We start from the raw sequence: 57,671 nt of genomic DNA, 5'->3' as shown, positions 1-57,671 counted from the left end.
CTTTTAATTCTAAAGAAAGATCTGCAACCTTCTCCTCTGCTACCCCTTCAAAATACTTAGCTTTGTAATTAAAAAATTCTTCCTTTGTTTTTATAGATAATATAGGAAGTGGCTTGCCATCTAACATACAACAGGTAATCTCTTCTCCTTTTATATATTCCTCTATTAAAATTTCTTCATCAAATTTAAAAGCTTCTTCTATAGCTTTTATTAATTCTTGTTCTTTTTTAACTATAGTTATACCAATACTGGATCCACCACTATTTGGCTTTACTACTAGGGGGTAACCTATATTTTTAATACTCTCAAAGTCTATATCTTCATTTTTATATAGCATTATCCACCTTGGAGTTTTAATCCCCTCTCCTTGCAGTATTTTTTTGCTCATATTTTTGTCCATACAAAGAGAACTTGCCAATACTCCTGATCCTGAATAAGGTACTCCCATGGTTTCTAAAAGGGCTTGAACTTTTCCATCTTCTCCAAAATTACCATGCAATGCAATAAAAGCAAATTCTAAACACTTTATTTTATCTATTAATTCAAACTTTGTATTTATGGGTATAGGGAGTATTTCATATTTACTTTTATCTAAGTTCTCTATTATATATTTACCCGTAAGATTTGATATCTCTTTTTCTGTAGATACTCCTCCCATAACTACTCCTATTTGCATAAAAATCCTCCTAAAAAAATACTAATACAATATATATTGTATTAGTATTATTCCATTACGGAAAGAACCACCATGATCTATTTTTTTATAACATGTGGATTTTATAACAGTTTGTTATCTCTTAAAAATAATACATTTTTATAAAGTCTAAGACTATTTATAGAAAAAATCACTACACTACATATTAAAATGAACCGTCCTAACCCCTCTATACTATTTATATAATTTCTATTTACCATTATAAAGGCGATTACCAATATACTTAAAATATTTTTTAATACATAATAATAATATACTTTTTGTTCTTTAAAATATTTCTCTTTTATACAACTTTCTAAAAAAATAAATATGCATAATGCCAAAATTAAAACTACTAAAATCTTTCCCATAATTCCCTCCACATAATACTATTATTACATATTATTATAAGAAATATTTCTTTCTCAGTTATTACTAAAACCTTAAATTTTACTTAACTTTAATTTTTATTTTTGTTTCATTCACCTCTTTAATAATATTTCATAATATAATAGTGTAGTTTTATAAAAGGAGAGATTTAATGTATTCTAACGAATTTAATTACCCTTTAATGTCTGAATTCTATCGCCAAAGACCAGGAGGTCCCGGTCGTCCGCCACAAGGACCTGGAGGTGTTAATAGACCACCCACAGGACCACCTCCATCTTTTACTCCACAACGACCTCAAGCTGCTTCTAATGCACAAATACTAGCTGTTGATCCTGGTTCTATAAGACCTTGCAGGTTTAGATTTGTTTACATTTGGCCTGAAAGAGGACGTCCATTTTGGATGTTTATAACCTTCGTTGGTCCAAGATCCATTGCAGGATGGAGATGGACTGGATTTTCTTGGTCCTATTTCGGTATAGATTTAAATAGAATCGACTCCTTTGTATGTTTTTAAATTAATAAAGAAAGGATAGAAAATCTATCCTTTCTTTATTTTATACTTACTTATTTTTATTTAACATTTCACCAATAGCCGCTATACTTCCTAAACTAGATACAGTTTCATTTGGAAGTATAAGTTTATTTGCTGGGTTTTTAGCCATTTCTTGAAGGGCTTCTACTTGTTTTAATGCTATTACTGTCTCATTAGTTCCTGATTCTAATATAGAAGCATTTACTAATCTAACAGCTTTAGCCTGTGCTTGTGCTACAGATTCGATAGCTTGTGCTTTACCTTCTGCTTCTAATATTTGAGATTGTCTAAAACCTTCTGCCCTTCTTATATTAGCTTCTTTTTCGGCCTCTGCTTGAAGAATTTTAGATTGCTTCTCACCTTGTGCTCTTTCAATTTCACTTTGCTTTTGACCTTCTGCTTGAAGAATTGTGGCTCTCTTATCTCTTTCTGCCTTCATTTGCTTTTCCATAGCTTGTTGTATTTCTGCTGGCGGAATTATATTTTTTATTTCTACTGACAAAATCTTTATTCCGTAAGCATCGGTAATTTCATCAACTACTCTTAAAAGATCATTGTTTATTTTATCTCTTCCTGATAAAACTTCATCTAAAGTCATATTACCTACTATATTTCTCATATTAGTTATAGTTGAGTAAACAATACCTGATTTATAATTTTCTATATTATATACAGCATCTTTTGCATTCATAACTCTGTAAAATATAACATTATCTATAGATATTCTAACATTATCCTGAGTTATAACATTTTGAGGCTCTATATCAAGTATTTGTTGTTTTGTAGAAACTTTCTTTCTAACAAAATCTGCAAATGGAATTGTAAAATGCCATCCTGGTTCTAATATCTTGTAGAATTGTCCAAATCTCTCCACTACATAAAGACTACCTGTATTTACAATCTTTATTGTTGATAAAACTGCTGATAATATTATTAATAGTAATATTATTAGTATTATTTTTCCAATCATTTCGCATCCTCCTCATATTTTTTTAATATAAACTTATTTCCATTTAAGGCTATTATTTTAGCCTTTTCCCCTTTTTTTATTAATTTACCTTCGTTTAGTACTGTCCAATATATCCCATCTATCTTTATAAGTTCCTCTTCTTTAATATCCTTTTCTACAGTTATAATTCTGTTTATATAGTTTTGTCCCATAGGCAAAGTTTTAGGTACACTTTTCTTTATGGTTTTCCTAACTATAGGGTATCCCACTGCTAAAAGAACAACACTGGTAAATATAAAAGCTATAAACTGTACTGAAAATGAATATCCTAAACTACTAATTATTAAAGCTACTATAGAACCTATAGTAAACCATACAAATAAAAAACTACTAGTAAATATATCTACAGTTATTGCAGTTGCCCCTATAACTATCCAAAGTAAAATTTGACTATACATACTTTTTCCTCCTTTCTATAGAAAGAGAAGTTTTAAAATTATAATAAATATATTTGAATTAATCTCTTAATTATTTATAATTAAGTTAAATGTCTTTATACAAATTATACACTAAATAGAATGTTTTTTATAGTGTTAATATTATATAATAATACTTTTAAGGATATATTAAGATATATATAAAAACTGGAGGTAAATTTATGAATTTTATAGAAAAACAATATATTCCCTGGAAAGATTTTTTAAATGTGGCATCTGCCTGCCCTATAACAAACGTAATGGATATAGAATTTAATTTGACTAATATTAAAAAATGTATAAATGAAGCCCTGAATAAAAAAGTTAAATATATAATTTTTCCTGAATTATCTATAACATCTTATAGCTGTGGTGATTTGTTTTTAAATAACCAGTTATTAAATTCTTCATTGAATGCAATAGAAGAGCTTTGTTCATTTCTAAAGGACAAAGATATTTTAGTATCAGTAGGCTCTCCTTTTTTATATAGAAACTCTCTTTATAATTGTGCATTCATTATACATTATGGAAAAATTTTAGGAATAGTTCCTAAATCCAATATATGTTCTAGTGAACAAAGATGGTTTTCTTCTGGTTTTAAAATCAGAAATGAATATGTAAGTACTTATTTCCAAGAAAATATACCTTTTGGAATAGACTTAATTTTTCAAAGTGGAAATTTTAAATTCTCCTTTGTATTAGGAGATGAATTCAATAGTCCTATTCCATTAAGTAGTTATCTTTCGTTAAAAGGAGCTAATATAATAGGAAATTTATCTGCCTCCAATGAATTAGTAGGTAAAAGCCAAAAAAGAAGGGATTTTCTTAAAACTACAACTCAAAGACTTTCCTGTGGATATATTTATTCTTCCTGTGGAGTATATGAATCTACCACTGACTTAGTTTATAGTGGTCATTTATTAATTGGAGAAAAAGGAAATCTATTAAAAGAAAATAAAAGATTCAAAAGAGAGAATGAAATAATAGTATCTTCTATAGATGTGGATAGCTTAATGTTAAATAGGCTAAGAAATACTTATTTAGAGGAATATTCAAACTTATGTCCTTTTAATGCTAGAACTATAAACTTTAATTTTGACAATTTACAAGACTTTATTTTACAAAGAGATATTAAGAAATATCCTTTTATCCCCTATGATAAAGAAGATAATAGACTAGAAGAAATATTTAATATACAGGTTTCTGCCTTAGCTAAAAGATTAGAACATACCAATCTTAAATCTACAGTTATTGGTATATCTGGAGGACTGGACTCCACTTTAGCACTATTAGTAACAGTTAAAACCTTTAAACTCTTAAACCTAGATCTTAAAAATATAATTGCTATAACCATGCCAGGCTTTGGAACAACAGATAGAACTTACAATAATGCCATAAACCTTTGTAAAAAACTAGGGGTATCCTTAAGAGAAATACATATTGTAAAATCTTGCCTTCAACACTTTGAAGATATAGGACATAATCCTAATATACATGATGTAACCTATGAAAATGTTCAAGCAAGAGAAAGAACTCAGATACTTATGGACATAGCAAATAAGGAAGGTGGATTAGTTATTGGAACTGGCGATCTATCAGAAATGGCTTTAGGTTGGTGTACCTTTAATGGTGATCATATGTCTATGTATGGAGTTAATGCATCTGTGCCTAAAACTTTAATAAGATATTTAGTAAAACATGTTGCCCTTGAAGAAAAAGATAAAGAAACTTCTTCTATATTATTAGATATATTAGATACTCCTGTAAGTCCAGAACTTCTTCCTAAAGATAATGAAGGAAATATAACTCAAAAAACTGAAAATATAGTAGGGCCCTATGAACTACATGATTTTTTCCTTTACTATTTTATAAAAGGTTTTGAAGTGAGAAAAATTTATTATTTAACTTGTGAAGCTTTCAAAGAAGATTATAAAGAAGATATTATAAAAAGATGGCTAGAATTCTTTATAAAAAGATTTTTCACTCAACAATTTAAACGTTCCACTGTGCCTGATGGTCCTAAAGTAGGAACCGTTAGCCTTTCTCCAAGAGGAGATTTTATAATGCCTTCTGATGGAAGTTACAATTCTTTTTTTAAATAAATTATAGGACTGTATCTAACATATATAAGATACAGTCCTATTTTTATATTATGCTTCCTCAGGTTCTTCGTATTTTTCTCCAAAGGTATCTACAGTTATTTCCTTTATTTTTTGATCTTCTAAAGGTTTATCCATAAAATCTGTTGGTTGTTCTACTATTTTAAATGCTACGTCCAATCCTTCTGTTATCTTTCCAAAACCAGCATATTGTCCATCTAAATGAGGTGATTCTCCCACCATTATAAAAAATTGGCTTCCTGCTGAATCAGGACTCATAGCTCTTGCCATGGATAAAACTCCTTCTTCATGTTTAAGTGAATTTGGAAATCCGTTAGCTGAAAATTCTCCTTTAATAGAGTATCCAGGTCCTCCAACTCCTGTTCCTTCTGGGCATCCACCTTGTATTACAAATCCAGGTATTACCCTGTGAAAAATTAACCCATCATAAAAGCCTTTATCTATTAAGCTTATAAAGTTTCTAACAGTATTTGGAGCTATTTCAGGATATAGTTCTCCTTTCATAACATCTCCATTTTCCATTGTTATAGTAATTATAGGATTTTTCATTTAAACCTCTCCTTTGTCATCAGTTATCTTGTTAATTATAGCATTTTTTATTATTTTTTAGTACTTTCTTTTTTTGCAGTATTTAAAAAAACTTCTATATCTTCTTCCTCTTTTTTTATTTTATCTTCATTCATATCTCCTCTACCCAATCTATCACATTTTGACAAAAGAGCTATTTCCTCTGGGGAACATTCTTTTTTCATGCCATCTATATCAGCAAAACTCATTTTTTTAGCTACAAATAAAGGTTGCATATGCCATCTTACTAAAGCTGCTACTTTTTTTATAAAATCTTTATCATTTATAAATTCTTCTAAAAATTTTATAGATAAAAATTCTCCTTCTTTATCATGATTATAGGAAGTTATCTTTCCCCTTCTTATTTTAGTAGTAGTACCTTTTCCTATATCATGTAATAGTGCTGCCCACATAAAAGCTTTACTATCCTCACTAAATTCTTTATTTTTCGCTGCTCTATCTAGCACCATCATAGTATGATTCCAAACACTTCCTTCTGGGTGATGGGTTAAATTTTGTTCGGTCTTTTTTAAATTTTCTAAAAGGTTAAAAGGATATTCTTTTAAAAACCCCTCTTCACTTAATTTATTCAAATATTCGGAAGGATTTTCATCTTGTAGTAAGTGTTTTTCTATATTTTTAAATATGGTGTGTTTTTCTTCCATAAAATCTCCTTTCTCATCTTCTCTATTTATCTATATTTTTATCCATATGTACTATTTTTATTATACTATTTTTACTATACTTAATAAATAAATCCCATAAAACCTAAAAATATCCCATAAAGTAAACCTTTTAATTGTATACTCTACAGGATATTTTTTATCTTAACTCATTACATAAAATTGAGAAATTATCTTTATGCCATTTAGGAATTTTTAAACCTTTTGGTATGTTATATTTTTTCTTTTTACCATTAACCTTCATGGTAAGTTTATTATATAGGAACCTTTTATATAAAGTAATATTTTCTACTTCTGACATTGGAATGGTCTTTACCTTATTTAACATAACACCTTTGAAGCAACTAATGGCAATTATTAAAATTTCATCCTTCCCAAAATACATAATTTCTAATGTTGGATAAGTATAGTGAAGGTTTAAGAATTTAGATTTTATTACATATAAACTCCTATTTTCCTCTGTAACTGAATATCCATTTCTACTAAGGTGTTCTAAAATGTCTTTTTCTATTTTTGCTTTCTTCAATTTAAACAAAATGTATTCTCTCCTTTAACTTTTGATGCTATTATAATATCGTAGCATTGAAAGTTAAATTAACTCTTATAATAAAAATAATCGTAAAAACATTTATTTTTTAAGTTTTTCCTTATAGAACTTAATAGCATTATTTACTCCACCAGTAACTCCTTCTGTACTTATAGTAGCTCCTGACACAGCCTCTATCTCATAATCTTTTGATGGTGGATTTTTAACTACTTCTAGTTTTTTATCCACAGATTTATTTAAAAATTTATTTATAAAATCTTTTTCGTGTATTACGTCTCCAATTCCTTCTGTTTCACTATCTGCCACTACTTTTACAAATACAACTTTGCCTTCATTAGATATACCTACCATAGTTTGAATTTCTTCCATTCCTGTACCTAAACCAGTTATAGCATATCCTAAAAGTTGTTCCCCTTTGTATATACCTTTAACTTCTTTAACATTTTCAGTTAATTCTACTGCTACATCTTTCATACTATCCGCTTCAGGTATTATATCCTTAGCTTCTAATGGCTTTTCTTTTTCTTCCTTAACTTCTTCTCCTAATACATTTTCCTTATAGAATTTTATAGCTTCGTTTACAGCTTTAGTTACACCTGTAGATGTAATTGTAGCTCCTGTTATTCCTTCTACTTCATTATCCGCTGATGGGGACGTTTTTACTGTTTTTAATTCCTCTTTTACTGATTTTTCTTTATATCTTCCCATAAAACTTTCTTTTTCTACTATATCTCCAATACCTGGTGTTTCTGCATGGGAAACTATTTTAAGACCACCTATTTTTCCATCTTTAGTTATTCCAACAGTCATTTTTAAAGGTCCCATACCCTTGGAATTTGCTATAATAGCATGTCCAACTAACTCACCTGCTGCATAAACTTCATATGCTGAACTTATTGGTCCTTCTTCTTCTATTTTAACATCCATTTCTTTTGGTTCATCTGCATTTAATCCTGGCAATATTACATCTAATTGCAAGCTTTCTTTCTTCTCAATGGCTGCTATGGTATCTTTAGTTGCATCATATGTAATGCCTAAGATTCCTCCACAAATGGCTGCTATTAAACATAATGTTATTATTCCTTTTAAACTATTTTTCATTTTTTTAATTACCTCCTAACTACTTATTTAATATAATTATGCTTAAGAATAATAATTCTAAAAATTCACTTTATTATATATCATTCAATTATTTTTTATAGTAAGTTTATTAATAATATAGTTCAAATTAACATAAATAATAAACCTATTCTATCTTTACATAGCTAACCTCCTCAAAATCTTCATAATATATATGTTAATATATACATATGTTAATATATTAGCAATTTGCTTGTCAACCTGATTTTAAGATTTGTTATGCATTGTATAAAAAAAGAATAGGTTTGTTCAAATTTTATATTTTTATAATTTTTTGATTTATATTATATTTATAATATTTGCCATTTCTATTGCAGTACAAGCTGCCTCATATCCTTTATTACCAGCTTTTGTTCCTGCCCTTTCTATGGCTTGTTCTATATTTTCTGTAGTTAAAACTCCAAATATTACTGGCACTTCTTCATCTAAAGTAATTTTAGCTATACCCTTAGATACTTCACTTGCCACATAGTCATAATGAGTAGTGGCTCCTCTTATAACAGCACCTAAGCATATTATCCCATCATATTTTTTACTTTTTGCCATCTTTTTAGCTATTAATGGTATTTCAAAAGCTCCTGGCACCCAAGCTATTTCTATGTCTTTTTCATCTACACCATGTCTTATAAGTGCATCCACAGCTCCATCTAAAAGTTTACCTCCTATAAATTCATTAAATCTTCCTATAGTTATACCAAACTTCAAACTCTGTCCTATTAATTTTCCTTCTATTATATTCATTTTATATTCCTCCCAATTTTATATATTAAAAATGTAATAAATGACCCATTTTTTCTTTTTTAGTTTTTAGGTAAAATTCACTTTCCTCATTTTCATGAATTTCTAGTGGAACTCTTTTTACTATTTTTATTCCATAACCAGATAATGAAGTTATTTTTTTAGGATTGTTTGTCATAAGATTTATCTTTTTAATTCCTAAATCATTTAATATTTGAGCTCCTATTCCATAATCTCTTAAATCAGGTGGAAAACCTAAGGCAATATTAGCTTCCACAGTATCCATGCCCTTGTCTTGAAGATTATAAGCCTTTAATTTGTTAATAAGCCCTATACCTCTTCCTTCTTGGCGCATGTATACTAGTACTCCTCTTCTCTCTTCACTTATAGCTTTCATAGCTGCTTCATATTGATACCCACAATCACATCTTACAGAGCCTAGAGCATCTCCTGTAAGACATTCTGAATGCATTCTAACTAATACATCTTCTCCATTTTCTATATCTCCCATTACAAGGGCTACATGGTGCTCACCATTTATTTTGTTTTCATAGCCTATTATTTTAAATTCTCCCCATCTTGTTGGCATTTTAGCTTCTACAACTCTTTTTACTAGAGTTTCTTTCTTTCTTCTATAAGCTATTAAATCTGCTATATTTATAATTTTTAAATTATGTTCCTTAGAATACTCCATTAATTGAGGGAGTCTTGCCATCTTTCCATCTTCCCCTACAATCTCACAAATTACTCCTGCTGGATAAAATCCTGCAAGCCTTGCTAGATCTACAGAAGCTTCAGTATGTCCTGCTCTTTTTAATACCCCACCTTCTTTTGCTTCTAATGGAAAAACATGTCCTGGTCTTTTAAAGTCCTCTCCCTTTACACTGCTATCTAATACTTTTGATATGGTATGAGCCCTTTCATAAGCTGAAATACCTGTAGTAGTATCTATGAAGTCTATGGAGACTGTAAAAGCTGTTCCATTTGTATCTGTATTTATATCTACCATTTGATTAAGGTTTAATTCCTTTAATCTTTCTCCAATTATAGGCATGCACACTAATCCTCTTCCATATTTAATCATAAAATTAATATTTTCAGGAGTTACTTTTTCTGCTGCCATTAAAAGATCCCCCTCATTTTCCCTATCCTCATCATCTACCACAATAACCATTTTTCCTTCTTTTATATCAGCAATAGCCTCTTCAATACTATTAAACTTAAACATTTTTACCACCCCTTTATTTAATGAATAATGAACAATGAAGAATGAACAATTGTGGTTATTTTTTCTCCATTATCATTACAAAAAAATTTTAATTGTATGATTTATATATTAAGTGCTTCTTAACTAAAACAACGATGTTTAGCGAAGCAAACGAGCTCTTTATTTAATGAAGAATGAAGAATGAATAATTGCGGTTAGCTAATGCTAAACCTTTATAAATGAACTAAACCTAAAATATCTTCGATGTTCAGCAAAGCTGAAGGAGTTTTCCATAGTATAACTACCTTTAAATTAAAGATTTTCTGTAGCAAAGCGGAAGAAAATCCTCCTTAGTTATTCACTATTCACTATTAGTTATTAGCTAAACAAATCCGTTGTTTTTCAAAAAGTCCATGTCTATTTTACTTTGCTCTTCTTTATGATTTTTGAAATTTAAGATTTTCTCTACATATTTTCCTATTAAATCGCATTCTATGTTTAAAATGTCCCCTACTCCTTTTTTTAATAGGGTAGTTTTTTCACTGGTATTAGGGATTACAGAAACTTTAAATAGCTTTTCATCTACATAAGCTACGGTTAGGCTTACACCATCTAAGGCTATAGAACCTCTTTCTATTACATACTTTAGAAGTCCTTTTTCAGGTTCTACTGAAATCCACCAAGCATTTCCTTCTTTTTTATATTCCTTTATAATCCCTTCTCCATCTATGTGTCCGCTAACTATATGTCCACCTAATCTTCCTGTAGCCTTTAGAGCCCTTTCTAAATTTACTAAACTGCCTTTTTTAATATTTTTTAGATTACTTTGTCTTATAGTTTCTGGCATTACATCCACAGTAAAACTATCCTTTGAAAAGTTAGTAACTGTAAGACAAACTCCATTAGTGCATATACTATCTCCTAGATTTACATCCTCCAAAACCTTTTTAGCCTTTATTTTTATGCTATAGGCGTTTCCCTTTTTTTCTATATTCTCTATACTTCCTAATTCCTCTACTATACCCGTAAACAATAAAACACCACCTTTTATTAGTTATTATCTAAATAAAGCCTTCTATCAAAATATCTTCTTTAAAATTTTTAATAGATAAATCCTTTAGTTCTATGCAATCTTTAATATACTTTATTCCCTCCCCTTCTATAGGTGTTTTGCTATTTTCTCCACCTAATATTTTAGGAGCTAGGAACATGAGAACTTTATCTACAATGCCTTCTTTTAAGGCTGAGTAATTTAATGTTCCACCGCCTTCTAAAAGTATGCTATCTATATTAAGTTTTGTTAAATAGTTAACAAGATATTGCAAATCCACTTTTCTACCTTTTTCTGGTATGATAATTATTTTAGCCCCTACTTTTTCAAATTCTTTTATTTTCTTATCTTCAATTTGAGAAGTAGTTGCTATAAAAGTGTCCCCTTCTTCTTTAAAAATCCTTGCATCTAAGGGTGTTCTTCCTTTGCTATCTACAATAATTCTTGTAGGATTTACACCTTTTCTATCTTTTAATCTTGTGGTTAAAGAAGGATTATCTCTTAGAATTGTATTTACTCCAACCATTATAGAGCTTACTTTATTTCTAATTAAATGCACATATTCTCTTGAATCTTCTCCTGTTATCCATCTAGAATCTCCTATGGACGAACATATCTTTCCATCTAATGTTGATGCCCATTTTAATATACAAAATGGTTTTTTATAAGTTATATATTTTATAAATATTTCATTTAAATTTCTACATTCATCTTCTAAAGTTCCAACCCTTACTTCTATGTTAGCTTTTTTTAATATTTCTAAACCTCTTCCTGCTACTAAAGGATTAGGATCTTTCATACCTATTATTACTTTTTTTATACCCTTTTTAATTATGACATCTACACAAGGAGGAGTCTTTCCATAGTGGGAACAAGGTTCTAAATTAACATATAAAGTACCACCTTTTGGATCCTCTTTACAGCTTTTGAAGGCTTCTATTTCAGCATGAGCTTCTCCAAATTTTTTATGATATCCTTCTCCTATTATCCTTCCATCCTTTACTATAACTGCTCCTACTAAAGGATTAGGATTTACATATCCCTCACCCAAATGAGCTAATTCAATTGCTCTTTTCATATAAATTTCATCCAAATTCATCATCTCCTTTTTGTTCCATCCTTCAAAGATAACGAAAACATTGTGAAAATTCATGTCGCTAAAAAACCCTGAAAGAATTAATTCTTTCAGGGTAAAGTATTCTTACCTAATACATTCTAAAATAAATAATATAACTTAAATTAGCTACATAAGTATAAAACTATACAAGTGTATACTGATTAGAATGTATATGTAATTTCCTTCTTTCATCCAGACTTTAACTGTCGGCCCTGGAATTTCACCAGATCTGCCTTGCGGCTCGTGGGCTTTACCACCGGTATGGAATCTCACCAAACCCTGAAGGATGTATAAATATTCAATTTATTTTCTATTTTTAGCATATCATCTTTTTATTTTTGTGTCAACGTTTAAATAGACTTAAAAGCTTTTGTTTAATAAACAACTAAAATAAATCCAAGTCAGGCTATCGCCTTAGAATCTTTCATAATTCAAGACAGCCTAGCGGCTTGCCACACATTCGCTAGATATACCATTTTCTCCATCCCTTTCAAAGGTAACTTTCCCCCTACTAGGGTTAATTATTTATTAAATAAAATATTACTTTCTGTTTCCTGTTGACATACACTTGTATAAGTTATAAAATATTACTCATAGATTTAGCACATCTGTATTTATGTGGAACACATATATATAGACTGGGAGGGATAATTTAAATGAATGTAAATGAGTTAAAAGAACTAGTTTGCAAAGTTATTGATGATAACTTTGACAAATTATTTAATCTAGCAGGAGATATTGAAAATAATCCTGAGTTGGGTTTTAAGGAAATAAAAACAGCAGAAAAAGTATGTAAATTATTTGATGAATTGAATATTTCATACAAAGACAAGCTTGCTTTGACTGGTGTAAAAGGAAAATTAAAAGAAAAAAGTGAAGGTCCTAATGTAGCTATTTTAGGAGAATTAGATGGTGTTATTTGTTTTGATAGTGCCAATGCTAATAAAGAAACTGGAGCTTCTCATACCTGTGGTCACAATTTACAAATAACTGCCATGGCAGCAGCAGCATTGGGTCTTAAACTTTCTAATATAGAAGATAAACTTCATGGTAATGTAAGTTTTATGGCGGTACCTGCTGAAGAATTTATAGAAATTGAATACAGACAAAAACTTAAAGAAGAAGGAAAAATACATTTCCTTGCAGGTAAGCAAGAACTTATTTATAGAGGAGCATTTGACGATGTAGATATGGCTATGATGATACATTCTCTAAAAGATGCTCCAAAACCCACTGTTGCTCTTGGAAGCTCTAGTAATGGATTCATAGGAAAAACTATTCAATATATTGGTAAAACAGCTCATGCAGCAGAAGCTCCTCATACAGGTGTTAATGCTTTAAATGCAGCTATGTTAGGTCTTATGGGAGTTAATGCTTTAAGGGAAACTTTTAGAGACGAAGATTCCATAAGAGTTCATCCTATAATAACTAAAGGTGGCGACACCGTAAATAGCGTACCTGCTGATGTTAGAATGGAAACCTATGTACGTGCTAATAATGTAGATGCCATGAAAATAACTAACAAAAAAGTGGACAAGGCATTAATTGCTGGGGGATATGCTATAGGTGCTGAAACTATAATAAATACTATTCCTGGACATCTTCCATTAAAATCTTCATTACCTTTAAATGAGATTTTTAAAGAAAATAGTCTATCCTTATTACCTGAAGATAGCGTTATAGATGCTGGTCACTTTGCAGCTTCTACAGATATGGGTGATGTATCAAATTTAATTCCTGCTATACATCCTTTTATAGGTGGAGTTTCCGGTGCATTACACACTAAAGATTTTAAAGTAGAAGATTTTTATTCCGCTTGTATATTGCCTGGGAAAATAATGGCTATGTCCGTTATAGATTTATTATTTAATAATGCTGAAAAGGCAGAGGAAATTATAAATTCTTACACCCCTACCTTTGAAAGTAAGGAAAAGTATATAGAATTCTTAGAAGAATGTTTTGAAAGGAAGGTTGAAAAATGAAGAATTGGAAAAATCATATATTAGTTCTTTTGTTAGTAGTAATAGCAGAAGCAATTGGTGTTATAAAATTTAAATTTGGACCTGGAACTATAGTACTACTACCAATGCTTTATGCCTTAATTATTGGAATATTTTTATCTCCTAAATTTTTAAAAGTAGTAAATGAAAAAGATATGAAGGATGCTGGTACATTAATAACTGTATCTCTTATGTTATTAATGGCTAGATATGGTACATTAATAGGTCCAACATTACCAACTATAATTAAATCAAGTCCAGCACTTATATTACAAGAGTTTGGTAATATTGGAACAGTATTTTTAGGTGTTCCACTTGCAGTATTCCTTGGATTAAAAAGAGAAACTATAGGAGCTGCACATTCTATTGCTCGTGAACCTAATATAGCTTTAATAAGTGATATATATGGCCTTGATGGTGAAGAAGGTAAAGGAGTTATGGGAATATATATATGTGGTACTGTTTTTGGAACAGTTTTCTTTGGACTTTTAGCAAGTTTTTGTGCAGCATATATTCCTTTCTTCCATCCCTATGCATTAGCTATGGCATCTGGAGTTGGAAGTGCTAGTATGATGACAGCTGCAGTAGGTTCCCTAAGTGCTATGTACCCTCAAATGGCTGATACTTTGGCAGCTTTTGGTGCAGCAAGTAATATGCTTTCAGGATTAGATGGACTTTATATGTCTTTATGGGTAGCACTACCTTTAACAGAATGGCTATATAGAAAAAGTTATAAATTAAAATATGGAGTTGAACTTCCAAAAGTTAAAATCTCCGAAGTAAACTCTTCTAAAAAGGAGGAAGCTTAATATGAAGTTAAAAGATAATCTTTTTATACTGTTAATAGTAGGTGCACTATCCTTAGTTGGAAATATGATAGGTCCTAAACATAATATAATAGAAGCTATTCCTGGTATGATTATACTTATAGGTATATCTATTGGTGGTATAGCTCTTGCAAAGTTTATGCCTGGTAAAATTCCTGCTGTAGCTTATATAGTTACTTTAGGATGTATTCTAACTTACCCTACAATGCCAGGTGCAACAATGATTTCTCAATATATATCAAAAGTGGATTTTCTTGCTCTAACTACTCCAATACTAGCTTATGTTGGTATTTCTATTGGTAAAGATTTAGAAGCCTTTAAGAAATCTGGTTGGAGAATTGTTATTCTTTCCTGTGTTATATTTACTGGAACTTATTTAGGATCAGCATTAATTGCACAATTAATTTTAAAATTCATAGGACAAATATAAAATAAAAAACAAGAAATGAAATTCAAGACTTCATTTCTTGTTTTTTTATTTATAAATATCCACTAACAACCCTGTTATTTCATCTATGCTACTTGCTATATCTAAATTTTCTTTTTGATCATTCAATAAAGCTTGAGTTAATTCTTCTAACTTTTCATCTATAGTTTCAACGGTGATAAAGTATTGAGTTTGCCAAAAGCTAATATCCTTTTTAACTCCATACATAAAACTTAAAACAGATTCTAAGTATTCTTTTATCATTTTTTTATAGCGAATAACATCTACATAACTCTTAGTTGTTACTAATCTTTCTCCTTTTTTCTTTATATCTTCTAGCATTTTATCAAGCTGTTCTTGAGATCTTCTTTCTCTTGCAAAATTAAAACTTTGAGAAAAACTTTTTTTGCTACTAATAGCTTTAGTATCTTCTTTAGAACTTACATGGGTTCTATTGCCTATTCTCGATATCTCCAAAGAAATTTCCTCCCTTGTAAAAAAATCCTACAACTATTATTATATATTACTTTTTTATAAAAAAATAGCATGTATATTTATTTATTTAGATTATTTCCACAATGAGGGCATATATTCCAGTTTTCATCTACTACTTGCCCACAGTATTCACACTTTTTCTTTAAATCTTCACCACAATTAGGACAAATATTATAATCCTCTCTTACGTTACTGCCACATTTAGAACATCTTTTGTTATAAAACTTTGTATTATTAGAACTTCTTACTATTAGATAAATTATCAAACCTATAAAATTAGGAACAAACATTACAACTAATAGCCATAACCAAGGGTCCATTCCTCTCTTTTTAGCATCATAATAAACAAATCTTCCAATTAATATCCATACAACAAAAAGACCCCCAAACATTAGCAAACATATTATAGATGGAATTATAGAAGACATTGTACCATATAATGGAATATTACCCCAACCAAAATCAATAGATATACTAATTAAAAATAATACTAAAATCACTGCTAAAATAGCTAAAAACACATAGAAAAGTTTCTTAAAAGGACTTTCTCCTTCATAATCTTCTGTGTCATTTTTTCTCATAACCTTTAAAATTGCATATATTATCCCTCCTATTCCAGCTAGTATAGCTATAGGTACTATAATCATTGATGTCATAAACATCATCTTTACCACTCCTATTCAAATTTTTCTTGTAAATTATTAAAACACAATATACATAAAGCTATAATTCCATTACTTAAACTAAAAGATATATTACACCATAAAATAATATCTTTTAAACTCATTTTAGGTAAAATGCTTACAACCATAAATATTATAATAACAATATTTAATACAAATCCCAAAGGAATAAGATATCTTAAATGCCTATATTCTATATAGCTTTTGGCTTTTTCTACAATATCTTCTGGTGGTATCTTTACTTCTTCTTCTCCTATTTGATATAAAAGTTTCTCAATTTTATTTTCATCCATTTAACTCCACCTCCACATATTCCTTTAAAAGCTTTCTAGCTTTATTTAATCTAGATTTTATGGTGCCTTCAGGTATAGATATTATTTCTGATATTTCTTTATAACTAAGTCTTTCAAAATAATATAGTATTATAGGAATTCTGTACTCGTCTTTTAAATTATCTACTGCCTTTTTTAAAATTTTCTTTTCTTCATTTTTTATAGTCTCTTTTTCTGGCAAATTATTTTTTGAAGGAAAATTAATTATTTCTCTTTCCTTTTTTTCCTCATCAAAGTAATCTTTAATAATATTAAGCCATCTTTTAGATTTTCTATATTTATCCTTATAGGTATTTAAACATATTGTTCTTATCCATGGTTGAAATGTTTCATTCCATGTGTATTTATGTATATTTTTTATAACTTTAACCCAAGTATCTTGAAATAAATCATCACTTTCCATGGAGTTTTTACATAAATAAAAGGAAAATCTATATAGGAAATCTTTATATTCATCTATAATCATTTTTAAAGCTAAACTTTTGTCTTTTAAATATATTTCATATATATATTTTTCATCTAAGTATCCACTTTGTCGCTCCTCTCCCAATTTTTATCCCCCTTCCACTTATCTTATACGTTTCACTATGTCATAGGTTCATAAATTTGTAAAAATAAAATGTACCTAAAGTCTAAACTCTAGGTACATTTTATACTATTTAGATCTGGCTCTTATAAATATTTTAGCTATTTCATTTACAATTAAAGGTATTATAGAAAGTATTCCAACCAATAACCAGTCCTTTAGCAATAGATCATATACTTTAAATATATTGGCTAAGAAAGGTATTGTTATAACTATATCTTGTAATACTATACCAAAAATTATAGCTCCAATTAAATACTTATTAGTAAATATGCCCAATTGGAATATGGATTTTTTAGGGTGTCTTAAATTAAGTGAGTGAAATAATTGAGATACACTTAAAACTACAAAAGCCATAGTTTGAGCATGAGTCAATGCTTCTTTTGATACATCCTCAGGGATTAAAGGAAATAGTGTAGTGCTATTTGTATACACTTTAACTCCAACTATGAAAGCCGCCAGTGTTAAAAATCCTATTAACAATCCATTTAATATTAAAAATGTTCCTGTTCCTCCTGCAAAAAGACTAGCTTTTGGATCTCTTGGTTTTTCATCCATTACATCAGGATCTCCTGGGTCTATTCCTAAGGATAACGCTGGTAAAGTATCTGTTATAAGGTTAACCCATAAAAGATGAATTGGTCTTAATGGTGCTGGCCATCCTAAAAGTATAGCAAAGAATAGAGATATAATTTCCCCTATATTACAAGATAGTAAAAAGATTATAGATTTTTTAATGTTATTAAATATATTTCTTCCTTCTTTTACTGCTGAAACTATAGTAGAAAAATTATCGTCTGTAAGTATTACATCAGAAGCTCCCTTTGCTACATCTGTTCCTGTAATCCCCATAGCAACACCTACATCTGCTATTTTTAAAGAAGGTGCATCATTAACTCCATCTCCTGTCATAGATACTATATTTCCCTTTTCTTTAAAGGCTTTTACTATTCTAACCTTATGTTCTGGAGAAACTCTTGCAAAAACTCTTAAATTATCTATTCTTTGGCTTAACTCTTCATCAGACATTTTATCTAATTCTTTTCCAAATACAGCCTGAGATTTATCTTCTGCTATGGCTAATTCCTTTGCAATAGCTAAAGCTGTATCCTTATGGTCCCCTGTAATCATTACAGTTTTTATTCCTGATTTTTTACATTCCATTATAGAATCTTTAACTTCCTCTCTTGGAGGGTCTATCATTCCTACAAGTCCTATTAATGTTAAATTTCCTTCTAAATTATCTGAATTTATTTCATCTTGAGATATTTTTTTATATGCTCCGCCTAAAACCCTTAGAGCATCTTCTGACATATTATTAGCACCTTCCATGAACTCATTTTTTATATCCTCTGTAAGCTCTACAATCTCACCATTTCTATAAACATGAGTACATATATTAAATAAATTGTCTATAGCTCCCTTTGTCATAACATATATTTCATTATCATATTTATTGACTGTAGTCATTAATTTTCTATCAGAATCAAAAGGTAATTCATTTACTCTTTGGTGAACCTCCTCTAACTCTTCCTTTTTTATACCATATTTATATCCTGCTTCTAATAATGCTATTTCTGTTGGATCTCCTGTTTGTTTATCTTCTGAGTAAGTTGCATCATTACACAGTATTAAATTTTCCAATAAAAGTTTATGACCAGATTTTTCTATATCTAATGTAGATATATCTCCATAATATGTGTCTGCATAAAATTTAGTAACGGTCATTTTATTTTGAGTTAGGGTTCCTGTTTTATCTGAGCAAATTACATTAACAGCTCCTAAGGTTTCTACTGCTGGAAGCTTTCTTACTATGGCATTTTTCTTTATCATTTTTTGAACTCCCATAGCTAAAACTATAGTTACTATAGCTGGAAGTCCTTCTGGTATTGCTGCCACCGCTAAACTTATAGCTATTAAGAACATTTCAAACATATCTCTTTTTTGAAGTAAACCAACGCCAAACATTAAAGCACAAACAGCTAATGCACCTAATCCTAAAGTCTTTCCGAGTTCTTCTAATTTCTTTTGTAATGGGGTTAAATTTTTTTCTTCAGTATCTAACATTTTTGCTATTTTACCAATTTCAGTATCCATACCTGTAGCTACTGCTATAGCAACTCCTCTTCCATAGGTAGCTAAAGTGGACATAAAAGCCATATTCTTTTGATCTCCTAAGGCTGTATCCTCTCCACTTAAAACTAAGTTTGCATCCTTATCTACTGGAACAGATTCTCCTGTTAAAGCTGACTCCTCTACCTTTAATGAGGCGGTTTCTATAAGTCTTAAATCACAGGGAACATATCTTCCTGCATCTAAAATTATTATATCTCCAGGTACTACTTCCTCTGAAGGAATTTCTCTAAGTTCTCCTTCTCTTCTAACCATTGCCTTAGGTGTAGACATCTTTTTTAAAGCTTCTAATGCCTTTTCTGCCTTTGATTCCTGAACCACACCAATTACTGAATTCAGTATAATAACTAGGAAAATTATTATTGCATCACTAGTTTCACCTAAAAAACCTGAAATTAAAGCTGCTGCTAAAAGTATGTATATTAACATATCATTTAACTGTTCAAAAAGCATTTTAAATATAGATTTTTTACCTTTCCCTTTAAGCTCATTTGGACCATACTTTTCTCTAGATTCTTTTACTTGTTCATCTGTTAAGCCATTTTCAACATTAGAAGAATATTCTTTTAATGCATCTTCTGCACTTTTGTCAAACCACATAAATTTCACCTCATTTTATATTATTTGTTTAATATTGATAAATTATTTAAAAGTCTTTAAAATAATAAAAGACCTTTGTTCTACAATTCTTGCTGTAGAACAAAGGTCTTGCAATCTCTCTTTGGAGTAACTATCCGGGCTTTAATTGCCGTAATGACGAATAGTTAAATTAATTTGCTACTCCCCTTTATATAGTAAATTATAACATAGTGATTATTTCCTTACAATGGTGTTTTAAAAATATCCATAGAAAATTATTCCAAGCACTGCAGATATAATTATTACTATTATTGGATGTATTTTATCCCACAGTAATAAAGTTAATATTATAATGGCTATTATAATACTTTTTATATCATGATAAACACCTTTTGAAAGGGATAAAAAGGCAGATACTATAAGTCCTATTAAAGCTGGTCTCATGCCAAGTAATGCAGATTTCATTATTTTAGATTCTTTAAATTTAATCAAATAATGAGAAGCTATAAAAACCAGTATAAAAGATACAGTAACCACTCCTAAAGTTGCAGCTACACTTCCCCAAACTCCTGCTATTTTATATCCTACAAAGGTTGCAGAATTTATAGCTATAGGTCCTGGAGTCATTTGAGAAATACCTATTATATCACTAAATTCCTGAAAGCTAATCCATGATCTATTATTTACAATTTCTCTTTCTATTAAAGGAAGCATAGCATAGCCCCCTCCAAAACTAAAGGCTCCTATCTTTAAAAAAGACCAAAATAATAATACTAAGGTTTTCATTCTCATCACACCCTTTCCCTATAGTAAATAACTCCATAAATACCAGAAGCCAATATTACTATAACAGGATGTATATTAAAAAAGCTTATGAGTACTATAGTTATAATAATTAATATAGCATTTCTATAATTTTTCTTAATGGATTTAGATAAACTTACTACAGCTATTAAAACGAGTACTGGAACTGCCGCTGAAATGCCCTTAAATGCTAAATCTACATAATAATTATTTCTAAACTGCATAAAAAAAGAAGCTATAAATATAATTATAAAAAATGATGGAAGTACTGTACCTAAAAGTGCCATAATAGCTCCTACTGCTCCACCTATCCTATATCCTATAAAAATTGAAGTGTTTACAGCTAATGCTCCTGGAAAAGATTGAGCTATAACTAAAGTATCTAAAAATTCTTCTTTATCTATCCATTTCTTTTTGTCAACTACTTCTACTTCTATTAAAGGAACCATAGCATAGCCCCCTCCGAAAGTAAAGGCTCCTATTTTAAAAAAGCTCCAAAACATAGTTAATAATTTTTTCATATTTTCCTCCATAAATTTGTGTGAATTTGTTTCTATTATAATCTAGTATTACATTATAATAGCATTTTATCATATAAATTAAAATACATTTATTTACATATATTGAAGAATCACTGCATATTATTAATTAAAGTTTTAATATAAGGGGGAGTTTTATGTTTAAATCTAAGAGAAAAAAATGTATTACCTTTTTATTATTATTAGCTATGACATTAAATTTTTTAATGGTACCTAACTTTAATAAGGTATCAGCAAGCCCTAGTAAAGTTAAAAATGTTATCTTATTAGTTCCTGATGGCACTGGAATAACTCATACCACTCTAGCAAGATGGTATAAAGGTGGAGAACCTCTTGCTATGGATGAAATTGCCTGTGGTCTTATTCGAACCTATTCTTCCGATGCAGTTATTGCAGACTCAGCTCCAGCAGCTACTGCCATGGCAACAGGTTATAAATCACACACTGGATTTATTTCTGTTCTACCAGATGTAGCAAACATGCCTCTACTAAATCCCATAAAAAAAGGAGAGGAAAGACGTCCTGTGGCTTCTATATTAGAAGGTGCTAAATTAAATGGAATGGCAACAGGTATTGTAGCAACTTGTGAACTACCTCACGCAACCCCTGCAAGTTTTGCTTCCCACTATCCAAATAGAAAAGCATATGATACTTTAAGTGAGCAAATGGTATATAATGATTTGGATATTTTATTTGCAGGAGGTCATGATGTTTTAATTGCTGAAAAAAGAGCTGATAAAGAAGATATGCTCAAGATTTTACAAAGTAAAGGATATGATATTGTTAAAGATGCAGAAGAATTAAAAAATACTCAAGCTAAAAAGGTTTGGGGACTTTTTGCACCTATGGCTTTAGATTATGAGTTTGATAGATCTTATGAACAGCCAAGTCTTTCTGATATGACCCAAAAAGCTATTGATATTTTATCCAATGGTAAAAAAGATGGTTTTTTCTTAATGGTAGAAGGTAGTAAAATAGATTGGGCTTCTCATGCTAATGATCCAATAGGAGTTATTAGTGATGCTTTAGCCTTTGATAACGCAGTTTCAGTAGCATTAAATTTTGCAAAGAAAGATAAAGATACTGTAGTAATAGTTGCTCCTGACCACAGTAATGGTGGCATGACCATTGGTGATTCAACTTTAGATAAAACCTATGATAATCAACCTCTTTCAACTATAGTAGCACCTCTTAAAAGAGCAAAACTTACAGGAGAAGGCATAGGTAAAAAGCTAAATGCAGACAGAAGTAATATAAAAGAAATTATGTCAGCATATTACGGTATAGATGATTTAACAGCTAAAGAAGAACAAGCTATAAAAACTTGTGATATTAATAAAGTTATTGATACTGTAGGTCCTATGATAAGCAAAAGAGCCCATATAGGTTGGACTACAAAGGGCCATTCTGGTGAAGAAGTTGGACTATATGTTTATCATCCAAAGGGCATAAGACCTACAGGAGTTATTCAAAACACTGATGTTAACAAATATATGTGTGAAGTTTTAGATATAAATCTTCAACATGTTACAGATACACTATTCCTTCAAGCTGAAAAAAACTTTAAAGAAAAAGAGGCTACCCTTTCTGTAGATTCTAGTGATAAAGAAAACTTAGTCCTTATAGTAACTAAAGATGATAAAACAGTAAAGTTTCCACAAAATAAAAATATAGCTATTGTTGGAGATGAAACTATAGAATTGCCTGGAGTTACTGTTTATACCGGCACAAAAGAGAATATAGAAATAGCTAAATGGTATTTATCTGATAAAGCTGTAAATTTAATTAAATAAAATAAAGAACATAGTTTGTATGGAAAAATACTTCCATATAAACTATGTTTTTTATTACTTTAACTAATTACCTTTTTTCTTAAAAATACGCTAATAAATCTTACACCACAGGAAAATAGAGCAAATCCAAGTCCACTATAAAATGGTCCTATAAAGCTATCTGGTATTAAGTTTGAGGATCTCAACCATATTCCTCCTGTCATCATAATAATCATTACAACATAAGAAGGAAGGTCGAAAAATTACCAAAATGGAAGTCTATTATTTTTCTTAGATTTAATTCTATTAGTATGTTTTTCTACCAATCTTGAAAATATAAATATATAAAATACCAAAAAGGTAACTACAGCAAATAATAAATACCAAAATCCATGTAATATTAACTGCCTTAAAATTGGTAAACCTACCTTCATAACCATAGCCCCTGCCATTAACCAAAGTATTCCTGCTATTAACATTAAATAATTTTTTGGTATTAATAGTTTTTGTTTCGTTTTAATCACCTCTTTTTTATTTTCCTTTATTTTATTTAATAGCAAATTATTTTATTCTTTTTTTTGTAGTGTTGTCAATAGATGATTTTATGAAAAAATTATACATCTATATATTAAAATAATTTTTATATATAATAATTATATAATATAATTTTTAGGAGGGTGTTTTTTTGAAAATATATAATAAATTAGTGCGAGATAATATACCTGAAATAATAGAAAAAGACGGAAAAAAATTTGATATAAGATATGCTAATAAAGAAGAATTAATTTCTTTATTAGAAGCTAAACTTCAAGAAGAAGCAAAAGAATTTTCTCAGGATAAAAACCTAGAAGAATTAGCAGATTTAATGGAAGTTATATTTGGTCTTTGTAATGCTATAGGTTATTCTGAAGAGGAACTTTTCGCTAAAAGAAAAGCTAAAGCTGAAAAAAGAGGTGCCTTTAAAAAAGGTATAGTTTTAGAAAGAGTTTATGAAGATTAAAAAACATAGTTCAGATGGGAAAGTAATTCCATCTGAACTATGTTTATTTATTAAGCTCTTCTCTTTTTTCTAATCTTTTTTTATAAAATTCACTTGTTTTATAATCAATAACATCTTTAAAGTGACTAATAAAATATTTATTTTTTACATAGTCTTCTAACTCATCAGTTATTTCATAAGTTTCCCCTTTATCTATAAAAAACTCTTTAGCAGTGTTTATAAAAGCATTCCTAGGATTTTTAGCAACTTTTAAATATTCTTCTCTTCCCCACTCTTTATAATTCTTTCCATTCTTATCTCTAATTAAATCTACAGCATTTGAAGGTTTTTTATAAAATTCTTTAAAGCTTAAATATATTTCTTCTTCACTTACTTTTAATTTAAAATCTCCATTATTATAAAAAGCTAATAATAATGGCATTTTATATGTTTTTGTCATAGCAGTAGTTTCAATTTTAACTATGAAATCATGGGCTTTTGTTCCTATAAATCTATTTTCTTCTTCATCTAATTCTTCTAATTTATTTAAAAATCCTAAATAATCATTAAAAATATTTATTTTACTTTTAGTTCTTATATTATTATATATATTATCATCAATATACTTGTACATATCCAATCTAGTAGGTCTTCTTTTTAATTCATGTTTAATTCTATAATATTCTTCTATAACTAAATCTATTATTTTCTTTTGTTCTTCTCTCATCTTTTTAAATATATCTACAAGTCTAAAGTCAAAATCAATATGACAATCTTCTGGAAAATCTTCTTCTGTGGGAATTATAGTTTTTTTAGATTTTTCATCTATGTTTTTTATAACTCCTGTTAATAAAAATGGTATTAAATTTGCTTTCTTGTAGTTTCCTATAAAATCTAATACATTTACATATTTTTTATTCTTATGTTTTCTAAGTCCTCTACCTAATTGTTGTAAAAATATAGTAGAAGATTGTGTAGGTCTTAAAAACATTACCATATCAACTGAAGGCACATCTAACCCCTCATTAAACATGTCCACAGAAAATATAACTTTTATTTCTCCAGAATTAAACTTTTTTAATGCCTCTTTTCTTCCTATACAATATTCTAGTTTTTCCCCACTTAAAACAGCACAAGCTGGAATACCTTTTTCACTAAAATACTTTGCCATATAGTTTGCATGATTTCTGCTACTACAAAAACCTAAGGCTCTTTTACTATGATATTTATTATAATGTTTTAATATTAAATCTCCTCTTTTATTTATCATTAATGCTTCTTCTAACTCTTTATCATCATATTTACCATTTTTAAAACTTATATTATTATAATCTACATCATCATATATACCATAATATCTAAATGGCGTAAGCCAACCTTTATTTATAGCCTCTTTTAATCGCACTTCATACACAACATTATGATTACATATTTCAAATACATCTCTATTATCCATTCTTTCTGGTGTAGCTGTAAGTCCTAGTAAAAACTTAGGTTTAAAATAATCCAATATGTTTTGGTAATTATCTGCCACAGCATGATGAAATTCATCTATTATTATGTAATCAAATTCATCTTCTTTAAAATAATCATCACATAAATATTGTTTTTGTCCTAAAGTTTGAACTGTAGCAAATAATACATCCTTGTTCCTGTCTTTTCTATTTCCACTAAAAAATCCTGTGTTATTAGTTTTTCTCACAATTCTAAAAGATGTTTCTGCTTGATTTAATATTTCTTGTCTATGAGCTACAAATAAAACTTTATTGTATTTAGAAGAATCAAAGGCTGCTAAATAAGTTTTACCAATACCTGTAGCTGCTACTACAATCCCTCTATCAAAGCCTTCTTCTCTAAACTTTTTTAACTTATATAATGCTTCTATTTGGGCATCCTTTGGTTTTGGGTAGCTTATTATTTTTTCTTCTGTTTTTTCTTTATTCTCCATATCAAAAAATAATTTTGGTTTTCTCCAACTTTTAGAATATTTATCTAACTCGTTATCATCTACTATTATGGACTTATTATTAAATAAATCCTCAAATATATCCTTATAACATTGAAAATCCAGTTCATTATCTTCTTTTCTTATTCTGTAATTCCACTCTATTCCGCTGGTTAAAGCTGATTTAGATATATTAGATGAGCCAATGAATATATCTCCATCTTTATTATCATATTCAAATATATAGGCTTTAGGATGAAAAGACTTTCCTGAAATATTATAAAATCTTAAATCCACCCTATCTTTTAAAATATCCTTTAAAAGATATAGAGCTTGTGGTTGTGTTATATTTAGATAATTTCCTGTTAATATCCTAATTGGAACATTTCTATTTAAAACATCTTTTAAGTCTTTTTCTAAAAGTCTAACTCCTGATTCCATTAGAAATGCAACTATAATGTCTATTTTTTTAGCTTTTTTAAAAGCCTGTCTTAATTTATCTAAAAGATGATCCCTATCTCCCGTTATACAATTTGTAGAAAGCTGTATTTCTTTATTGACTAAATTTCCTTTAATAAATTCCTCTTTTGTAGATTTATTTTTAATGGTCATTTTATCAACCTTTCTTATAGTTAAATATTTAAAGACTTCTTACTAATAAGTATAACCCATTCAAGTTGATAATTAACAATTAAAATTAAAGTTCTTCCCACCCTAGGAGGAAGAACCTCATTAATTGTTCATTGTTACTTGTTCATTACTCAAAGGGTTGCATCCCCAATTTATTATACATTTCTCCATCTATGTAGTGACTAAAGCTTAGATTATTATCTGTCTTAAACTTGAGGATTATGGATTTCATTCCCTCTCCATAGATACCATCTAACTTTCCTGCATAATACCCTCTATATTTTAATACCCTTTGCACTTCTAAAACATCTGCACCTTTATCTCCAGGTTTTAGTGTTCTAAAATTATTCCATGAAAGATTATATGGTCCACCATAAATAACTACTATTGTACCTACATCTACATATTTATATAGTTCTTCTACATCTTTATTAAACATTCTAATACATCCTTTAGAATCTGGATTGTTTATACTTAGTGGTTTATTTGTTCCATGAATTCCATATTGACCCCAGGGAACATTTAGCCCCATCCACCTTGTTCCAAACCCGCTACCCCAATTGGCAGATTTTGAAGTTATTTTCCAAGTACCATATGGTGAAGGTGTTTCTGGTTTTCCTCCTGCTATAGGATACCTTCTTATAGGTTTATTACTACCTTTTTCTATTAAATACATTTTAAATTCACTAATATCAACTAATATATTATAGCCTTCCTTATTTTTTTGAATTGATTTCCTATTTAAATCACTAGCTTTTGCTACTTTAGGGCAGATTAATAATACTAAGAAAAGCAGTGTAGAAATAATTCTATTGTGCCTTTTCATTTTTTATTTCATCTCCACTTCAATATTATTTTTATAACTAAATATAAGCATATTCACCTATATATACAGTTTTCCTCCAATTCTCCTATCATAATCTGACCATGTATTTGGCTCAAGTCCTTCTTTTATTTGAGATATTTTATTCATTGTGGCATCTACGTAATCAGCATAGTGAACTATATAAGCTTCCTCTGTATTTGGTGCTTTAGGAGATCCATATTCTAATTTTCCATGATGCTGAACTACGCATCCCTTCATTCTTTCTTTAAATTCTTCACTATATAGCTCAGGATTTTCCCTAAAGGCCTCTTCTAACATAGTTATTCCCATTACAATATGTCCTTCCATTTCTCCCCTTAGAGTGTAAGAAAAAGGTCCTTCTACAAAATACTCTTTTATTTTTCCTATGTCATGAAGTTTAGCTGCAAGTATTGCTATTTCTTTATTTCTACAATTATATCTATAGGCTAAAATTTTTGCTATATACATTACGTTTAAAGTATGCTCTGCTAACCCTCCTATGTAATTGTGATGCTGTCTTGCTCCTCCTATACCCCTTTTAAATTTATGTAAAAACTCATTATTTCCAAAGAAATATTTATCTAAAGTTATTATTTCTTCACTTTTAAACTCTTCTTTTGATATATCTTCTATTTCTTTAAGTATATCTTCAATGGGTCTTTTTACAGAAGGAAGGTAATCTTCTATTTTAAATTCCTCTTTTTTTGAAAAAGATTCTACCTTCAATATGGTTTCAGAAATAGCTTCACATTCTATTACATCCCCTTTTTCAAGTTCATACTCTCCTTCTATAATAGATGCTTTAACTTCACCTGTATTATCTCCTATATATGCAATAGTTTTACCATTTTCATCTTTATATAATTTTTTCATTATCATAAAAGAGCTCTTAATTCTCTTTCCTTGCTCTATATCTTTAACAAACAAATTCTTCATAGCCTTATCTCCTTTTCCCTTGATTTCTTACTGTTATCTTACACATTTTATTATGTTCATGTTAAAAGGAATTTATCCAATGCATTCTCTTAAAAACTAAAAGAACACATATTGCTAAAATTTTTTAATAATATATGTTCTTCTGTATATTCTTCTATTTCATTTTAGGTTGGCTTACTCCTAGTGAAAGTATGAATTTAAAAGCTTCCTCAAAAGGCATTGATAAATATTCTACATCATTTTTATCTACTAAAACTAAAAATCCTGTAGTCGGATTAGGAACTGTAGGTATAAAAACAGATATTTTATTTTCTTTAATGGTTTTATCAGAAGTTACAAATCCTACACTTAAAGTTTCTGAATTAGGAAACTTTACTAACACCGTTTGTTTAAAAGAAACCTTATCTTTTTTTAGTATAGAATTACTAAGCCCCTTAATTGCAGAGTATATATGTTGTATTATAGGTATCTTTAAAAATATTATTTCTAATTTTTTTAAATAAGTTCTTCCAATAATAGATTTTGCTAAAAGCCCTGCTCCATATATTATTGCAAGTGTCATTATAAAGCCTAATCCTGGTAACCTTCTTCCTATTAACCTATATATTACCCCTCCATTTATTTTATCTATAAAATTAAAAATAAATCCTATTATGTATAAAGTTATAGCAGCAGGAAGTATTACAGAAATACCTGCTAAAAATGTACTTATATGTTTTTTCATATTTGAATTCATATTATCACTCCTTGTCTACTATAATTATAGCCTTTTCTACATTAATTTTAACAATTTTATTCTTAATTTATTATTAATTTTTCAAAAAAAGATAGATGTTTTTAAAACACCTATCTTTTCCTTATTTTTGTATAAGTTTAGTTCCTTCTTTTGTTTGTTCTATAAGTCCTTTTTTCATAAGACCACCTAGAGATCTTTTAAAATAATTTTTACTTTCCTTAAATACATTTTTTATGTCCTCTGGTGATGAATAGTCGTTTAGAGGCATAAATCCATTATTCTCTTTAAGATATTCTAATATATCTTCTTGTAATTTATCCCTCTGTTCTTTTCCTGTAATTCTTATAGTAAGACCTAAATTTCCATCTTCATAAATTCTTTTTACTTTAAATTTTAGTTTATCTCCTGGATTTACTTTTACATAGTATTCATTTTTTAGCATAACAGCTCTATATTTACCTTCTACTGCTACAGCTACACTATTATTATCATAAATATCATAAATTATTCCATCTACTTCATCTCCTATTTTGTAGCCTTCTGCCATTTCTAAATAGGATTCTATATCTGTAGTAGCCGCTATTCTTTCTGATTTGTCTATGTATATATAAAACAAATATTTTTTTCCTACAATTAGAGGATATTTTTTTTCTGCCATAGGTATAAGTATATCTTTAGGCACTCCTATATTTATAAAACTACCCATAGGTGTATTATCTACCACTTCTAAATAAGCTATGTCCCCAACCTCTGCTAATGGTTCTTTTATTGTTGCAATAGGTCTATTTTTAGAGTCTTTATATATAAAAACTTTAACTTTATCCCCTATCTTTAATTCTTTTCCTTCTACATCACTGTGAGGTAGTAATACATCATCACTGGTATTTCCTGTTTTCATGTCTAGGTAGTATCCTGGTGCACCATTTCTTACTATTGTAAACTCTTCATATTTTCCTAAATGTTCCAAATTATTCCCTCCGTATTTCTCATTTAATTTTATATTAATTATATCATAGTATACAAACATTCTTTTAACTATGGAACTATTATATAATATATTTATATATTATTAGGGGGTATTTAAAATGTTTATATTTCAAATAGTATTTATATTTATATTTGTGTATATTATTTTCAATATTGTAAAAGAATATTCAGAGAACTCAAAATGTCCAATTATTACAGTAAAAGCTAAGGTAATTGATAAAAATAAGAAAACTACAACTCATGTTCACAATAATAACGATATTATTACTCACCATCATAATACTACCTATTATGCAACTTTTAAAACGGAACATGATGAGGAAATTTCATTTTCTATTAGTAGGAGATTTTATAATGATCTTATAGAAGGTGATTATGGAAACTTAACTTATCAGGGAACTTGGTTTAAAGATTTTAAAAAAATGTCTTTTGATAAAGAATATAATGAGGAGAATTTTAAAGACTTTTCTTCTATTAAATACAAAGAATATTAATATAGTAAGGAGATTTTGGTATGAATAGATATGTTATAGTGTGTTTATTTAAAGATAATGTACTTAAATTTCATGAAAAACTTGTAAATGATGTATGTTATAAATTTAATGTTAAAAGACAAAAGCTTCCTGCTCATTTTACTATAAAAGCTCCTTTTGAAACGGATAATATAAAGGAAATTGAAAAAATTACAGAAGAATTTGTGAAAAATAATAATAAGCAAAATATACAAATTAATGGATTTGATAAGTTTAGAACTGATGTGGTTTTTATGAAAGTGATTCCTTCCAAAGAAGCTTTAAAAGTACATGACGAATTTATTAATGTTCTTAAACAAGTTTCCTGGCTAAGATGGAAACATCATGAAGGCAATAATAAAAATAAGGTGTTTCACTGCACCATAGTAAGTCGTATTAAAGAAGATAAATTCTATGATATTTGTGAATATGTAAATAAATATAATCCACAATTTGAAACTTACTTTGATAATATATGTATACTTAAATGGGGAAATAATAGATGGGAAGTTTATAAAGAGTATATTCTAAAATGACTTTTCAATAAATTATTTTCTTTAATAAAATAACCTGTATATACCCTATCTTTGTTCCAACTATTCCGCATGTATCATGTGTATCCTAGTAATTTAACTATAATTATAAATTGTAATCAAATTGTAATTCTTACCATACCATAATATCTTATAATAAATCCATTATATTATAGGAGTGATTACATATGAAAAAATCTATTAGCATTATTTTATCAATTTTATGCATTACTGCACTAGTTGGATGTGGCAATAAAAAGAGTGATGCACCTACTAGCTCCAAACCTGATAACTCTGTAGAACAAAAGCAAGATGTGAACAAAAGTACAGACTCTAACCTAAAACAGGAAAATACTGATACAAACAATAGTTCCACTAAAAAACAAGAAAATGCTGATAAAAACAATAATTCCACTAAAAAACAAGAAAATATCAACAAGAACAATAATTCAACCAAAACACCAAAAGACACTAATAAGAATAAAAAAGTTTCTCAAAATACAAATAGCACTAAAATTTCAAACAAAAATATTTTAACAAAAGACTTTAGCCAAGTAAGCAGTATGGAAATAATATATAATGATACTAGTAAAAAATATAGTATTGATAAAGATAAAGATTTTATTAAAAAAGTTTATGATAGTATATTAAATACAAAAACCACTTTGAATAAATATGCGCAAGAAAGTGATCCTATATTTACTATTAATTTAGTTTACAAATCTGGAGAGAAAAATATTATAAAATCAACAGAAACTGGTGAATTTATTTATAGGGTTTTAGATAATAAATCACAGTGGTCAGGCGGACGTAATAATAATTTATTTCAAATTATAAAAAATAATAAATAATAAAAAACCTATATAATTTCTACTAAACAACTAAAAATCTATATTTATTATATGGTAAAAAAGAGCTTTTTTAAAAGCTCTTTTTTAAATTTATTTAAACTAATCTTATCTTTTATAATCTGAAAAAAATCCATAACTTCTAAGCCTAATAATTTAATTTCACTTCCTTTAACTTCTTAAAAATTACATTGTCATTAAACGTAAAACTTCCCTATATTATTAAATATAAGTAGTTTTAATCCCCTACTTATTATGTTATAATAAATACATATATTAAATAATTCCTTATATATTAAATAAAAGAAAAACTGTAAATAGCTTTCATTAGGGAGTGATATAGTGCAAAACTTTATTTCAATAAAAAATGTTAATAAAACTTATAATAAAAAAAAGGTATTAAATAATATTAACTTAGAAATAGGAAATGGAATGTTTGGTCTTTTAGGACATAATGGTGCTGGAAAAACTACATTAATGAAAATTATTACCACCTTAATCACACCAGATAAGGGTGGTAAAATAAAAATCTGTGGACAAGATATTAAAGAAAATAAAATGAATATAAGAAAGATAATTGGATTTTTACCTCAAGAATTTAATATATATCCTCAGATGAGTGCTTATGAATTTTTAGATTATATAGCTTTATTAAATAATATTCATAATAAAAATGTTAGAGATGAACTAATTTGCAATACTCTTTCTAAGGTTAATCTTTTAGATCATAAAAATGGTGAAGTTGGACAATTTTCTGGAGGAATGAAAAGACGATTAGGTATAGCTCAAGCAATAATCAAAAATCCTTCTATTCTAGTTGTTGATGAACCAACAGCAGGATTGGATCCAGAGGAGAGAATTAAATTTAGAACAATGCTTGTAGAATTAAGTGAAGATAGAATTGTTATCTTATCTACTCATATTGTAGAGGATATATCTGCTTCCTGTGAAAAATTAGCTTTACTTCTTTCTGGTGAATTAAAATTTGTAGGGACTCCAGATGAATTTATAAAAAATACAGAGGGTTATGTATGGGAAAAGATTATTACTGATAATAAAGACTTAATAGGCTTAAAAAATAAGTATTCTATTATTTCAATAAAGAGAACCTGTGGTACTAGTACTGTAAGATTTCTAGGAAACTCTAAAGATGTAAGTAGCCTTTCTAATGTAAATTCAGTATATCCCAATTTAGAAGATGCATATTTATATTTTATGCAGAACGCAAAGTAAAACTAATAAATTTAAAGTTAGAAAAGGAGAGTAATTTCTATGAAATCTTTTATAGTTTTAAGAAAAGAAATTAAAAAATTAAATACAAGTATTATTTCTTTTTTGGGAATAATATTAATTTCTATAGTACCTATTATTATAGATTCCTTTACATTAAAAGATAATTTAGAAAATAGTAGATTTGCAGCAATTAGATATTTAGATGAATCATTTTTAATTGGAATGTTTTTAATTCCACTAATGGTATTTATTACATATTATTATGATAGTAAAAGTGATATTCTCAATATAATATACACAAATCCCATTTCACCATTTCAGTATAGCTTTGGAAAATTTTTAACTATAATTTGTGCTTACTTACAATATATTTTATTGGGAAGTATTATAACTATTATTTTTCCTATATTTTATAACAAAAATATTTATTCAATATATACTTTTATTATTACATTTTTACTGTTTTCATTTCCTCTAGTTATTTTTTATATTGCTTTAAGTAATTTAATAAATATTCTTCTTAGACATTCAATTATTTCTATTATTTTACCATTGTTTGTATTCTTTGTATTAGATAAAATCCCCATATTTTCAGGTTTTCATCGTCTAAAATACTCTCAGATGTTTATTAAAAGCAATTATATTGATTCACAAGTAATAATAGTTGGTGCAGTATATATAGGAGTAGCAATATTATGTATTATTATTAGCACAATTATTTATTGTAGTCAAAATAATAATTAAAAAGGAGGAAAACCTTGAATAGTTTATTAAAAATTAAATATTCTATAAAAACCAAAAATAAATTTTCAATTCTTTCCATAGGATTATATTATATTACATGTATTTTCTTAATTCTTTTTGCAGATTTGTGGGAGTTTGTAAAACTTACTTCCCCCCTTATACCAATTATTTTATGTACTAATGTTCTCTCAGAAGAATATGACAACAAAAGAGAAGGAATGATACTTCCAAATGCAACCCCTTTATATAAAATTGTCTTTTTAAGATACTTTATTAACTTTTTAATAAGTCAGTTAATGATAGTATCATTGTTTTTTATAGCATGGCTTACTAAATATTATGAAGGTCTTTTTATAAAAGATTTTATAGTTGCTTTCTTCTATTCATTATTTTTAACTCTTATGGGGCTTATTGTAAGTAACATTACAAAAAGTACCATTCATGGATACTCAGTATCTATAGGATACTTTATTTTTCAAATTGTGGTAGGGAATTTTCTCTTTGGAAAGTATTGTCCCATACTAGCATCTTCATTTAACTTAGCACTTAAAGAGCATATTATAATGAGTAATTTATATTTCATGATAGTAGTATCTATAATATTATTTTTTATTAATTTATTATACATATGTAGTGAGAAAAAAATTAAAAAAGCTGTAATAAAAACATTAGCTTTAGGTGTGTCTATATTTATTATTATAATTTTTTCAAATAAATATGTTAAATATAATAAGTCAGTTTTAGCTAATAAAATTTTAAGTAATAGTGAAAAAGTAGTTTACATTATAGATAATAATGATGATAATTTAGCCTCATATTGTAAAAGTAAAAATATAAATTTTTTAACAGATGACAAACTTAATTTAGAAAAATATAAAGATAAAAACATTGTAGTTATTTCACAATCTAACTCTGATTTGTCAAATAATTTGAAGGATACATTAAAACTTAAAATTGACCTAGATAAAAGAGATTTAATGATAGGTGATAATGGTGTATATAATGTTAATTCTTATAGAATTCTAGTTGATAATCCCTTAAATAAAGAAAATAAAATTTTAGTTATACAAAGTAGATTATTTAATAATAAAGATTTAGATATACTTTTAAATGAGAAACATGGAAATTTTGTAGCGGTTAAAGATGGTTTACTTCTAGCTGATGCTATATATGATACAAAGAATATTAATGTGGAAAACTTTTTTCAAAAGGTTAATATAGTAGATACCAACGGTTGGTTTATAAAAAAGAATACTACCACACAACTATTATATAAAGACCTTGAAAAGAAAGATGTAAACTACCTATTCTCATTATGGAATAATATAAAAAATATCATTGATAAAAAATTCAACAATACTAATTATAATAAACAGTTTCAAGTGTATTTTAGAAAAAATATTACTGATTTACAACCAAATTTTATTCCTTTAAAAATAGAAATGTTATTAGATTTAGAAAAAGAGAAAGATTATAAAATTATTGAAGCTCTTTACAAAGGATATTTAGAAGAAAAAGGGCTTAAATTTGTATCTGATAAAAAGCTAAGATATGGATGGATAGAATTTATTAATCAAACTATTATATACCCTGAATTATACAATAATATTGAGTATGAAGATAATTATATTAAAAAGATAGAAGAAGAAACTAAAGAAGGAAATCAGTATTCTCAAGGGAATGGGCAGTATTTTGCTGGTAAAATACTTTCCTCAATAAAAGATAAAAATAAGAGATTAGATTTTATTAGTGAAATAATGAATCATACCTCTGAAATTAGCAACAGTGAGATAGAAAAAATATATAGTAAATATATTGGGCTAGATGTAGCAAAGAATCATATGGGATATTTTATTAAAAATTAGAAAAACAGTTAAAAATAAGGGAAAGTTTAAGTTTATTCAGATTATATTTTATATATTACTTACATTATTAGCTATGTATCTTTTAATTAGTGATATATTAAATTCTATGTATTCTATTTAAATATAGAGCTTATAATTATTCCTCTATAGTTTTTTTATAATCGAGTAGCAGGCTATATCAAAATAAAACTTTGATACAGCCTTCTTTAATATCTCTTTTATTTTAAAGTATAATTTAAACTCAAATAAACATAACTAAATAATATTAATATATTTACTTTATTTAATAAATATTCTTATATTCAATTATTATATTTACATTTCATAAATATAATTTCTACTTTTTCTAAATTCATCTTCTGTATATTCATGCCAAAGTATATTTTTATTTTAAGTAAAGTCATAAAATCAACAAGTTCTATTTCTGCTGTTTCAGCTTTTTAAAATCTTTTTAATTTTTATTTATATTTAAAATTTGTTATTACCGAAAATGAATGGTATAATTTAACATAGATCAATATGTATATCAAGCTAAGGAGTAAGGTTTGATGAAAAATAAAAGATTTTATATATTATTAATAATATTATCTTTAGTCTCATTATATTTTTATTACGCAAAATCTAATAAGTTTGTAAAAACATATACAGGTATAAAATGTCGTATTAATGATGAAATTTATGAAGAAAAAGTGTTAGTAAAATTTGAAGGTAAATATAAAAAAAAACCTTTCTCTAATGATATATTTAAAGGTAATTTATTAATTAATGATACTGTACTAAATGATATTGAGCTGGAATTTCATTATAATCATCAGGCATCCATTAGATATGATAATAATAAAGGTGATTTTTTAGAACATTATGGATGGATAGCTATGGATAAAGATAAAGATTATTTAACCATTTTACTGCCTGAAATTAAAGAAGATAACGCTGATACCAGTAACCATTGGCAGTATAAAAATGGATTAATAATATCAGCACCAGCTAATACTAAAAAGGAAGCTATAGAAAATGCTAATAAATTATTATATTTAAAGCAGTGAACTCCCCCCACTTACTTCGTTGAAGTGAGGGGAGTTCACAGAGTTCTTAAATAAAATCCTACAATATTGTAGGGGCTTTATTTTTTCTTCCAAATCATATGATATTCTATTTCTTTATTAATATCATCAACTTTAGAAGAAACTTTTTGAAATCCATTACGTTTATAAAATCGAAAAGCTCCTTGATTTTTTTCATAAACATCTAGAGATAATTTATTATATTGTTTTTTTGCATCCTCTAAAAGAGCAAGTCCTATTCCTTGACATCGATAATTACTATCTACAAAAATACCTGCAATGTATCCATCTACAATGCCAATGAATCCTATTGGCTGCTCATCTTTCCAGTATACTCTTAAATGGGATTGGGGTAATAGTTTTTTTACCTCATCATAATTTTCTATCCAGTATCTGTCTGAAATAAAATCATGAGCTTGCAGATTGGAATTAAGCCAAATCTTCATAATTAGATCTATATCTTTAATTTTGTTAAAATCTTTAATAGTATGTTCCATGTTGGTTCCACCTTTCAAATAATTCTTAATAAATTTATTTTCTGAAGTGTTTGCCAACAAGTCCATTTGCCTTGCTGGCAAATTAAATTTGATACATCAAGTTCCCCCCTTATAAAATCAACTTCTGCAATTATATTATTGATATTTAAATAATTTTTGTGACATTTACAAAACCACTTAGATTATCTGAGTGGTCTGCTCTCTGTTATTGAATTATATACTTTTGTAATTGGACTATTTTTAGTTGCTATTATCTTTACATATATTATACAATAATCTTTTCTATCTAATAATTTATTAATATCTATTTTGGTATATTTATTTCTTTCACATGGTAAAGGTGTCTATTATAAGTTTAATAAGTGTTATTAAGTTTAAATTAATAGAGGATTAATAATTAATAGTAAACTAATATATAGAAAATAAATACAAAAATGAGTTAAAAAGAAGCAGAAACATTTAGGATAGGTAAGTGATTTTAATAAATAATCTATTTCAAAAATAAAAATAAGAAAAATAATACTAATTTATATTTGTGCAATTGACTTTTGCAATTATAGCAATACCTTTTGTTAACAATATTTCTTTAAAGGACAAGACCTTTAAAGAAACTATTTTAGAAAAGTAAAATAATTAATTATATAAAAAACATAAATTATAAAAAAATAGCTCATTTATATATTTTAAATATTGGTATTAATATTGGAATAGGATTTTATTTTTTTATTGAATACAAATCTTCTATAAAACTTCCTCCTACTATGTATATTATTTTTGGCATAACTTTAGTGCCCATAGTTGAAGAATTAATATTTAGAAGCGTTATACTAAATAGGTTAAAAATAAGATTTGGTATTATTCTAGCAATTTTTGTTTCTGAAATATTATTTGGAATAGCACATTTTGATATAAATATACTTGATAGATTAATTTTTAGATTGCTATATGCAATATTATTTTTTCAATAAATACTAATAGTGAATTTAAAATAGCCATGCTTATACTAATAATTTTTAGTTGTTTTATTTCATCAATAGTGTTTAGTATTATCTATACCTTACCGAGAAAAAAACATATTATATGATAATCTTTTTATTTCTAAGTTAATTATCAAGATTAAATTTCTTAGTATTCATATAGAACTTAATGGCAAAAACAAAAAGCATTATCCGACCAAGAATAGTGCTTTAAACTCTTAAACTCATATAGTAAATTTTATCTAATAGTCCTAAAACAAAATAAATGTTCCAAGGATTGCTTAGTGTTAGAACACTAAGCAATCCTTATTTATATTATATCAAATTTTTATAAAAAATAAACATCTATATTTTTTTATTTAAAAATTACAAAATTATATAGTTTTTATTCATCGAAAAAAGGTATGCTCAACTCTTTAGTTTGGTATTATTCTAACAGAACTTTTATCCTAAAATCATTTTTGACAAAATCAAGTGTTTTGTCTTTTTTAATTGACATTTTTATAAATTTTTTATATTCATCTTCATTCATACTATTGTTCTTATTAAATTCCATATGTGTATATAGTTTTGAATTAATAAAATCATTAATGTTACTTGCTTCATTTATAATATTTCTAATTATTTCTATAGTTTTTTCTTTATCCTGTTTTTCTTTTGCTAAAGATAAATCTAATACATGTTTATTGTATGTTCCTAAATCAAATAGTTCCACAAGTTTTTTAGCACGTTCTGAATATTCTTCTGCTTCACTAAATTTATTTTCTTTCAATAACATTTCTATTATAAGAGATAAAACACCATAGATTTCATTAGCATTTTTTAATAATATACCTTCATAAATACAGTAAGCCTCAAGAAGTTCTCCGCTACTTTCAAATAATAATGCCTGTTGAAATTTTTTGGCAGTGTATAATTCTGGAATCTTATCTATCATTTCTTGAGCTTTTTCATACTCTTTTTTCTCTCTATAAATTGCTGATAATAATAATTTTGCGTTAAAAGCTATCTTTTCTTTTCCGCTTGCTGCTACAAGTTGAAGCCAATCAATAATTTTTCTTTCATATTTATCTTTTTGTTGAACTTCAGATACAACTATATGTACCCTTAATACCGATGATATATTAAATATTAACTTATCACAGCTTGGATAGTTCTTAATTAAATCACTGCCCTTTTTAAAAGCCTTTTCATACCCATCTTTTGATATTATTTCACTAATCTCTTTTGTAAAATTGTTTACTTCTGCATCTGTTAATTCCTCATTAAATGCTAATAAAGTATTAACATCTATTTTTAAAACACGTGCAAGAGGTGCTAATAGCGTTATATCTGGATATGATATCCCATTTTCCCACTTATTCACCGCTGGTGCACTTATATTTAAATAATTAGCAACTTGCTCTTGAGTAAGATTTTCCTTTTTTCTATAATTTCTAATAACCCCACTTATTTTCATAAGATTAAATCCTCCATTTATTTTACATTTAATTAAGTTCGAACTCGATTAATTAAATGATATCAAAGCTATATACTTTAAACAATTGAAGGATTTTCATGTTTTATTCATAAAAATTAACTATTGGTTAATTTAATTTTTCTAGTTAAAAATTTTTAACTAATAGGTAAATTGGAATTTAACAAATATCAAAATTAAAAATCAATGTATTCTACTTGATTTCCATGTTGTTTTATTAAGTCAACCAAATCTTTTGTTTTTAACCAAACAGTAGCGGTATTTTCATTTGGATGAACGCCGATAAGTGAATGTTTAAAGTCAGCATCAATATATACTTTTACGTTATGTGTTTTATCATTAATGACACCGAATGGTGTTACAGCACCTTTAGGTAAACTTAAATACTGATACAAATCACTTTCAGAAGCAAAACTAAGCGGGCACGAGTTAATTCTTTCTCTTATTTGCTTTAAATTAACCATTTTTTCTTCTCGCACTACAAATAAAAAATAATTTCGTTTTTTATCATCACGAACAAATAAATTTTTAGCCACAAACTTGGCTTTAGGGAGATTCAAAGCAAGCATTTCGTCAATTGTAAAAACTGCTTCATGTGAAATTACTTCATACTCCAAATTTGATGTATTTAAAAGGTTTATTATCTCTTGTTTACTTTCCATTGTTTTATTTCCTCCATAATTTATAGAGGTAAACCCCTCCATAAAAGTTCTTTATTTTTCTTGTTTTTCATAATAAAATCCTCCTTTCTCAGTTAATTCTATATAAAGTATGTTAACTGCAAATTACTATTTATCTGTTGATTATATAAATAATCTTAATTCAAAGTTTTTATTATTCTGTACTACTCTTCACAAATATAATACCATTATTTCCTATAACTGTACATATTTTAAGCACCATTAACACAACTTAACCCATAAAACACATATATAAACCAACTGAAACCTTGGAAAGGGACACTTTGGAAGAATCTTCAATATGAAAGGCGGTAGGTAAAAAAATTTTTAACTAATATTCCTCTTAATCATTTCTATTATATTTAATGCTTTTAATTTTGCTTAAGCATCTGGTGTTTTTAATGAATTTGATAGGATTCTTTTGGAATATTTATATAAAGATTAGAATATTGGTAGGAATTATGGATTTAAAGCTATTAATATATAGATAATTTCTTATTTATAAAAATTTAAAGAGTCTCATGATAAGACCCTTTTGCCTTAAATTAATATTATAGCTTAAGAAGGATACGCTATCCTTTAAACTAAAATTATGTTACTTCTACTCTTCAAATTGGAAATTTGATGAACTCCAATTTATCCTATTTTACGTAATTACTTTTTCTTAACAGGAATCCAAATTTCACTATAGTAGTTTTCATCTTGAATACCTTGTGGATAATCAGCTACATTAGTGTACATTTCAATATAATAACCTGCTGCGATTTCATAATCCTTGCAATTAGGTAACCATTCTGAAAAGATTTTTCTATTCCCATCTTGCAGAGATTTCGGCATTGCACCTTTGCAAGCAAAAACAGCCCACGTGTGTTTAGGAATAATCTTTGTAACAAAACCATTAGGTATTTCTATGGACGGATTATAATTGTCTGCAATCAAATATTCAAACTCATCTGAACCCATGCTCTCATCTATGCATACTCCGTACATTCCGCATACAAATTTTTCTTTTCCTGTTTGATAATGTTCTGTCCAAAACTGTGGAATTTCTGTAGCTGCACTATCATATTTAAACACCTTTGATACTCCAATGATAGTAAACGAATCTTTTTTAACAATTTTGTAATCCATAATATAACCGCCTTCCAATAAAAATTTGATTTTCAGTGGAGCAAAAGATTTAATCATTGCTCCATCTTTTCGAACAGCAGTAGGTGTTACACCATGAAATCGAGTAAAAGCTTTTGTGAAGCTATCTGGTGAGGCATAGCCATATTTCAGTGCAATATCAATGATTTTTTCATCAGTAGAAACAAGCTCACTGCCCGCAAGGGTAAGCCTGCGTTGTCTGATGTACTCTCCGACCGTAAAACCACAAAGCATTGCAAAGCCTTTTTGGAAATAGAACGGAGACATAAATGTTTTTTTTGCAATATTTTTTATTGTGATTTCTTCAGTAATATTCTCCTCAATATAGTTGATAACTTCATCGATTCCTTCAATCCACTCCATAATCATCACCCCTGTCTGTACATATATCTTATCTTTTTTCAAGCGATTGTTCCCGACTTTTTGTGTTATGTTTTGTCTTGTCTGAAAGATTATTAATAACCTGTACATCAAATTACTATTTGACAATTTGTATTATGTTCATAACCTAACAGTTAGCATTAAAATTAACAATCCAACATATCATATAATCTTTTAACTACACTTAATTTTATTGTTGTTGCAATGATATCCATTTGTATTTCCAAATAATTATTATTCAGTCTTTTCTTTGTAGCATATCTGGGCAAGTACATATAAAAGCACTCGTTACCAGCACTAAAAATTTCACCTTCAAAAACAGTCTCTTTTAACTTTTTAACTTTTATATTATCTATTTGATTATTGGTAAAAACCAAATGAATTCTTGAAAAATCATAAGAATCATCAAATGGATTTTCTTCAATTGCAATTTCTTCTTTTGTTTTTATGATGGCTGATAATTCAACACCTATTTCTTGAAATATAATATTATGTATCTTAGTCACTGTTTCCAAATATGATAAATTGGTTTCCAATAATATATTCCCACTTTGAATATATGTTTGTACATGTTCAAAGCCTGCATTTTTTTAGTATTTCAACTAAACATGTCATTTTAGGTATTCTATTTTTCCCAGTCGGCATCACACCTCTAAGTAATGCTATAACTTGCACTCTGAATACTCCTCCTATTCAAATTTAAATTCACGCATTTATATTTTTATTATATAATTAAGATATATTTCAATGCATTAAACTTTTCTTTTAATTCCAAACTTTGTATGGATGATATTATTTCAAATATTTCATCTAAAAATAATATCGCTCTTAAAGAATTGGCTTGTGACCCATATTTAGTTGCTAATCCATGAGAAATTTTATGCCTACTAAAATCACTAACTTGATTTGGATTAACAGGATTAAATCTACAATATAGCTTATCTATGCAGACAATCACATATGTGGTAATGAAATTATTTAATTCATCAACCTTATTTTTAAATTTATTATAAATTGGATAAAATCTCACATTAACCATCTTGTATTTATTTAACATAAATTCACGTATAACACCTTCAATAATTGGAACTAACGTCTGTAATAAAAGGTCTTATTCATTTTAAAATATTCTCATTTAAGCTATCAAAATGTATTAATTTATCTCTATATATAAATTTTGTTGTTGAACTTAAAAATTGTTTTATTCCTTTTAACTGACTCTCTAATAGCCTACTACCAGCTTGTGCCTCCGTTAACACAGACCTAATTCCCTGTATATTATTAGTTATTAGTGCTTCTCTTGGGGTATTTATATTAGATATTATTTTATCATATTTAAAGCTATATGATTGTACTGCTTGTGAAGCAAGTCCCATTTGAAGTCCAATTTTTTGAACTTTCTTTTGAACATCTAATAATCCACACTTTGAAACAGCTCTTAAAGGTTCTAATTTTTTTTGTAACTGCATTGTTGTTTCTACAGCAATATTACGATAAACATTTGATGCTACTGCTAATTGCTTCATATTATTTTGAATACCGTCTAAATTGAATTTAGTAATATTATCTATGGTATTGATTTTTTGTGCTATTTGCCCTGATAATCCTATAAGTGATTTCATACCTGGAATTACCAAACTTTGATATTTATTTATTCTATTTAAATATTACGAATAAATTTTTCCCACGTCCTCAACTTGTGAATATACATTATTTAAAGGAGTAATAATTTTTTTGACACGTTGTTCATATCTGTATGCACTAAGTTTATATTATTTTTAATTTTTAATGTTGTTTTCTTAAAATTATCCTCTATTTTTTTAAACCAATCACTATTATTAAATTCACTATCTTTATTTAATTCTTCTAAAAAACCTGATGAATTAATTATATATTTAGCTATATTTTCTAAATCATCTATTTTTATTTGTCTAACATCCTCTATAGTAATATTCTTAAGATAATCACTCACTTATACTACATTTTAACCTACCACCATAAACATCCCTTCCCTTTATTCCACCATAATTTTACTCATATAACTATAATATAACATATTTAACCATATAAGTAACATATATTTCAAATATAAATAATTCTACCATAGGCTTTTATACCTACCTTGCATATGTTCAGCCTTTAAAATTTATATACCATATAAAAAATTTGCAGTTGTTTTTTTATTAATATATAATGTAAGCAATAAATGCGAGGAGGGAATTAAATTGGATAAATTTATCCGATGACTACCCGCTCTAGTACTCCCATCTTCTTTAAAGTGGGAGTAAAAACTCCTTCTGAAGCCAAGAACTCTGTTTATAGAAAATATAAAGATAGCTAAGAATGTAAAAAACTCAATCTATTATAAATTTAGACACGAGTTTTTATATCATTCAAATAAAATAGAAGGTAGTACTTTTACTACAGAATCTCTTGCATTATTATTGGATAAAAATATAGTTGAAGGTAAATATACCTTGGATGATGTTCAAGAAACTGTAAACTCATCCTATGTATTTGATTATATTATAGATACCATTGGTGAAAATATAGATATAAGACATTTGAAATATTTACATAGCATGTTGAAGTATAATACAACAGATTATGAACGTGGATTTTCTGGCGTATTTAAAAAAATACCTAATACTATTTTGGGAACTAATCCTAAATTGTCTCAACCTTATGAAGTAGAATATAAATTGGAAGAGCTTATATCCTGCTACTATACAAATAAAGTGGTAACCTTGGATACTATAACAGAATTCCATTTTAGATTTGAAATGATTCATCCCTTCCAAGATGGTAATGTCTGGATAGGTAGGTTTTTAATGTTAAAGCAGTTGTTAGAAAATAACTTGCCTTTATTTATAATATCTTGGGATACAGAAGATTTATATAGAAAATCCCTTTCAAAATGTTCAATGGGAAATTATGCTCCTTTAGTTGAATATTTAAAATCTCTTAATGATTTTAAAAAAGTGAATAAATCTTTATGGGATTTTTAGTTTCAATAAATAATAAAAAACTAATGCTACTCCCAATATAACAATCATGGTAACATTAGTTTTTATACATTATTTAAAAATCAGTATTAGATTCCTTGGTGTTGATATATAAGTTAAAAGGAAAAAAAAGTGCTCCATCCAGTAAAGAGTAGCACTTTTTCTTTTTATTTATACTTTCTGAGATTCTCGTGCATCCTCCAGTTGAACTTGCTTCCAACTTATATTAAATATTATTTTCCATAAGATTATATTAATTATAATCAAAATTCCCATGTATATATAAATAGCAAAATTATATTCTATCAAACTTCTAATTAATTTATGCAATCCAAAAAAGATTCCTGTAAGGCCTGCGGAAACTACAAATGTAATAATAGAATTTCCTCCATTACTTTGGAAATCCTTATAAAAAGGCAATTCTTTTTTATATAAGCTTTGCATAACAACTATTAGAATCAGCATACTCAAAAACATTACTATTATATCTGGTAATATTCTTAATCCACATATTATTAAGAAAACAATACAAATACTACAAAATACTGGGAAAATGTATCTTAATATAAATCCTTTTAAAACTCCTTTTTGTATTTTCCCTGGCTTATCTATAGGTAAAACCTTGTATATCCATGCTCCCTTATATTTTTCACTTTGACTTAAAAGCTCTATACTTGCTGTCAACATAAGTATTGATAAATAAATTGAAAAATAATAATTTCCTTTTGAAAATTCATTAAATGCCTGTGAAACTGATTCATTTTTTGAAAAAAAGCCTATAAATATTATGAAAGGAAAAATCACAGCAAAAGCCAAAGTAGGATACAATTTTAGCTTCAACTTTCTTTCTGTAGATATCATGTTTCTTGAAAAACGAAAAAATACATTTTCTATTTTATCTCTACAAAAAATAGATGCATATCTTTTATGCCTTACCCCTTTAGTTTCTTCAAAGCTTCCTTTTTTACTTATACTACTATCAAGTTTTTGCAAATTTTCTTCAAAATAAGGCACAATAAATTTATAGTATACACCAAAAATTATAATTGGTATAGCCACGCACATTATGCTTAGCAGCACATACTCTCTTCCTGTATTATGTTCCATTATTAAGCTATATGGCGCTGCAAACCATACTGGTGGAACTAAATAACTCCACCATTTAATTTTAAAATTCATATTTATACCAGTAAAATCAAATACTCTTGGTATAATTTGATATCCTATAGCAAGCACTATTGATAGCACTATTTGAAAATAATTTATTATATCTTTAAGCTTTTCTCCATCAAAAATTTTTAATATAAAATAATACAATATGGAAGTTATGAAGATTGTAAAAAATGAAAGCAATATTATTTGAAAAAAGAAAATTATAAAAAACTTAAATTTATATTTAATAAGTCCCCCTATTAAGGTTGGCCCTGCAATTGCCCCGGAAATAGATGTAATATAAATTAATATATGAGTAGTCCTAGCTGCATTTATTGTTTTGGGATCTAATGGTTTAGTATTTAATATATTCTTATCACGGATATCCAAAAGTACAGAAGAAAAATCTGCGATCATGGTACTCATGATTAAAAACATTATGGCACCTATATTTATACTCATTTTTACAACCATAGGCGATGGAATAAAAATAAAAACCATAAGAAACACTCCCATTAATCCATATAAAAGCAGTGATTTTTTAAGAGTATTCTTTTTGTCCTCATTTTCCCTATCTTTATATATTGTTGGAACTCTTCTACTATCCATTAAAAGCTTTAATTTAAGTATTGTTCTCATGGAAGAATAATTGACACCAAGTTTCTCATATATAAATTTAAATTTATCAACAAACTTCAATATTTTAAAATCTTCCATTTCTATACCTCCTTTAGTATGGAGATAAATTCATTTGCAATCTCTTCATGCTTTGTAAATCCGGTTATTTGATTAAAAATTTGTTCAAGAGAGCCTTCCATATTCTTTTTCTTTAACTCTTCAAAAGTATCATCAGCTGCAATTTGTCCATTGTTTAATAATATTATTCTACTACTTATTTTCTCAACAACTTCCATTATGTGAGATGAATAAAATATAGTTTTTCCTTCTGAGGCTAATTTTGAAAGCACCTCTTTAAAAACAAGCACACTATTTGCATCAAGTCCACTTAAAGGCTCATCTAAAAATAAGATATCAGGATTGTGAATAAGGCTTGATATTATCAAAAGTTTTTGTCTCATCCCCTTTGAATAAGAAGATATTCTTGAGTGATATGATTTTTCTATGCCAAAAAGACTCATAAGTTTTTTTGCTTTATTATTTATTTCTTCTAATTCCATGTCATATATTTCACCTAAAAAGGTTACGTATTCATAAGCTGTTAAATTGTCATATATTTCTCCATTTTCAGGCACATAGCCTATTTTGCGTTTATATTCTACATTGTCATTTGATATATTATTTCCAAATATTTTTACCTCACCTTCATACCCTTTAACTAAACCAAGCATTATCTTTACAGTAGTACTTTTTCCAGCACCATTAGGGCCTATATATCCAATGATTTCCCCTTTCTTTACATCTAAATTTATTCCTTTTAATACCTCTTTACTTCCGTAACTCATTTTTAAATCTCTTATAGAAACTACTACATCATTTAACTGATCCATAACTTCCCCCCACTATTATTTATTATATAATTAGTTTTAATATATTCCTAATTATACCATATAAGAATATTAATAGAATACATTTCTTCTCAACATACAAAAACAAAGCACCTATAATCCTTCATAAACGTAAGAAAATACTGCTCTCAATAAATTGTTTTTATCACGTAATTAGGTACTTTAAGTACTGTGCCTAAAGATCCTTGCTCTTTTATTGTAAGCATTCCAAGGTAAAATAATAAAGATTTAATATTCACACTATATATAGTATGAATATTAAATCTATCCACTAACATAGTAAAGGTTTGTTCTGTGGTCATTATCTCTTCTAGTGATTCTCTATCATTAAAATTATAAGCTAACTGATTGACTTTTCCGTAATCAGTTTTTACATTATTATCTATCATTTCTGCTGGGTATTCATTGTATGCTAGATAATTATCTAAAAAGTACATGGACATATCTGATTTCAATTAAAACTATTTCTTGATTCTCCTTCCCCATGACCTGCATCTACTCCTGCAAAACTTATTTTCCAGACAAGGAACTTATTTCTATCTTCTGTAGGATTTTTACCTATATATAAATCTCCAAATAACTCTTTAAATTTATCCTTCTTATTTATATCATAGTAATTTTCTAATGTGGATATAAATAAACTTTTTCCAAACCTTCTAGGTCTTATAAAAAACTGATAAGGAGCATATCTATCTAAAAGTTCTATATATGATGTTTTATCTACATAAAGATAATTTTTCTTCCTTAAAACTTCAAAATTGGAAATACCATAGAGTATTCTTTTCATAACTTTATTCACACTCCTAGTTTTATTTCATTTGTCTATATTATATCATTAAAATAAGATATTATAATAAATTTAGTTGAGCATTTGCTAAAGCTAAACTATCAACTTCTTTTAACCAGAGTATTATCACTTTTTCCTTCGCCATGCTTTGGTAAATCAAAGCTTAATACTTGATAACCTTTTTGAAGCGCTTCTTCAGCTAAAATTTGAATTACTGTATCTTCCTTGTTTAACATATTTCCATGTTACTGGATAATCCAAATGTTTTGGTAGTTTCGTATTTCTATTTCCTTTAGCAGAATTAATTTGTCCTTGTGTTAAGAAAATAGCCTCTCTTAAATCAGCATTACTAAAATTTGTATCCCTTGTATCTGCCCCTAAAAAAACTGTTCCATCAAATATACAACTATCAAAATTAGTTGCAATTAATAATTTCATGCTCAAGTCTAATCCACTCATATCTCTTTTTTTTAAATTTCTTCCTAAGAACTCTGTTACCCTCTTATTATCACTATTCTTAAAACACTTTATAATAGAATCACAGATCTTCTTTAATATGACATTAACTTTGTTTCTATAACTCTCAATATCAATATCAAGTATAATTTGTGGCGTAGAATTACATAGGTCTTCATTTTCATTAATCAAATTTTGAATATCACTCCATAATTCTTTTGTTGGAATTATTATTTTTGCTTCTTCTAAAAAGTAACGTATTTGATATAATTGAAAAATAATCACAAAGACATCAAATATTTCTTTTGATTGCTCTTGTGAGGTTTTCCATGTCTCACCTTTATAAATACATTGTGTTACATGCTGTCCTGCCCCAAAGCAATCATATCCTATGCAACCTTTCATATTACGTTCTTCCAATTCATGATGAATTCTACAACGATAATTATTTTGTAGTTTTGTACAAGGTTTACCTGCTTTTTTATTCTCTGGAAAACCATCTATTTTTGAAAAAAATAATGCTGTACAACATAAACCACTGCATTTTGAGCAGTCTACTTTTAATTGCTCTAATCTTTCCCTATTTTTTTCATGTATCTTCATATTATAATCTCCTCAAATTTGTATTTCATAATTTAATCAAGTGATTCTGACTTTAAATAATCCCATCTCTAAATTCCTAATTTATATTACTTAGATTAAAATTGGAATTTGTTATTTCCTGTTTGGTTTTCTCGTTAGAAATAATAGTAGATAGGCAGTCGATTTTATTTACCTCCGCACTGGTCTGATATACTTAAAAAACCGTTCCGGATTAAAATAAAAATAAATTATTCTACCGGGGGAAGTATCAAAGCAGTAACCAGTGCCTGCAAAATCAAAAGTTGCCATTGCCTTTTCAATCTTTTCCTCCACACTACGATTTTCCTGCTCATAATCGAATGGCCCATGTTCAAAAACAATATACTCGGCTTCGGGAACATCAATCATAAGCATTTGTGGTGGTACTTCGCCTTTATAATCAAAAGGAAGACGTACACCATAACACTCTGTACGTGGAATACCCCAATCACAGAGTCTGCCGTCCGGATCATTAATGTACGCCATAATCTGACCGCTGCCGCTATTAGATTCGCTCCCACCATCATCATCCAATTTGCCCTTGATACTATCGAGTAAACCGCAAATTGTTTCGCAGTCCTGTCCCGGAATAAGACTTTGCTTTTGCCAAAAATCCCAATACCCATTACTCTCATAGTTTTTAATGTGCAAAAATTTATGTGCGGGAATGGTTACAAAATAAATTTTAATATCATCTGTAGATTTCATCATACCAATCTCTCCCAATCCTAAAAAGTAGCGGTCAAAAGGGTTTATTTTTGTACGAAGAACGACAGGATTAGGCTTTTTTCGGTATTCACTTGGAGCTACACCATATGTTCCCTTGAAAGCTCTGGTAAAAGCTTCATGTGATGAAAAACCATAATCAACGGCAATATCCAAAATGCTTTTTTCACTATCCCGAACCTCTTTTAGTGCAAAGGCTAATTTTCTATGCCGCAGATAATCCCTAAATTGCATACCCGATATTTCTTTGAATTTTCTCGTTGTATAAAATTTGGAATAACCCAGCCTGTGAGAAAGAAAGCGTAGTGTTAAGGCTTCATCATTATAATTTTTAATACATTTGTCAATTTCATCAACGATTATTTGAATTTGCTTCTGCCACTCGTACATTTGTCTGTTCACCTCATTTCAACCGTCCTACATTTATTATAAAGAAATGGAGAGATTATTGCTTGATTTTACTTGCTGTTATTTCATTTTTCTCTTTTAAGTTCTGCATCTTTGCGTCTGCCTACAATATGAGGTTTTTAATACCTCTATCAAAGAAATTTTTGTCTGCACCGTTGCCATTCTCCATGCTATGATATGTAAGAGCCATTTTCTCATTCACAGTCAAAACAGCAATAATATTGTGAGCATAAGAAACCGCAGGGGGAACAAAAATCATCTTTTCAATTTTGCAGCCGCCATAAGTTGTTGGTAAGTCAAGGACAGTTAAGTTTACTGTCTGCCTGTAAAAACGTCGCTATTATATAGCTGTTGACAGTTGCCTGAACCATTGGGGCTTATCAGCCTCATGATAAACCCCAACGGCAAACGGATGGTGATATTTTCAAGCGTAAAATTATGATTTTAGGTTTCATTATTTATAAACAACTTGATAAATTACTATTTAATAATTAGTTTTACCACTATTAATTTACATTTTCTATGAATTGATTAGTAATTACTATATATAATTATATCTCACATAAATTATTTGGTAAATCATTCAAATAAAAAAATTCCTCAACCACACTATAACTTATGGTAGAGGAACTTTATATTCTACAAATTATCTTTTATTTTTAATTATCTAATTTTAGCAAAACCTCATTTATTTATGGTGCGGTTCTCTATATCATAATTCTAAAAGTGAATAAACCTTTATGGAATTTTTAGTTTCAATAAAAAATAAAAAACTAATGCTACTCCCAATATAACAATCATGGTAACATTAGTTTTTACTAACAATTTATGTTTGTGGTATTATTTAAGTATAATAAAGTTACTCTACTTCAGTATAAATATTCTTTTTACCTACTACAATAATAAGCGCTTTCTTTAATCCTTCTTCTCCTAGTTGTTCTTTAACTATTTGGTAAATTCAATATAACCTTTGCACCTTTAAGTAATTTGGAGTTCTCTAGAATTATACTTCCATTATGTTTTTCTATAATTTTTTCTGCAATATATAATCCCATTCCATAATGATTTTTTGAATTTCTACTTTTATCTCCTTGAAAAAACTGCTTTGTTGCAAAACTTATTTCTTCTTTTGTAAATCCTTTTCCTGAATCTTCAATTATAAATTGTATATTTTTATCATCAGAATCAACAGTTAATAATATTTCTCCATTTTCTAAAGAATAATCAACAGAATTTGAAATAATATTATTTATAACTCGTTTCAGTGCTATTTCATCTATAAAAATAAATTCTGGAATATTTTTAATTCTACTTTTAAAGCTTAAATTCTTATTTTTACTAATCAAATGTCCTGTCTTCATTATATTATCTATAAATTTTATTAAGTTTACTTGCTTTTTTTCTATTGCAGGTTCTTTTTCTGACCTTGTAATTTCTATTAAAGATTTAATATAAAATTCCATATTTTTAATTTCATTTAAAATATCATCATTAAATTTAGTCTGCTCATCATTTAAATCTGATTCTTTTAAAAGTTCTGAATTTCCTCTGATTATTGTTAGAGGTGTTTTTATATCATGAGCCAACGCTCCTATTTGTTCCTTGCGAGTTTCTTCCATATCCCACTGCTTAGTTAATGACTCACTGAGCTTAGTTTTCATCTTATCTAATGCATTAATTACATCATTTATTTCTACTATATTAGAGTATTTTACTTTAAACTCTAAGTTTTCCATTTGTATATTTTCTGTAGTATCCTTTAAAATTTTTATTTCCTTTTTTAACCTCTTATTAAAAGACCTTGAAAAAATTAAAATTTCAAAAATAAATAAACCAAGTAATAATAACTCAAAAGTAACTTCAGGAGTTTTAATATATTTTCTTAAAGTTGGATTTTTAAAACTTACATTAATTCTATATTCCACAACACAAATTCCATTATACCTTTGAATAATCTTATAAAAATACCTTCCATTGCTTATTTTATTACTTTTCACAATATTCCACATACCTACAGCTTTATCTTGTGAAACATTTCCTTGAAGGACTTTTCCATTTAAATCATAAACTGCATACTTACATTCTTCAGGTATTAATTTCTTTACATCTTTAGCTTTAGCTATTTCACTTCTTTGATTTTCAATTCGTCGTTCATAATAATTTGCTGGTAATATAAAACCTTTATTTAAACCAATCATAAATAAACTTAAATTAATTACTCCCACAATAATTGTAACTATACAAAACAAAACCACATATATTGCAAAAATTTTAGAAATACTTTTCTGTTTCTTTATTCTTTCCACTTATACCCTATCCCCCAAACTGTTTCTATTGGATTTATCCCCATATTTTTTAACTTATTTCGTATGTTTTTAATATGTTCTACAATTGCTGTGGTATCACTATTTCCATAAGTACCATATACTTTTTCATATATTCTATCTTTAGAAAATACTTGACCATGATTCATAGCTAAATATTCACATATATTATACTCGCTTTTTGTAAAAGGTATTAACTTTTCATTATAATATGCCTCTTTTGAAGTTATATTAAATTTCACATTGGATATAGAAAAAGCATTTTGTTTTTCTCTATGTTCACGTCTTAGATGTGCCGCTACTCTTGCTCTTAGTTCACTAATGCCAAAAGGCTTAGATATATAATCGTCCCCTCCCAAACTTAATCCCATTACAATATCTTGTTCCATAGTCTTAGCTGTCAAAAATATTATTGGACAATCAACTAAATTACGTATTTCCTTACAAAGAGAAAAACCATCTATTTCTGGCATCATTACATCAAGTAAAATTAAATCATATTTTAAATATTTATCTTTTAAAAGACATGTGGGATTAGAAACTGTAGTTACATTATGTCCTTCTTTTTCTAAGGCGCTTTTTATAATAGTTAATATTCCTTCTTCATCATCTATAGCTAAAATGCATGCCATTTTAATCCCTCCCCAAATCCATTATACGTTATATCACCATCAAATCCCATTGTTTATTATTCACTTTTTCTACCTTCAAAAAAGTTAAACCATATTCCAAATACAATTCCTAAAATAATAGTATAAATGATACAATTTCTAAACCCTATTCTATTCACAGAAAGTCCTATATTAAAATCAGCTAACTTATTGAATGTGTCTACAGAGTTAGTATCTTTTATAAAAAAATTATTACAAAATCTAACGGACCATGCACAAGGAATCCATTGCCATATTCCATCACCAAGTCCTGTAATAATTAATGCTGAAAACAAACTTTCAAATATGCCCATTCCTATAGATGCTCCACTTCCAAACTTAATGCTTAACCACAAATGAAATAAATATATAAATATCTGTGATACAAATATTAATAAAGTTAAAATAACATAAAACTTAAAAGGCAGTATATTTTGCTTTAAAACATATTCAAATCCAATAAAAAATCCACCTACAGCTAAGCTAAGTGAAAAAAAACCCATAACAAGTACAACTAATATCTTGCTTAAAAGGCATATTCCCTTTCCATATTCTATTGATAACATTTCTTTAAATTTTCCTGCCATTACTTCCTGTTCTATTACAGTTGAACATATAATTCCAATTAACACTGGAAATACTAATGATAATGCATCTAAATAACCATTTACCTTACCTATACTTCCCAAAATTGAAAATGAATAATACCCTAAGAACATGACAATTCCTACAACTGGCAAACAAATATGAATCCAATAAAATGAAGTATGTTTCATTTTTATAAAATCTGCCTTCATAAGGCGTAAAATCTTCATTATTTTACCTCCTGTCTTTCATACCATTTAGCTGTTAAATAAGTAATTACTATAAATAACACTATAGAAACTCCAATTCCAAATGGTATTGATGATGTGTTTAAAAGTTCTGGTGTGAATGTTGCACTACCTTCCTTTGCTAAAAGTCCATTTGGAAGAATTCTTAATATAGGACACATAAGTCTAGATGTATATGAAAAAGGATTAATCCACCAAAATTTTCTCACTGCTACAACTATAGAAAATATATTTGTGGCTAAACTTAGTATAATAGTTGGAAACATTCCTATTTTATTTCCTAGAAAAAACCATAGTGGAATCTCCCAAATTGATGTAATAATTATAACTAAAATACCTATAAATCCGCTTAACATTAAAATGTTAGATTCACTTCTGATTGGAATAACAAATACACTTAACTGACCTGTTATAAAAATAATCATACAAGAAATCGCTATATTTTTTACTGCCACTAATATTTTAGCAATCCACACTTTTTTTAAATCTACAGGCAATGCCATTACTGATTTATTTTTCATAGCCCCATCTATCTTATATAAAAAACATCCCTCTATAGCAATAACCCCTGAAAGAATGAAAGTATACCACCAGTTATAAATACACACTTGAAAATAATTTGATGTTAAAAAAACTGAAAGGAGAATCACCATTATTGGGGCTATCCATACTAATCTTTTTACAAATTTACGCTTTATCTTCATATTTTCTGAAATAAAGTATTCAACCATAATTACTTCTCCCTCCTATATTTTCCCGCAATACTCATAAATAATTTTTCTAAATCTTCTCCTTTTTTTAATTCTCCTTCATATCCAAGAACTCCACCTGATATAATTCCAATATGATCAGCAATCTGTTCTACTTCACTTAGTATATGACTTGATAATATCACCGTAATGCCTTTGCTTGGAAAAGAACGTATAAGTTCTCTTAATTCTTGTATTCCAAAAGGATCAAGTCCATTAGTTGGTTCATCTAAAATTAAAAGTTTTGGATTGTTTAAAAGTGCAATTGCAATTCCTAATCTTTGTTTCATCCCCATAGAAAATTGTCCTGCTCTCTTTTTTCCTGTGTCTTCAAGTTCTACTATACTTAATACCTCATCTATTCTTGAATCTGGTAATCCAAGTACTGTAGTTCTAACCTTTAAATTTTCTTTTGCTGTTAAATTTTCATACAAAGGTGCTGACTCTATTAAAGAACCAATTTTGATAAGATCCTTTCTACTCCATTTATGTCCATCAAATAAAACTTCACCTGAAGTTGGTCTAAGCATTCCTATAATCATCTTCAATAATGTTGATTTCCCTGCTCCATTTGGTCCAAGTAATCCATATATTGAATTTCTCTGAACTGATATTGAAACCTCCTTAACCGCCTGTTGTTTTTTAAATGTTTTACACAATCTTTTTGTTTCTAAAATAATTTCGTTCATTTATATCATCCTCCTTACAATTAAATACTAAACCCTAATTATAAGGAATTTATAAGGAAATGATTTTTAATCCTTGTATAATTCACCATAAAAAAGCACCTATCTTTTTAAAGATAAGTGTTTTAATCTTGTGAACTACACCCCCACTTACTCCGTTGAAGTGAGGGCTTCGTGGTCAATACTACTACTGTAGCAAGTTTATCCACGCTCAAAAGGTCGAACCAACCTCGCTTATTACCAAAATTATATAGCTAATAATTTCAGTAGATTTTTACTTGCATTTATATCTCTGTCATGGTGTACTCCACAATTAGGACATATCCATTCTCTAAGTGCTAGATTTTTTACATCTTCATTTTTATATCCGCATTCAGAACATAACTGACTACTAGCATAATTGGAAGGTGCTATAATTATATTTCTACCATACCAACTAGCTTTATATTCTAACATCCGTCTAAATTCTGACCAACTAGCTTCACTTATAGCTTTAGCTAATTTATGATTTTGTTGCATATTCTTAACTTTCAAGTCCTCAATGACTATAGATTGGTTTTCTCTAATTAGTTTAATTGATAACTTATTTAAGAAATCTGCTCTTTGATTAGCTATTTTCTCATGTAGTTTAGCAACTTTTAACCTTGCTTTTTTTCTATTGTTACTACATTTTTGTTTTCGTGATAAATCTTTTTGAAGTTTCCCCAATCTCTTTTCAGACCTTCTAAGATGTTTTGGATTAGGTTCTCTATATCCATCAGAACATATTGCAAATTCTTTCAATCCCATATCAATACCTATTTTTTTATCAATTTTAGGTAATACAAAATTTTCTGTATCAACTAAAATTCATATATAATATTTTCCACTTGGTACTTGTGATATAGTGCAACTTTTGATTAATCCTGTAAATTGTCTATGTTGTTTTACTTTAATCTTAGATTTTAATTTAGGAACTTTTATATATCCATTTTCTAAGGATACAGTACCATTCTGATTATTTGTTGTATAGCTATTAGTATTAGTTTTCTTCTTGAATTTAGGGAACCCAACAGATTTATCTCTGAAAAAGTTTTTATATGCTTTATCTAAATTTAGTTGTGCATTAGCTAAAGCTAAACTATCAAGTTCTTTAAGCCATTCAAACTCTTTTTTATATTGTGCTGGTGTAGGATATTTAATTTGCTTAATGTCTAAATCTTTATTTTCCTTATAGGATTCAATTCTATCAGCCAACATCTTATTATAGATAAATCTAGTGCAACCAAAAGTTTTAGCTAAATATAATTTTTATTCTTTATTTGGATAAATCCTATATTTATAAGCTTTTAACATATCCT

60 protein-coding genes, 3 pseudogenes and 1 riboswitch (1 of these 64 running past the window's edge) are annotated in these 57,671 nt (G+C 27.8%); of the genes and pseudogenes, 16 read left to right on the top strand and 47 right to left on the bottom strand.

Annotation, left to right across the window (positions count from 1 at the left end):
• Both B5D21_RS10850 and B5D21_RS10845 read right to left on the bottom strand, forming a co-directional pair.
• Nucleotides 1-676: the 5' portion of a D-alanine--D-alanine ligase gene (locus tag B5D21_RS10850; RefSeq protein WP_011098954.1), read on the bottom strand. 230 nt of this gene lie to the left of the window's left edge; the window shows 676 of its 906 coding nt (coding positions 1-676); its start codon is at nt 674-676; its stop codon lies beyond the left edge, outside the window.
• A gap of 101 nt (nt 677-777) precedes the next feature.
• Nucleotides 778-1,065, bottom strand: a complete 288-nt coding sequence (locus tag B5D21_RS10845; protein WP_035110799.1) for a hypothetical protein — start codon at nt 1,063-1,065, stop codon at nt 778-780.
• A 170-nt stretch (nt 1,066-1,235) separates the two neighbouring features.
• Here B5D21_RS10845 and B5D21_RS10840 point away from each other — a divergent pair, with 170 nt between their 5' ends.
• Nucleotides 1,236-1,598 (top strand): hypothetical protein, encoded by a 363-nt coding sequence (locus B5D21_RS10840; protein ID WP_011098953.1) that lies wholly within the window; start codon nt 1,236-1,238, stop codon nt 1,596-1,598.
• Nucleotides 1,599-1,644: 46 nt separating this feature from the next.
• Here the strand turns inward: B5D21_RS10840 and B5D21_RS10835 are convergent, their stop codons facing one another.
• Nucleotides 1,645-2,586, bottom strand: a complete 942-nt coding sequence (locus tag B5D21_RS10835; protein WP_011098952.1) for an SPFH domain-containing protein — start codon at nt 2,584-2,586, stop codon at nt 1,645-1,647.
• Nucleotides 2,583-3,023, bottom strand: a complete 441-nt coding sequence (locus B5D21_RS10830; protein ID WP_011098951.1) for an NfeD family protein — start codon at nt 3,021-3,023, stop codon at nt 2,583-2,585. Before B5D21_RS10830 ends, B5D21_RS10835 begins: the two co-directional genes overlap by 4 nt.
• A 200-nt stretch (nt 3,024-3,223) precedes the next feature.
• Here B5D21_RS10830 and B5D21_RS10825 point away from each other — a divergent pair, with 200 nt between their 5' ends.
• Nucleotides 3,224-5,143, top strand: coding sequence for an NAD(+) synthase (locus tag B5D21_RS10825; RefSeq protein ID WP_011098950.1), 1,920 nt, complete (start codon nt 3,224-3,226; stop codon nt 5,141-5,143).
• Nucleotides 5,144-5,191: 48 nt separating this feature from the next.
• On the opposite strand, the gene B5D21_RS10820 is transcribed toward B5D21_RS10825, so the two are convergent.
• The 8 genes from B5D21_RS10820 to ribD all read right to left on the bottom strand — a co-directional run bounded on the left by B5D21_RS10820 (nt 5,192) and on the right by ribD (nt 12,193).
• Complete coding sequence (locus tag B5D21_RS10820) at nt 5,192-5,710, bottom strand: peptidylprolyl isomerase (RefSeq protein ID WP_011098949.1); 519 nt, start codon at nt 5,708-5,710, stop codon at nt 5,192-5,194.
• A 50-nt stretch (nt 5,711-5,760) separates the two neighbouring features.
• A complete protein-coding gene (locus tag B5D21_RS10815; RefSeq protein WP_011098948.1) occupies nt 5,761-6,393 on the bottom strand; it encodes an HD domain-containing protein in 633 nt (210 codons plus the stop codon).
• A gap of 157 nt (nt 6,394-6,550) precedes the next feature.
• Nucleotides 6,551-6,946 (bottom strand): hypothetical protein, encoded by a 396-nt coding sequence (locus B5D21_RS10810; protein ID WP_011098947.1) that lies wholly within the window; start codon nt 6,944-6,946, stop codon nt 6,551-6,553.
• A gap of 93 nt (nt 6,947-7,039) precedes the next feature.
• Nucleotides 7,040-8,059, bottom strand: a complete 1,020-nt coding sequence (locus tag B5D21_RS10805; RefSeq protein WP_011098946.1) for an RnfABCDGE type electron transport complex subunit G — start codon at nt 8,057-8,059, stop codon at nt 7,040-7,042.
• Between the two features lie 318 nt (nt 8,060-8,377).
• Nucleotides 8,378-8,839, bottom strand: a complete 462-nt coding sequence (ribH, locus tag B5D21_RS10800) for a 6,7-dimethyl-8-ribityllumazine synthase (RefSeq protein WP_011098945.1) — start codon at nt 8,837-8,839, stop codon at nt 8,378-8,380.
• Nucleotides 8,840-8,864: 25 nt separating this feature from the next.
• The gene (locus tag B5D21_RS10795) at nt 8,865-10,064 is read right to left on the bottom strand and encodes a bifunctional 3,4-dihydroxy-2-butanone-4-phosphate synthase/GTP cyclohydrolase II (RefSeq protein WP_035110798.1); all 1,200 of its coding nucleotides are present in this window, start codon (nt 10,062-10,064) and stop codon (nt 8,865-8,867) included.
• Nucleotides 10,065-10,425: 361 nt separating this feature from the next.
• Nucleotides 10,426-11,076, bottom strand: coding sequence for a riboflavin synthase (gene ribE, locus B5D21_RS10790; protein ID WP_011098943.1), 651 nt, complete (start codon nt 11,074-11,076; stop codon nt 10,426-10,428).
• Between the two features lie 28 nt (nt 11,077-11,104).
• Nucleotides 11,105-12,193 (bottom strand): bifunctional diaminohydroxyphosphoribosylaminopyrimidine deaminase/5-amino-6-(5-phosphoribosylamino)uracil reductase RibD, encoded by a 1,089-nt coding sequence (gene ribD, locus B5D21_RS10785; protein WP_338028209.1) that lies wholly within the window; start codon nt 12,191-12,193, stop codon nt 11,105-11,107.
• 194 nt (nt 12,194-12,387) lie between these two features.
• A riboswitch (FMN riboswitch) is annotated at nt 12,388-12,502 on the bottom strand.
• A 365-nt stretch (nt 12,503-12,867) separates the two neighbouring features.
• Between ribD and B5D21_RS10780 the strand changes: the two genes are divergently transcribed.
• The 3 genes from B5D21_RS10780 to B5D21_RS10770 are packed head-to-tail and all read left to right on the top strand — an operon-like array spanning nt 12,868 to nt 15,468.
• Nucleotides 12,868-14,193 carry an amidohydrolase gene (locus B5D21_RS10780; RefSeq protein WP_011098941.1) on the top strand — a complete coding sequence of 442 codons (1,326 nt, stop codon included), beginning with the start codon at nt 12,868-12,870 and terminating at the stop codon, nt 14,191-14,193.
• Nucleotides 14,190-15,020 (top strand): DUF3100 domain-containing protein, encoded by an 831-nt coding sequence (locus B5D21_RS10775; RefSeq protein ID WP_011098940.1) that lies wholly within the window; start codon nt 14,190-14,192, stop codon nt 15,018-15,020. The genes B5D21_RS10780 and B5D21_RS10775 overlap by 4 nt, the downstream gene beginning before the upstream one ends.
• A gap of 1 nt (nt 15,021) precedes the next feature.
• Nucleotides 15,022-15,468: a LysO family transporter gene (locus B5D21_RS10770; RefSeq protein ID WP_011098939.1), complete on the top strand. Its 447-nt coding sequence runs from the start codon at nt 15,022-15,024 to the stop codon at nt 15,466-15,468.
• A gap of 45 nt (nt 15,469-15,513) precedes the next feature.
• Here B5D21_RS10770 and B5D21_RS10765 read toward each other — a convergent pair whose 3' ends face one another.
• The 7 genes from B5D21_RS10765 to B5D21_RS10735 form a co-directional block, all read right to left on the bottom strand.
• Nucleotides 15,514-15,942 carry a YaaR family protein gene (locus tag B5D21_RS10765; RefSeq protein ID WP_011098938.1) on the bottom strand — a complete coding sequence of 143 codons (429 nt, stop codon included), beginning with the start codon at nt 15,940-15,942 and terminating at the stop codon, nt 15,514-15,516.
• A gap of 77 nt (nt 15,943-16,019) precedes the next feature.
• A complete protein-coding gene (locus B5D21_RS10760; protein WP_035124443.1) occupies nt 16,020-16,625 on the bottom strand; it encodes a zinc ribbon domain-containing protein in 606 nt (201 codons plus the stop codon).
• An 11-nt stretch (nt 16,626-16,636) separates the two neighbouring features.
• A complete protein-coding gene (locus tag B5D21_RS10755) occupies nt 16,637-16,936 on the bottom strand; it encodes a hypothetical protein (RefSeq protein WP_023437502.1) in 300 nt (99 codons plus the stop codon).
• Nucleotides 16,929-17,525, bottom strand: coding sequence for an RNA polymerase sigma factor (locus B5D21_RS10750; protein ID WP_011098936.1), 597 nt, complete (start codon nt 17,523-17,525; stop codon nt 16,929-16,931). Before B5D21_RS10750 ends, B5D21_RS10755 begins: the two co-directional genes overlap by 8 nt.
• A 105-nt stretch (nt 17,526-17,630) precedes the next feature.
• A complete protein-coding gene (locus B5D21_RS10745; RefSeq protein WP_035124442.1) occupies nt 17,631-20,294 on the bottom strand; it encodes a cation-translocating P-type ATPase in 2,664 nt (887 codons plus the stop codon).
• Nucleotides 20,295-20,528: 234 nt separating this feature from the next.
• Nucleotides 20,529-21,059, bottom strand: a complete 531-nt coding sequence (locus B5D21_RS10740; protein WP_035110784.1) for a chromate transporter — start codon at nt 21,057-21,059, stop codon at nt 20,529-20,531.
• 5 nt (nt 21,060-21,064) lie between these two features.
• Nucleotides 21,065-21,598 carry a chromate transporter gene (locus tag B5D21_RS10735; protein ID WP_035110783.1) on the bottom strand — a complete coding sequence of 178 codons (534 nt, stop codon included), beginning with the start codon at nt 21,596-21,598 and terminating at the stop codon, nt 21,065-21,067.
• Between the two features lie 155 nt (nt 21,599-21,753).
• Here B5D21_RS10735 and B5D21_RS10730 point away from each other — a divergent pair, with 155 nt between their 5' ends.
• Nucleotides 21,754-23,409 (top strand): alkaline phosphatase, encoded by a 1,656-nt coding sequence (locus B5D21_RS10730; protein ID WP_011098932.1) that lies wholly within the window; start codon nt 21,754-21,756, stop codon nt 23,407-23,409.
• Between the two features lie 59 nt (nt 23,410-23,468).
• Here B5D21_RS10730 and B5D21_RS14415 read toward each other — a convergent pair whose 3' ends face one another.
• Nucleotides 23,469-23,594 carry a hypothetical protein gene (locus B5D21_RS14415; RefSeq protein WP_274542132.1) on the bottom strand — a complete coding sequence of 42 codons (126 nt, stop codon included), beginning with the start codon at nt 23,592-23,594 and terminating at the stop codon, nt 23,469-23,471.
• A gap of 57 nt (nt 23,595-23,651) precedes the next feature.
• Nucleotides 23,652-23,912: a hypothetical protein gene (locus tag B5D21_RS14295; protein ID WP_242651244.1), complete on the bottom strand. Its 261-nt coding sequence runs from the start codon at nt 23,910-23,912 to the stop codon at nt 23,652-23,654.
• 161 nt (nt 23,913-24,073) lie between these two features.
• On the opposite strand from B5D21_RS14295, the gene B5D21_RS10720 reads away from it, so the two are divergent.
• Nucleotides 24,074-24,388, top strand: coding sequence for a nucleoside triphosphate pyrophosphohydrolase (locus tag B5D21_RS10720; protein ID WP_011098931.1), 315 nt, complete (start codon nt 24,074-24,076; stop codon nt 24,386-24,388).
• 43 nt (nt 24,389-24,431) lie between these two features.
• Here B5D21_RS10720 and B5D21_RS10715 read toward each other — a convergent pair whose 3' ends face one another.
• From B5D21_RS10715 to B5D21_RS10695, 5 genes are all read right to left on the bottom strand, one after another.
• Entirely contained in the window at nt 24,432-26,924 is a 2,493-nt protein-coding gene (locus B5D21_RS10715) for a DEAD/DEAH box helicase family protein (RefSeq protein ID WP_011098930.1), read from the bottom strand.
• Between the two features lie 145 nt (nt 26,925-27,069).
• Nucleotides 27,070-27,768 (bottom strand): L,D-transpeptidase family protein, encoded by a 699-nt coding sequence (locus B5D21_RS10710; RefSeq protein WP_011098929.1) that lies wholly within the window; start codon nt 27,766-27,768, stop codon nt 27,070-27,072.
• 57 nt (nt 27,769-27,825) lie between these two features.
• Nucleotides 27,826-28,725 carry an HD domain-containing protein gene (locus tag B5D21_RS10705; RefSeq protein WP_035110779.1) on the bottom strand — a complete coding sequence of 300 codons (900 nt, stop codon included), beginning with the start codon at nt 28,723-28,725 and terminating at the stop codon, nt 27,826-27,828.
• Between the two features lie 154 nt (nt 28,726-28,879).
• Nucleotides 28,880-29,461 carry a DUF502 domain-containing protein gene (locus tag B5D21_RS10700; RefSeq protein WP_011098927.1) on the bottom strand — a complete coding sequence of 194 codons (582 nt, stop codon included), beginning with the start codon at nt 29,459-29,461 and terminating at the stop codon, nt 28,880-28,882.
• Between the two features lie 121 nt (nt 29,462-29,582).
• Nucleotides 29,583-30,428, bottom strand: a complete 846-nt coding sequence (locus B5D21_RS10695; protein ID WP_035124440.1) for a CvfB family protein — start codon at nt 30,426-30,428, stop codon at nt 29,583-29,585.
• 118 nt (nt 30,429-30,546) lie between these two features.
• Here B5D21_RS10695 and B5D21_RS10690 point away from each other — a divergent pair, with 118 nt between their 5' ends.
• From B5D21_RS10690 to B5D21_RS10660, 7 genes are all read left to right on the top strand, one after another.
• Nucleotides 30,547-30,942 carry a DUF2500 domain-containing protein gene (locus B5D21_RS10690; protein ID WP_011098925.1) on the top strand — a complete coding sequence of 132 codons (396 nt, stop codon included), beginning with the start codon at nt 30,547-30,549 and terminating at the stop codon, nt 30,940-30,942.
• A gap of 20 nt (nt 30,943-30,962) precedes the next feature.
• Nucleotides 30,963-31,496 carry a 2'-5' RNA ligase family protein gene (locus tag B5D21_RS10685; protein ID WP_011098924.1) on the top strand — a complete coding sequence of 178 codons (534 nt, stop codon included), beginning with the start codon at nt 30,963-30,965 and terminating at the stop codon, nt 31,494-31,496.
• A gap of 185 nt (nt 31,497-31,681) precedes the next feature.
• Nucleotides 31,682-32,344: a hypothetical protein gene (locus B5D21_RS10680; RefSeq protein WP_035110771.1), complete on the top strand. Its 663-nt coding sequence runs from the start codon at nt 31,682-31,684 to the stop codon at nt 32,342-32,344.
• Between the two features lie 339 nt (nt 32,345-32,683).
• Entirely contained in the window at nt 32,684-33,574 is an 891-nt protein-coding gene (locus tag B5D21_RS10675) for an ABC transporter ATP-binding protein (RefSeq protein ID WP_011098922.1), read from the top strand.
• A gap of 39 nt (nt 33,575-33,613) precedes the next feature.
• Nucleotides 33,614-34,318, top strand: a complete 705-nt coding sequence (locus B5D21_RS10670) for an ABC transporter permease (protein ID WP_011098921.1) — start codon at nt 33,614-33,616, stop codon at nt 34,316-34,318.
• 14 nt (nt 34,319-34,332) lie between these two features.
• Complete coding sequence (locus B5D21_RS10665; RefSeq protein ID WP_011098920.1) at nt 34,333-36,183, top strand: hypothetical protein; 1,851 nt, start codon at nt 34,333-34,335, stop codon at nt 36,181-36,183.
• 548 nt (nt 36,184-36,731) lie between these two features.
• Complete coding sequence (locus tag B5D21_RS10660) at nt 36,732-37,229, top strand: hypothetical protein (RefSeq protein WP_035110767.1); 498 nt, start codon at nt 36,732-36,734, stop codon at nt 37,227-37,229.
• 77 nt (nt 37,230-37,306) lie between these two features.
• Here B5D21_RS10660 and B5D21_RS10655 read toward each other — a convergent pair whose 3' ends face one another.
• Nucleotides 37,307-37,744 (bottom strand): GNAT family N-acetyltransferase, encoded by a 438-nt coding sequence (locus B5D21_RS10655; RefSeq protein WP_035110834.1) that lies wholly within the window; start codon nt 37,742-37,744, stop codon nt 37,307-37,309.
• 761 nt (nt 37,745-38,505) lie between these two features.
• Here B5D21_RS10655 and B5D21_RS10650 point away from each other — a divergent pair.
• A complete protein-coding gene (locus B5D21_RS10650) occupies nt 38,506-38,712 on the top strand; it encodes a CPBP family intramembrane glutamic endopeptidase (protein WP_078688105.1) in 207 nt (68 codons plus the stop codon).
• Between the two features lie 436 nt (nt 38,713-39,148).
• Here the strand turns inward: B5D21_RS10650 and B5D21_RS10645 are convergent, their stop codons facing one another.
• The 8 genes from B5D21_RS10645 to B5D21_RS10615 form a co-directional block, all read right to left on the bottom strand.
• On the bottom strand, nt 39,149-40,180 hold the full coding sequence (locus B5D21_RS10645; protein WP_011098917.1) for a helix-turn-helix domain-containing protein: 1,032 nt from the start codon (nt 40,178-40,180) through the stop codon (nt 39,149-39,151).
• Nucleotides 40,181-40,374: 194 nt separating this feature from the next.
• Complete coding sequence (locus tag B5D21_RS10640) at nt 40,375-40,860, bottom strand: prolyl-tRNA synthetase associated domain-containing protein (RefSeq protein ID WP_035110761.1); 486 nt, start codon at nt 40,858-40,860, stop codon at nt 40,375-40,377.
• Nucleotides 40,861-41,532: 672 nt separating this feature from the next.
• Nucleotides 41,533-42,390, bottom strand: a complete 858-nt coding sequence (locus B5D21_RS10635) for an AraC family transcriptional regulator (protein WP_023437476.1) — start codon at nt 42,388-42,390, stop codon at nt 41,533-41,535.
• A 164-nt stretch (nt 42,391-42,554) separates the two neighbouring features.
• Nucleotides 42,555-42,944 carry a DUF1697 domain-containing protein gene (locus B5D21_RS10630; protein WP_011098914.1) on the bottom strand — a complete coding sequence of 130 codons (390 nt, stop codon included), beginning with the start codon at nt 42,942-42,944 and terminating at the stop codon, nt 42,555-42,557.
• A gap of 37 nt (nt 42,945-42,981) precedes the next feature.
• Complete coding sequence (locus B5D21_RS14290; protein WP_242842637.1) at nt 42,982-43,083, bottom strand: DUF1697 domain-containing protein; 102 nt, start codon at nt 43,081-43,083, stop codon at nt 42,982-42,984.
• A gap of 49 nt (nt 43,084-43,132) precedes the next feature.
• Nucleotides 43,133-43,447 carry a hypothetical protein gene (locus tag B5D21_RS10625; protein ID WP_128993749.1) on the bottom strand — a complete coding sequence of 105 codons (315 nt, stop codon included), beginning with the start codon at nt 43,445-43,447 and terminating at the stop codon, nt 43,133-43,135.
• A gap of 76 nt (nt 43,448-43,523) precedes the next feature.
• A complete protein-coding gene (locus B5D21_RS10620; RefSeq protein ID WP_023437473.1) occupies nt 43,524-44,030 on the bottom strand; it encodes a hypothetical protein in 507 nt (168 codons plus the stop codon).
• A gap of 92 nt (nt 44,031-44,122) precedes the next feature.
• Entirely contained in the window at nt 44,123-44,380 is a 258-nt protein-coding gene (locus B5D21_RS10615) for a hypothetical protein (RefSeq protein WP_035124438.1), read from the bottom strand.
• 472 nt (nt 44,381-44,852) lie between these two features.
• Here B5D21_RS10615 and B5D21_RS10610 point away from each other — a divergent pair, with 472 nt between their 5' ends.
• Nucleotides 44,853-45,416 (top strand): Fic family protein, encoded by a 564-nt coding sequence (locus B5D21_RS10610; RefSeq protein ID WP_011098912.1) that lies wholly within the window; start codon nt 44,853-44,855, stop codon nt 45,414-45,416.
• 168 nt (nt 45,417-45,584) lie between these two features.
• On the opposite strand, the gene B5D21_RS10605 is transcribed toward B5D21_RS10610, so the two are convergent.
• The 12 genes and pseudogenes from B5D21_RS10605 to tnpB all read right to left on the bottom strand — a co-directional run bounded on the left by B5D21_RS10605 (nt 45,585) and on the right by tnpB (nt 57,666).
• Entirely contained in the window at nt 45,585-47,282 is a 1,698-nt protein-coding gene (locus tag B5D21_RS10605) for a hypothetical protein (RefSeq protein WP_011098911.1), read from the bottom strand.
• Nucleotides 47,283-47,284: 2 nt separating this feature from the next.
• Nucleotides 47,285-48,073 carry an ABC transporter ATP-binding protein gene (locus tag B5D21_RS10600; RefSeq protein WP_011098910.1) on the bottom strand — a complete coding sequence of 263 codons (789 nt, stop codon included), beginning with the start codon at nt 48,071-48,073 and terminating at the stop codon, nt 47,285-47,287.
• Nucleotides 48,074-48,222: 149 nt separating this feature from the next.
• Nucleotides 48,223-48,878, bottom strand: a pseudogene (locus B5D21_RS14285) (AAA family ATPase); the annotation flags it as partial.
• Between the two features lie 122 nt (nt 48,879-49,000).
• A pseudogene (locus tag B5D21_RS14280) lies at nt 49,001-49,123 on the bottom strand (alpha/beta hydrolase); the annotation flags it as partial.
• Entirely contained in the window at nt 49,074-49,316 is a 243-nt protein-coding gene (locus B5D21_RS14470; RefSeq protein ID WP_338028208.1) for a pentapeptide repeat-containing protein, read from the bottom strand. The gene B5D21_RS14470 and the pseudogene B5D21_RS14280, both read right to left, overlap by 50 nt.
• 789 nt (nt 49,317-50,105) lie before the next feature.
• On the bottom strand, nt 50,106-51,071 hold the full coding sequence (locus B5D21_RS10575) for a helix-turn-helix transcriptional regulator (RefSeq protein WP_035110754.1): 966 nt from the start codon (nt 51,069-51,071) through the stop codon (nt 50,106-50,108).
• Nucleotides 51,072-52,030: 959 nt separating this feature from the next.
• Nucleotides 52,031-53,395: a sensor histidine kinase gene (locus B5D21_RS10570; RefSeq protein WP_011098906.1), complete on the bottom strand. Its 1,365-nt coding sequence runs from the start codon at nt 53,393-53,395 to the stop codon at nt 52,031-52,033.
• Nucleotides 53,383-54,045, bottom strand: a complete 663-nt coding sequence (locus B5D21_RS10565) for a response regulator transcription factor (RefSeq protein WP_011098905.1) — start codon at nt 54,043-54,045, stop codon at nt 53,383-53,385. The genes B5D21_RS10570 and B5D21_RS10565 overlap by 13 nt, the downstream gene beginning before the upstream one ends.
• Before the next feature lie 56 nt (nt 54,046-54,101).
• The gene (locus B5D21_RS10560) at nt 54,102-54,878 is read right to left on the bottom strand and encodes a lantibiotic immunity ABC transporter MutG family permease subunit (RefSeq protein WP_011098904.1); all 777 of its coding nucleotides are present in this window, start codon (nt 54,876-54,878) and stop codon (nt 54,102-54,104) included.
• The gene (locus tag B5D21_RS10555; protein ID WP_011098903.1) at nt 54,878-55,627 is read right to left on the bottom strand and encodes a lantibiotic immunity ABC transporter MutE/EpiE family permease subunit; all 750 of its coding nucleotides are present in this window, start codon (nt 55,625-55,627) and stop codon (nt 54,878-54,880) included. Before B5D21_RS10555 ends, B5D21_RS10560 begins: the two co-directional genes overlap by 1 nt.
• A gap of 2 nt (nt 55,628-55,629) precedes the next feature.
• Nucleotides 55,630-56,334 (bottom strand): lantibiotic protection ABC transporter ATP-binding protein, encoded by a 705-nt coding sequence (locus B5D21_RS10550; RefSeq protein WP_011098902.1) that lies wholly within the window; start codon nt 56,332-56,334, stop codon nt 55,630-55,632.
• Between the two features lie 243 nt (nt 56,335-56,577).
• Nucleotides 56,578-57,666: pseudogene (gene tnpB, locus B5D21_RS13960) on the bottom strand (IS200/IS605 family element RNA-guided endonuclease TnpB).
• Between the last annotated feature and the right edge of the window lie 5 nt (nt 57,667-57,671).

The organism is Clostridium tetani, from assembly GCF_900167265.1.
GTDB classification, from domain to species: Bacteria; Bacillota; Clostridia; order Clostridiales; family Clostridiaceae; genus Clostridium_G; species Clostridium_G tetani.
The sequence above is the reverse complement of the archived record's forward strand: the minus strand, read 5'-3'. Positions and strand labels throughout refer to the sequence as shown.

Excerpts from the sequence above, each read along its gene's own strand:
- B5D21_RS10825 (WP_011098950.1), top strand. The coding sequence starts at position 3,224 with ATGAATTTTATAGAAAAACAATATATTCCCTGGAAAGATTTTTTAAAT.
- B5D21_RS10835 (WP_011098952.1), bottom strand. The coding sequence starts at position 2,586 with ATGATTGGAAAAATAATACTAATAATATTACTATTAATAATATTATCA.
- B5D21_RS10830 (WP_011098951.1), bottom strand. The coding sequence starts at position 3,023 with ATGTATAGTCAAATTTTACTTTGGATAGTTATAGGGGCAACTGCAATA.
- B5D21_RS10645 (WP_011098917.1), bottom strand. The coding sequence starts at position 40,180 with ATGAAAATAAGTGGGGTTATTAGAAATTATAGAAAAAAGGAAAATCTT.
- B5D21_RS10655 (WP_035110834.1), bottom strand. The coding sequence starts at position 37,744 with ATGGAACATACTATTAAAGATTTTAACAAAATTAAAGATATAGATCTA.
- B5D21_RS10690 (WP_011098925.1), top strand. The coding sequence starts at position 30,547 with ATGTTTATATTTCAAATAGTATTTATATTTATATTTGTGTATATTATT.
- B5D21_RS10780 (WP_011098941.1), top strand. The coding sequence starts at position 12,868 with ATGAATGTAAATGAGTTAAAAGAACTAGTTTGCAAAGTTATTGATGAT.
- B5D21_RS10770 (WP_011098939.1), top strand. The coding sequence starts at position 15,022 with ATGAAGTTAAAAGATAATCTTTTTATACTGTTAATAGTAGGTGCACTA.
- B5D21_RS10715 (WP_011098930.1), bottom strand. The coding sequence starts at position 26,924 with ATGACCATTAAAAATAAATCTACAAAAGAGGAATTTATTAAAGGAAAT.
- B5D21_RS10650 (WP_078688105.1), top strand. The coding sequence starts at position 38,506 with ATGTATATTATTTTTGGCATAACTTTAGTGCCCATAGTTGAAGAATTA.
- B5D21_RS10565 (WP_011098905.1), bottom strand. The coding sequence starts at position 54,045 with ATGGCATGCATTTTAGCTATAGATGATGAAGAAGGAATATTAACTATT.
- ribD (WP_338028209.1), bottom strand. The coding sequence starts at position 12,193 with ATGAATTTGGATGAAATTTATATGAAAAGAGCAATTGAATTAGCTCAT.
- B5D21_RS10605 (WP_011098911.1), bottom strand. The coding sequence starts at position 47,282 with ATGGAAGATTTTAAAATATTGAAGTTTGTTGATAAATTTAAATTTATA.
- B5D21_RS10680 (WP_035110771.1), top strand. The coding sequence starts at position 31,682 with ATGAAAAAATCTATTAGCATTATTTTATCAATTTTATGCATTACTGCA.
- B5D21_RS14470 (WP_338028208.1), bottom strand. The coding sequence starts at position 49,316 with ATGAAATTATTAATTGCAACTAATTTTGATAGTTGTATATTTGATGGA.
- B5D21_RS10550 (WP_011098902.1), bottom strand. The coding sequence starts at position 56,334 with ATGAACGAAATTATTTTAGAAACAAAAAGATTGTGTAAAACATTTAAA.
- B5D21_RS10795 (WP_035110798.1), bottom strand. The coding sequence starts at position 10,064 with ATGTTTAAGTTTAATAGTATTGAAGAGGCTATTGCTGATATAAAAGAA.
- B5D21_RS10625 (WP_128993749.1), bottom strand. The coding sequence starts at position 43,447 with ATGGTTAATGTGAGATTTTATCCAATTTATAATAAATTTAAAAATAAG.
- B5D21_RS10555 (WP_011098903.1), bottom strand. The coding sequence starts at position 55,627 with ATGGTTGAATACTTTATTTCAGAAAATATGAAGATAAAGCGTAAATTT.
- B5D21_RS10740 (WP_035110784.1), bottom strand. The coding sequence starts at position 21,059 with ATGAAAACCTTAGTATTATTATTTTGGTCTTTTTTAAAGATAGGAGCC.
- B5D21_RS10635 (WP_023437476.1), bottom strand. The coding sequence starts at position 42,390 with ATGGAGTGGATTGAAGGAATCGATGAAGTTATCAACTATATTGAGGAG.
- B5D21_RS10640 (WP_035110761.1), bottom strand. The coding sequence starts at position 40,860 with ATGGAAAGTAAACAAGAGATAATAAACCTTTTAAATACATCAAATTTG.
- B5D21_RS10670 (WP_011098921.1), top strand. The coding sequence starts at position 33,614 with ATGAAATCTTTTATAGTTTTAAGAAAAGAAATTAAAAAATTAAATACA.
- B5D21_RS10600 (WP_011098910.1), bottom strand. The coding sequence starts at position 48,073 with ATGGATCAGTTAAATGATGTAGTAGTTTCTATAAGAGATTTAAAAATG.
- B5D21_RS10575 (WP_035110754.1), bottom strand. The coding sequence starts at position 51,071 with ATGTACGAGTGGCAGAAGCAAATTCAAATAATCGTTGATGAAATTGAC.
- B5D21_RS10820 (WP_011098949.1), bottom strand. The coding sequence starts at position 5,710 with ATGAAAAATCCTATAATTACTATAACAATGGAAAATGGAGATGTTATG.
- B5D21_RS10730 (WP_011098932.1), top strand. The coding sequence starts at position 21,754 with ATGTTTAAATCTAAGAGAAAAAAATGTATTACCTTTTTATTATTATTA.
- ribH (WP_011098945.1), bottom strand. The coding sequence starts at position 8,839 with ATGAATATAATAGAAGGAAAATTAATAGGACAGAGTTTGAAGTTTGGT.
- B5D21_RS10845 (WP_035110799.1), bottom strand. The coding sequence starts at position 1,065 with ATGGGAAAGATTTTAGTAGTTTTAATTTTGGCATTATGCATATTTATT.
- B5D21_RS10745 (WP_035124442.1), bottom strand. The coding sequence starts at position 20,294 with ATGTGGTTTGACAAAAGTGCAGAAGATGCATTAAAAGAATATTCTTCT.
- B5D21_RS10735 (WP_035110783.1), bottom strand. The coding sequence starts at position 21,598 with ATGAAAAAATTATTAACTATGTTTTGGAGCTTTTTTAAAATAGGAGCC.
- B5D21_RS10560 (WP_011098904.1), bottom strand. The coding sequence starts at position 54,878 with ATGAAGATTTTACGCCTTATGAAGGCAGATTTTATAAAAATGAAACAT.
- B5D21_RS10755 (WP_023437502.1), bottom strand. The coding sequence starts at position 16,936 with ATGGATGAAAATAAAATTGAGAAACTTTTATATCAAATAGGAGAAGAA.
- B5D21_RS10685 (WP_011098924.1), top strand. The coding sequence starts at position 30,963 with ATGAATAGATATGTTATAGTGTGTTTATTTAAAGATAATGTACTTAAA.
- B5D21_RS10620 (WP_023437473.1), bottom strand. The coding sequence starts at position 44,030 with ATGAAATCACTTATAGGATTATCAGGGCAAATAGCACAAAAAATCAAT.
- B5D21_RS10815 (WP_011098948.1), bottom strand. The coding sequence starts at position 6,393 with ATGGAAGAAAAACACACCATATTTAAAAATATAGAAAAACACTTACTA.
- B5D21_RS10710 (WP_011098929.1), bottom strand. The coding sequence starts at position 27,768 with ATGAAAAGGCACAATAGAATTATTTCTACACTGCTTTTCTTAGTATTA.
- B5D21_RS10805 (WP_011098946.1), bottom strand. The coding sequence starts at position 8,059 with ATGAAAAATAGTTTAAAAGGAATAATAACATTATGTTTAATAGCAGCC.
- B5D21_RS10775 (WP_011098940.1), top strand. The coding sequence starts at position 14,190 with ATGAAGAATTGGAAAAATCATATATTAGTTCTTTTGTTAGTAGTAATA.
- B5D21_RS10840 (WP_011098953.1), top strand. The coding sequence starts at position 1,236 with ATGTATTCTAACGAATTTAATTACCCTTTAATGTCTGAATTCTATCGC.
- B5D21_RS10660 (WP_035110767.1), top strand. The coding sequence starts at position 36,732 with ATGAAAAATAAAAGATTTTATATATTATTAATAATATTATCTTTAGTC.
- B5D21_RS10700 (WP_011098927.1), bottom strand. The coding sequence starts at position 29,461 with ATGAATTCAAATATGAAAAAACATATAAGTACATTTTTAGCAGGTATT.
- B5D21_RS10760 (WP_035124443.1), bottom strand. The coding sequence starts at position 16,625 with ATGATGTTTATGACATCAATGATTATAGTACCTATAGCTATACTAGCT.
- B5D21_RS10705 (WP_035110779.1), bottom strand. The coding sequence starts at position 28,725 with ATGAAGAATTTGTTTGTTAAAGATATAGAGCAAGGAAAGAGAATTAAG.